The following is a 57,671-nucleotide window of genomic DNA, read 5'->3' as shown; positions in this document are numbered from 1 at the left end:
CGTCACGGTCCGCAGCTTCGACGGGGCGGACGTGACGATCACGGACGCGAGCCGGATCGTGACCGCGGACCGCTACGGAACGCTCACCGAGACGGTCTTCGCGCTCGGACTCGGCGACAACGTGGTCGGGCGGGACATCGCCTCCGAGTTCCCGGCCGCACAGGACGTGCCGGTGGTGACACCGGGCGGGCAGTCCCTCAACGCCGAGGCCATCCTCGACCTGGCGCCGAGGGTGATCCTCACCGACACCAGCATCGGACCGCAGGCCGTGCAGGATCAGCTGCGGGCCGCCGGCATTCCGGTCGTCTTCTTCGATCCGACGCGGACCCTCGAGGGCGTGCCCGATCAGATCACGGCGGTGGCGAATGCGCTCGGCGTGCCCGAGCAGGGCCGCGAACTCGCGGCCCGCACCGAGAGTGAGATCGCGGCCGCCCGGAGCCGCACCCCCCAGGGCGACGATCCCCTGAAGATCGCATTCCTCTATCTGCGGGGCACCGCGATCACCATGATGGGCGGCCCGGGCTCGGGCGCCGACTCGCTGATCGACGCTCTCGGCGCCGTCGACGCCGGCACCGCATCGGGGATCACGCAGCAGTTCGCGCCGATCACCAGCGAGGCCCTGATCGCCGCCGCTCCCGACGTCCTCCTGATGATGACGGGCGGGCTGGAATCGATCGGCGGCATCGAGGGGCTCGAGAAGATCCCCGGGGTGGCGCAGACCCCGGCGGGCCGGAACCAGCGCGTCGTCGACATGCAGGACGGGGTGCTGCTCAGCTTCGGCCCCAACACGGGCCGTGTTCTCGGCGCGTTGGCCGACGCCGTCTACCCGACCGACAATCCATGACCGTCGAAGACCTCCACGCTCCGGGTAAGCCTTCCTCACGCACTCGAACCGGTGCCGTCCTCGGCGGTCTGCTGATCGCCCTTGCCGTCGCCGCCGTCTTCTCGGCCTGCATCGGACAGGTGCCGACCGGCCCCGGAGAGGTTCTCGGCAGCATCCTGCACCGCATCGGACTGGATCTCGGTCCGATGCCCGCGCACCCCAGCGGCGAGGTGACGCTGTGGGAGGTCCGGTTCCCTCGGGTGGTCCTCGCCATCCTGGTCGGGGCGGCGCTCGGATGCGCGGGTGCGCTGCTGCAGGGTGTGTTCGCGAACCCGCTCGCCGAACCCGGTGTCATCGGGGTGTCGGCCGGTGCCGCGGTCGGCGCCAGCGCCGCGATCGTGGTCGGCGGCGCGTTCGCGGCCGGGTGGACGGTGGCCGCGGCCGCATTCGTCGCCGGACTGATCACCACCGTCGCCGTCTACGTCCTCGCCCGGCACGAGGGCCGCACCGAGGTGGTCACCCTCGTCCTCACCGGTGTGGCGGTCAACGCGTTCGCCGGCGGCCTCATCGCCTTCTTCACGTTCGTCGCGTCCCCCGCGGCGCGGGATCAGATCGTCTTCTGGCAACTGGGCAGCCTCAACGGGGCCACCTGGAACGCGGTCGCGGTGGTGGCACCGATGACCGTCGCCGGGATCGCCGCCACGATGATGATTGCCGGGAAACTCGACCTGCTGTCCCTCGGCGAGAGCGCGGCCCGGCACCTCGGCCTCGACGTCGAGCGGCTGCGTCAGATCGCGGTGCTGATCGTCGCCCTGCTCGTCTCGTCCAGCGTGGCGTTCACCGGCATCATCCTCTTCGTCGGACTGGTGGTCCCGCACCTGATGCGCATCGCCGTCGGGCCGGGTCACCGGGCCCTGATCCCGGCGAGCGCGCTGTGCGGCTCGCTCGTGCTGCTCCTCGCCGACCTGGGCGCCCGGTCGCTCGTGGCGAACGCGGACCTCCCGCTCGGCATGCTGACGGCCCTCGTCGGCGGGCCGTTCTTCTTCTGGTTGCTGCGTCGCACCCGGGCCAGTCAGGGTGGGTGGGCATGAGTCCGGCATTCCACCCGCTCCGCACCCGAGTCGGCGAGGCGATCGAGCAGAGCCTGTTCCGGCGGACCGACCCGGTGCCCCCGCCGCGCCCGTCGGGGTCCGTGACGCTGCGGGCGCACGGGATCGCGGTCACCCGGGGTGGCAGGCCCGTGCTCGACGACGTGTCCGTGGACGTGCGGATCGGCGAGGTCCTCGTTCTCGTCGGCCCGAACGGGGCGGGCAAGTCGACGCTCCTCGCGGCGCTGTCGGGCGATCAGGATGTGCACGCGGGCAGCGTGCACCTCGACGACCGGGACCTCGGCGAGTGGACGGCGCTCGAGATGGCCCAGCGCCGGGCGGTCCTCCCCCAGCAGAACACGGTCGGATTCTCGTTCACCGCACGTCAGGTCATCACGATGGGCCGGTCCCCGTGGGCACGCACGCCCCGCTCCGACGACGACGCCGCCGCGATCGCCGAGGCCATGCGCATCTGCGATGTCGTGGCGTTCGCCGACCGGCCGTTCACCGCGTTGTCGGGCGGCGAACGTGCCCGGGTGGCTCTGGCGCGGGTGCTGGCGCAGCGCACCGAGACGATCCTGCTCGACGAACCCACTGCCGCCCTCGACCTCGGGCACCAGGAGACCGTGATGCGTCTCGCCCGCTCCCGCGCGGAGCAGGGAACCGCGGTGGTGGTCGTCCTCCACGACCTCGCGCTCGCCGCCGCGTACGCGGACCGGATCGTGGTCCTCGAGCAGGGCCGCGTCGCCGCCGACGGGCCTCCCGCAGACGTCCTGTCCGAGGACCTGCTGACTCGGGTGTACGGGCACCCCGTCGAGGTCATCGAGCACCCGGTGACCGGCGCGACCCTCGTCCTCCCCCGCCGCGATCGGCGTTAGACCGCCGCGGTCACAGTCCGTCGATGACCGCCCCGAGACGGCTGAGGACCGCCCGCACGGTGATCCCGTCCTCCGGCGGCCCTGCCCCCTGCGAATCGGGGTCGGACACGGCATCTCGCACGACGGCGACGATGCTGCGTTCATCGGTCAGGTCGATCTCCCGGACCGAGCGCCGCGCCGACGCCACGATGTCGTCCGGAGCAGGGACCTCGGTTTCCACGTCGGCGCGGTAGACCTCGACGTGCATGGTGCTCTTGCGCACCCGGAATGCGTAGGAGTTACCTTCTGCGGTCCGGCCGAAGCCGTGTGCGTGCGGTCCGACCGAGATGTCTTCGACGGTGAACGTCGGTGTTTCGGGTGTTTCCACGGTCTTCTCCTCGATGACCTGGGCCGGCGGTCGGAAGACCGCCGGGCGCGGGGTCGATGTTTCTCACGGTATCGCCTCGGCACCCGCTGGGCACCGACCGCATTCGTGGGCGTTTCGCGGATCAGGGATGCTTGTAGGCAGTTGTGCAGGTGTAGGTCGATGAGAGAACCCCGAGGAGCAGCACATGGGTAGACCGGGAGCGCGCGTCGTCGCCTCGTGTATCGGAGTGGCATTTCTACTGGTCACCGGCTGTTCGTCGAACTCCGACGAGGATCAGGCGATCACGATCGCCCCCGCGAGTGCCGCGCAGTCCCCGGCCCAGAACATCACGCCCGCCGGTGTCGTTCACCCTGTCGGCCTGCCGATCGAGTCCACCACATTCGACCCCGAGACCCGCACGACAGTCGTCCTGGGAGGCGGAGGCAACCAGATCCTGCTGTTCCCGGCCGGGGATTTCACGGCGGTTCCGCGGGTGGTTCCGCTGGACGACACCGTCGCCCAGGTCGCCCTCGCCCCCGGCGGTGTGGCGTTACTCGCGATGAACACGCAGGTAGGACGCCTGGACCTGCGCACGGGCGAGGTGACGTTCGTACCGGCCGGCGGTGACGTCCGGTCGGTCGCCCCACTGCCCGACGGGCGGCTGGCGATGGGCCTGGGCAATGGCGAGATTCACATCGTGAACACCGAGACGAACGAGTCACAGGTGATCGGCGGACTCACGTCCGTCGACGGGCTTGCCGTCGTCGGCGACTCGCTCACCGCTCTCGACCGTGGTCAGACGTCCGTGACCGCCATCGACGTCCCCGGTTCCGCGCTCGGTGTCGCGCTGCGCGCCGGTGAAGGCGCCACACAACTCACGACCGACCACTACGGGCGGATCCTCGTCACCGACACCACGGGCGACGAACTGCTCGCCTACACCACCGACACACTGATGCTCCGCCAACGGTTCCCCGCCGGGCTCGCGCCGTACGCCGTCGCCTACGACGACACCGCCGACCGGGCGTGGGTCACGCTGACCGAGACCAACGAAGTGGTCGGATTCGACCTGTCGAGTGGAGTGGGCGTGGAAACGGCACGGTATCCCACCGTCCGGCAGCCGAACTCTGTCACTGTGGATACCGTGAACGGTGACCTCCTGATCGGTTCCGCGACGGGAGACGGCCTGCAGCAGATCCCGACGAGGAGTTCGTAGATGGCATCGCATTCACGTCGACTCCCCTCCGGGTGGGAGATCGAATCCGAGGACTTCGAGTACGTGCCGCTTCGGCTGCCCCCCGACGTCACCCGCATCAGCGCCTCGATGAGGTTGGCCATCCAGGCGGAGTTCGGTGGCTGGGAGCTGTCCCGAGTCCGCCTGTACTCCGACGGAAGCCGCCGTGTGCTGCTCAAACGAAGGAAAACCGCTCACCATGTCCCCGACCCCGCAATCTAGGGAGACCTCCTTGTACCACCTGCTGTTACAGGTGATGTTCCGCGTTCCTCCGGAGCGGATTCATCACCTGGCCTTCGCTGCGATGCGCCTGGTCACGCGGTTCTCGCCGCTGCGTCAGCTCGTCGGCAAGGTTCTCGTCGTGGACGATCCGGCTCTGCGGAACACCGTGTTCGGACTCGACTTCCCGGCGCCGCTCGGACTGGCCGCCGGGTTCGACAAGGATGCGACCGGCGTCGACGCGTGGGGTCCCCTCGGCTTCGGGTTCGCCGAGGTGGGCACCGTCACTGCCCAGGCGCAGCCCGGAAACCCGGCTCCCCGCCTGTTCCGGCTGCCCGCGGACCGCGCCCTGATCAACCGGATGGGTTTCAACAATCACGGCGCAGGCAATGCCGCCAACCATCTCCGTCAGCGCCGGGCCGGTGTCCCGATCGGCGCGAACATCGGCAAGACGAAGATCGTCGACGCCGCGGACGCCCCGGCCGATTACACGGCGAGCGCGCAACTGCTCGGCCCGCTGGCCGATTTCATGGTGGTCAACGTCAGCTCACCGAACACCCCGGGACTGCGGGACCTGCAGGCCGTCGAGTCTCTCCGGCCTCTCCTGCGTGCCGTTCTCGACTGCGTGACCGTCCCCGTTCTGGTGAAGATCGCCCCCGACCTGTCCGACGACGACGTCGACGCGGTCGCGGATCTCGCGCTCGAACTCGGCCTGGCCGGCATCGTCGCCACCAACACGACCATCCGCCGGGACGGGCTGAACACCCCGGACGACGAGGTGGCGGCGATCGGTGCGGGCGGGTTGTCGGGTCCTCCGGTCGCCGAACGATCCCTCGAGGTCCTCCGCCGCCTGCACGCGCGGGTAGGTGATCGCCTGGTGCTGATCTCCGTCGGCGGCATCGAGACGGTCGACCAGGCGTGGGAACGGATCCTGGCCGGGGCGTCCCTCGTGCAGGGTTACACCGGCTTCATCTACGGCGGGCCGTTCTGGGCGCGCCGCATCCACAAGGGGCTGGCCCGGAAGGTGCGCGCGGCCGGCTACTCCTCCGTCGCCGATGCGGTCGGCGCAGGCGCCGTGCGCTGACACGGACCGCACACAGACCGGTGGCCGGCGAATCCCGAGGATTCGCCGGCCACTCGTGTCTTCCGGAGCTATCGAGCTACTGCTCGTACGTTCCCTGGATCTTCGCGCGAGCGATCGCATGCGAGAACAGGTTGAAACCCAAGAACGCCGGCGTCGAGTCGGCGGTGACCCCGTCGAGAGTCTCCACGTCGAGCGCGTGGACCACGAAGATGTAGCGGTGCGGTCCGTGCCCTTCCGGCGGGGCCGCGCCGAGGAAACGACGCAATCCGGCGTCGTTCTTCAGCGTGATCGCACCGCTCGGGAGCCCGGTTCCGTCGTCGTCGCCTGCCCCGCTCACCAGCGTGGTCGTGTCGGCCGGAATGTTGGCGACCGCCCAGTGCCAGAATCCGGACGCCGTCGGCGCGTCGGGGTCGTACACCGTCACCGCGAAGCTCTTGGTCTCGGCGGGGAACCCCGACCACGACAGCTGCGGTGAGTTGTCGTAGCCGCCGGCGCCGAAGATTCCGCTGACCTGTTCCTTGTTCAGCGGCTGCCCGTCGGTGACGTCGGTGGAGGTCAGCTCGAAACTCGGCAGGTCGGGAAGGGCCTCGTACGGGTCGTGTGACATGCGGTTCCTCTCTTGTCGCGTATCGGTTCTCGGATCAGCTGTGGAGCAGAAAATGTTCCAGCACGCGTGTACCGAACAGTAGTGCGTCGACCGGTACCCGTTCGTCGACACCGTGGAACAGCGCGCTGAAATCCAGGTCGGCGGGCAGCTGCAGCGGAGCGAACCCGAAGCACCGGATGCCGAGCTTCGCGAACGCCTTGGCGTCGGTTCCACCCGACAGCATGTAGGGCACGGTCCGGGCACCGGGATCGTGCGCGAGGATCGCGTCGTTCATGGCGTCCACGAGATGTCCGTCGAACGTCGTCTCGTAGGAGTCGAGTTTCGTGATCCATTCGCGCTGGACGTCCGGCCCGATCAGCTCGTCGACCGTCGCCTCGAACTCGGCCTGCCTGCCGGGCAGGATCCGGCAGTCGACGACCGCCTCCGCGGTCTGCGGGATGACGTTGGCCTTGTAACCGGCCGAGAGCATGGTCGGGTTCGCGGTGTCCCGGAGAGTGGCGCCGATGATGTTGGCGATGGTGCCGAGTTTCGCGAGGGTGCCGTCGAGGTCGGGCGACTTCGGGTCGAAGTCGAGTCCGGTCTCCTCACCCGCCGCTTCGAGGAATTCGGCCACCGAATCGGGGATGACCAACGGGAACGTGTGCGCACCCAGCCGCGCGACCGCCTGCGCCAGGATGGTGACGGCGTTGTCGGTGTGCAGGAACGAACCGTGCCCGGCCCGGCCCTTGGCCGTCAGCCGCATCCATCCGAGACCCTTCTCCGCGGTCTCGACGAGATAGAGCCTGCGGTCGGTGCCGTCCGGTCGGGGAACGGTCAGGGAGAAGCCGCCGACCTCGCCGACAGCTTCCGTCACACCCTCGAACAGATCGGGACGATTCTCGACCAGCCACTGGCAGCCGTACTTGCCACCGGCCTCCTCGTCGGCGACGAAGGCGAACACGAGGTCGCGAGGAGGAACGATTCCCTCGGCCTTGAACTGGCGGGCGACCGCCAGGATCATCCCGACCATGTCCTTCATGTCGACGGCACCGCGTCCCCACACGTAACCGTCCTCGACGGCTCCGGAGAACGGGTGGACGCGCCAGTCGGCCGGCTCGGCGGGAACGACGTCGAGGTGGCCGTGCAGCATAAGGGCGCCGCGGTCGGGGTCCGAGCCCTTCAGCCGCGCGAACACGTTGCCGCGGCCCGGTGCACCCGACTCCACGTACTCGGTCTCGTAGCCCACCTCCTGCAGCTGGGCCGCCACCCACTCCGCACACTCGCGTTCGCCCTTCGTCGTGGCGAGCTCTCCGGTGTTGGACGTGTCGAAGCGGATCAGCGAACTGACGAGATCCACGACTTCGGCTTCGGCGCGACCCTGGCCTGGGGTTTCCTGTGTAGTTGGCACTCCACTTTCCTACCACCGCAGCAGCGGAAACGCTCAGGTGAGAGGGGCGATTTGGGCCGTGGCGGTTCATCGGTTAATCTTTTGCAGCACCCAGGAAATGGGGGCAAGCAAGTCCGAGTGGCGGAATGGCAGACGCGCTAGCTTGAGGTGCTAGTGTCCTATTAACGGACGTGGGGGTTCAAGTCCCCCCTCGGACACTCTGAGTTGAGACAGACGAAAAGGCCCCGGTTCATCGAACCGGGGCCTTCTTCGTGAGAGGGCGAAGTTCGATGGGTGAAACAACGACGACGATCGATCCGGCGGATCTCGAGATCTGCCTGAAGGTTCTCGATCAGGCGGCGGAACTCGACGATGCGGATCCCGATTCCGTCACGGTCCAGCGCGCTGTCGGTCACCTCTTCAAGAAGTTGAAGAAGCGCAGGCGGATCGCGGCCCGCGACGCCGTCTCCGAGGCCGACCGTCAGGTCGTCGCCGCGACCGCGACGGGTTCCCCCGATCGGATCGACGACGAGACCGCGGGCATCCCGCTCACGTCGAACGCCGACGGCGCGTCCGCGGGCACCCTGATCCGGCCCCGCCCGTGCTACATCTGCAAGCAGCGCTACACCCGGGTCGACGCGTTCTACCACCAGCTGTGCCCCGACTGCGCGGCAAAGAGCCGCGCCAAGCGGGACGCACGCGCCGACCTCACCGGCCGCCGGGCGCTGCTGACCGGCGGTCGCGCCAAGATCGGGATGTACATCGCCCTGCGGTTGCTCCGCGACGGAGCCCACACCACGATCACGACGCGTTTCCCCAACGACGCCATCCGCCGGTTCAAGGCCATGGAGGACAGCAGCGAGTGGATTCACCGGCTGCGCGTCGTCGGCATCGATCTGCGCGACCCGGCGCAGGTCGTCGCGCTGGCCGACTCCGTTGCCGCACAGGGCCCGCTGGACATCCTGATCAACAACGCCGCACAGACGGTGCGACGCTCCCCCGGCGCCTACAGCGCGCTCGCGGATGCCGAGTCCGGCGCCCTTCCCTCCGGCGACCTGCCCGACGTCCTGACGTTCGGCAAGACCAGCGACGCCCACCCGGCAGCACTCGCCGGTTCGCTGTCCGACGTGTCCGCGATGGCGGGCGCCGCACTGTCCCCCGACGCGGTGAGCTCACTCGCACTGGTCGCGAAGTCGGCTTCCCCCGATCGCATCGACCAGGGTCTGGCGATCGACGCCGGCGGACTCCTGCCCGACCTCGCGCACACGAACAGCTGGGTCCAGACGGTCGAGGAAGTCGACCCGATCGAGCTGCTCGAGGTGCAGTTGTGCAACTCGGTCGCCCCGTTCATCCTCGTGTCCCGGCTGCGGCCCGCGATGGCGGCGGCAGGCGCCCGCCGCAAATACGTGGTGAACGTCTCCGCGATGGAGGGCCAGTTCAGCCGCGCCTACAAGGGTCCGGGGCATCCGCACACCAACATGGCGAAGGCCGCACTGAACATGCTCACCCGCACCAGCGCCAAGGAGATGCTCGACGACGGCATCCTCATGACCGCGGTGGATACCGGGTGGATCACCGACGAGCGGCCGCATTACACCAAGATGCGCCTGGCCGACGAGGGTTTCCACGCCCCCCTCGACCTCGTCGACGGCGCCGCCCGCGTCTACGACCCCATCGTCCAGGGCGAGCAGGGCGTCGATCTGCACGGCTGCTTCCTGAAGGACTACGAGCCCTCACCCTGGTGATCGAGCACCGCTCGGATCCACCTACGAGAGCATCGACACAGCCGGAGCACTCTCCGGCGCGGGGATAATAGGGGTCGTACCGATACCTGAAAATGGAGGCGCTTCATGGCGATAGCCGTTGTCCACCGAGACAGCCCGGAAGGCCGGGCGGCCATCGTCCACGCCGCCCGCGAGGCTGTGCAACGACGGGAACAGCTGCTCGTCCTCCACGTCCTCGACGACGACCCCGGGCAGGACGCCGAGTCCGACCGCTCCGCCCTCCGCGCCGAGATCCAGGCGACGCTCGAGAGCGGCGGAGTCGGCGAGTCGTCGTGGGAACTGCGCACCAACGAACACGACGGCGATCAGGTGAGCGCGCTGCGCGCGCTGGTCGACAGCAGCGGTGCGGATCTGCTGGTCGTGGGGACCCGGCGCATGTCCCCGATCGGCAAGTTCCTCCTGGAACGATGGCTGCAGCGCCTCCTCCTCGAGGTCGACATTCCGATCCTGGTGGTCAAGGAAAACGTGCGCGGCACCGCCTGAGCCCGTTACCCGGCGGACCCGGCCGAGCGACGCCTACGATGGCGTATGGGGGAACTTCGGATGTCAGGGGTGCATCGATGGGGAGCGTCTTCTACGAGGTCGTCGCCGACGCCACTGCCGTCGCGCACTTGATCTTCATCCTCTACGTCGTCTGTGGCGGGTTCCTCGCCTGGCGCTGGCCTCGCACGATCGCACTCCACCTCGCTGCGGTGGCCTGGGGATTCACTGGCCTGCTGGTCGGCATCGACTGCCCGCTGACACACGTGGAGAGCTGGGCCCGCGTCCGCGCCGGGCAGGACCCGCTCCCCTCGTCCGGGTTCATCTCCCACTACCTCACCGGCGTCGTCTACCCGGAATCCGCCGCGGGAGCGATGCAAACTCTCGTCGCGCTCGGCATCGTCACCTCGTGGGTCGGCTACGTCGTCCTGCGGGTCCGCACCCGGGTACCCCTCGCTCCGACCCACCCCGGCGGTACCGGAGTCTGAGCGCGTCCTTCCCTACCGCCGAGTAGGGTCGTGCCATGACAGACAGCGCACGTGAATTGGATCTCGTCGTCTACGGGGCCACCGGCTTCGTCGGCAAACTTCTCGCCGACTATCTCGCACAGCACGCCCCGGACGGCGTGCGGATCGCGCTCGCGGGGCGCACAGCCGCCAAGCTCGAAGCGGTGCGGTCCGCACTCGGACCGCGGGCGGCGCAGTGGCCCCTCATCGTCGCGAACTCCGACGACGCCGCGTCGCTCGCAGCCCTCGCTGGACGCACCCGCGTGGTCGCGACGACGGTCGGCCCCTATGCCAAGTACGGACACGCCCTCGCAGCGGCCTGCGCCGAGGCGGGCACCGACTACGTCGACCTCACCGGTGAGGTGCTGTTCGCCCGCGAGAGCATCGACGCCAACCACGACCGGGCCCGCGAGACCGGCGCCCGGATCGTCCACTCCTGCGGGTTCGACTCCATTCCGTCCGACCTCGGGGTGCACGTCCTCCACGAGAAGGTCCGGGAGGACGGCGCCGGCGAACTCACCGACACCACCCTGGTGGTCACGTCCGTGCGCGGCGGGGTCAGCGGCGGCACGATCGATTCGCTGCGCACGCAGGTGGACGTGTCGAAGAAGAATCCGGCGTCGCGGCATCTCGCGGCTTCGCCGTACTCGCTGAGCCCCGACCGCTCGAAGGAACCGGACCTCGGCAAGCAGTCCGACATGAGCGTGGTCAACGGCGAGGACATCGCACCCGGTCTGAAGGGGTGGAAGGCGCCCTTCTTCATGGGGCCCTACAACACCCGGGTCGTGCGGCGCAGCAACGCGCTCCGCGACTGGGCCTACGGTCGGGAATTCAAGTACCGCGAGGTCATGAACGTCGGAAGCTCCCCGATCACACCGGTGATCGCGGGTGCGGTGGCGGCCGGCCTCGGCGGAATGATCGTCGGAATGGCCCTCCCGCCCACCCGGTACATCCTCGACCGCGTTCTGCCCTCGCCAGGCGACGGCCCCAGCGAAGAGGCGCAACGCAAGGGTCACTTCACCATCGACGTGTACACGACCACCACCACGGGCGCGCGCTACACGTCGCGGGTGAAAGCGAAGGGTGATCCCGGATACCGCGCCACCGCGGTGATGCTCGGCGAATCCGCGCTGAGCCTCGTCCTCGGCGGCGATGCACTGCCGGATTCGGCCGGCGTCCTCACCCCCGCGACGGCACTCGGCGACGTCCTGGTGACACGGCTGCGCGACGCGGGCTTCGAGATCTCTGCGCGAAAACTGTGAGCGGTTGGGCGCGTGTGAAGATGACACGCGCCCACCCCTCCCGCTAGTGTCGAACCTTGTGCGCGGACGGCCGCGCACGCGACGAGAGATGTGGGAGTTCGAGTGAACGGCACGAGCGCGCAGGCAGGCCCCGCGGCCTCGCTCGCCCTCATGCCCTTCTGGCCCTCCCGCCGAGGCCATGCCTTCGACCAGGGATGTTGCTGACCAGCCTGCTCGCTGGTCTTTGCTGCCCTGACGGTTCGCTCTCTCGGTCGGAGTCTCGATGTTCAAGCTCTTGATTTTCACGCTGGTCGGCGTGGGTGCCCAGTTGGTCGACGGCGCTCTCGGCATGGCCTTCGGCGTGACTGCGACCACCCTGCTCGTGTTCAGCGGCGTCGGACCGGCACACGCCAGCGCAGCAGTGCATTTCGCCGAGGTCGGTACGACGCTCGCCTCCGGTGCGTCGCATTGGCGGTTCCGCAACATCGACTGGGCCCTCGTCCTGCGCCTGGGCGTCCCCGGCGCCATCGGCGCGTTCCTCGGTGCGACGGTGCTGTCCCAGTTGTCGACGGCCGCCGCCGTCCCCGTGACGTCGACGATCCTGCTGGCGATCGGTGTCTACGTGCTGCTCCGCTTCTCGATCCGCCCTCCCGCCGTCAACGACGCCCGGACGTCGCCGCACACGGCGAAGTTCCTGTCACCGCTCGGACTGTTCGGTGGATTCATCGACGCGAGCGGCGGCGGCGGCTGGGGGCCGATCACCACCAGCACGCTGCTCTCGCGCGGCAAGACCGCACCGCGCACCGTCATCGGTTCGGTCAGCGCGTCGGAGTTCCTGGTGTCCGCCGCGGCCAGCATCGGGTTCATCTTCGGTCTCGGCAGCGACTTCTTCGACAACATCCCCATCATCGCGGGGCTGGCTCTCGGCGGCATCATCGCCGCACCGCTCGCCGCCTGGCTCGTCAGCCGGGTGCCCGCGACCCTTCTGGGAACCGGTGTCGGCGGCATCATCATCATCACCAACGCGCAGAAGCTGTTCAAGACGTTCGACGTGACCGGTGTCGCTGCGACCCTCGGGTACCTCGCTCTCGTTGCGGTGTGGGCCGGACTGCTGGTCGTCGCCTGGCGTCGGTCGCGTCTCAGCGCTGCCGAGGCCGCTGGCGATCTGCACCGGATCGACGCCGAGAACGACACACCGATCGAGTCGGAGGCCCCGTCGCTCGAGCCGTCCACCGGAGAGAAGGCCTGACCTCACCTCCCGCCCTCACCTTGGGAGCGAGCCCTCACGACATCCGCCACACCGCATCCTTACCAGCGGGTAACATTGGGTGCGGTTCATGGCACCCGTGCGGTGCTCCGAGAGCGGAACAGTGAGGCATTTCATGACTGAGCGTGTTGAGGTCGGCGGTCTGCAGGTCGCGAAGGTGCTCTACGACTTCGTGAACGAGGAGGCGCTGCCCGGGACCGGGGTGTCGGTGGACGGGTTCTGGTCGGGTGCGGCCAAGGTGATCGGGGATCTGGCGCCGAAGAACCAGGCGCTGCTTTCCACCCGCGACGACCTGCAGGCCCGGATCGACGCCTGGCACCGGGACCGGGCCGGCACCGCGATCGACCCGGCCGAGTACACGGCGTTCCTCACCGAGATCGGGTACCTGGTGCCCGAACCGGCCCCGTTCGCGGTGTCCACGGCGAACGTGGACACCGAGATCACCGCCACCGCCGGCCCGCAGCTGGTGGTCCCGGTCCTCAACGCCCGCTTCGCGCTGAACGCCTCCAACGCCCGCTGGGGGTCGCTGTACGACGCCCTGTACGGCACCAACGCCATCCCCGACGACGGCGGCGCGGAGGCGGGCGACACCTACAACAAGGTCCGCGGCGACAAGGTCATCGCCTGGGCCCGGCAGTTCCTCGACACCGCCGCCCCCCTCACCACCGGCTCGCACGCCGACGCCGCCCGCTACACCGTCGACGGCACCGCCCTGCGGGTGCAGCTCGCCGACGGCACGATCACCACCCTCGCCGAGCCGGGCAAGTTCGTCGGCTACCTCGGCGCCCCCGACGCCCCGACCGGTGTGCTGCTGCGCAATCATGGGTTGCACGCGGAAATCCAGATCGACCCCACCTCCCCGATCGGTCGGACGGACGCGGCCGGGGTCAAGGATGTGGTGCTCGAGTCCGCGGTCACCACCATCATGGACTTCGAGGACTCCGTCGCCGCCGTCGACGCCGACGACAAGGTGATCGGCTACCGCAACTGGCTCGGCCTCAACCGCGGCGACCTGGCCGAGGAGATGACCAAGGGCGGGAAGGCGTTCACCCGCCGCCTCAACCCCGACCGGGTGTACACCGCCCCGGACGGGTCCGAACTGACCCTGCACGGGCGGTCGCTGCTGTTCGTCCGCAACGTCGGCCATCTGATGACCACCCCGGCGATCCTGCACCCGGACGGCACCGAAATCCCCGAGGGCATCCTCGACGCCCTGATCACCTCCCTGTGCGCCGTCCACGGGCTCGGCACCTCCGAGGCGACCGGCCCGCTGGTCAACTCCCGCACCGGGTCGATCTACATCGTCAAACCCAAGCAGCACGGCCCCGACGAGGTCGCGTTCACCACCGAACTGTTCGGCCGCGTCGAGCAGGTGTTGGGATTGCCCGCCAACACCCTCAAGGTCGGCATCATGGACGAGGAACGCCGCACCACCGTCAACCTCGCCGCCTGCATCCGGGAGGCGTCGGAGCGGGTGGTGTTCATCAACACCGGGTTCCTCGACCGCACCGGCGACGAGATCCACACCTCGATGGAGGCCGGGCCGATGATCCGCAAGGCCGAGATGAAGAAGCAGACCTGGATCACCGCCTACGAGGACTGGAACGTCGACGTCGGCCTGGCGTGCGGGTTGCAGGGGCGGGCGCAGATCGGCAAGGGCATGTGGGCGATGACCGAGCTGATGGCCGAGATGCTCGAGCAGAAGATCGGCCACCCCAAGGCCGGCGCGAACACCGCGTGGGTGCCGTCCCCGACCGGGGCCACCCTGCACGCCACCCACTACCACCAGGTCGACGTGGTCGCCGTCCAGAACCGGCTGACCGGCACCCGGCGGGCCACCCTCGACGAGATCCTCACCATCCCCCTCGCCCCGAACACCGACTGGTCCGAGGCCGAGAAGCAGGAAGAACTCGACAACAACTGCCAGTCCATCCTCGGGTACGTGGTCCGGTGGATCGACGCCGGCGTCGGCTGCTCCAAGGTCCCCGACATCCACGACGTCGCCCTGATGGAGGACCGCGCCACCCTCCGCATCTCCTCCCAGCTGCTGGCGAACTGGATCCGGCACGGCGTGGTCACCGCCGACCAGGTGGTGCAGTCGCTGCAACGGATGGCCCCGGTGGTGGACCGGCAGAACCAGGGCGATCCCACCTACCGGCCGCTGGCCCCGGACTTCGACACCAACATCGCCTTCCAAGCCGCCAAGGAACTCATCCTCGACGGCACCCACCAGCCGTCGGGCTACACCGAACCGATCCTGCACCGCCGCCGCCGCGAATACAAAGCCGCCAACGCCTGACCGATAGCCCCCACGTGAGTGGCGAAGCGTGCCCCGGCACACTTCGCCACTCACGTGTCAGGCGAGGCGATCCTGCGCATCACTACACTGCGAGGGTCAACGTCAACTCGTCGGACAGGGGCTGGAAAGCACGTGGGGCAGCATCGCGGCGAATCGCGCGCCAGGGGTATCAGCAGAGGGCCTTTGATCGTGCTCGGTCTCGTCGTCGTGATCGTGCTGGGTGTGTTCGGCTGGTTCCAGTTGCGTGACCGGATCAACGATCAGGGAGTGGCAGCCGCGGGCGCCTGCGTCGAAGGCGAATCCGTGCTCGCGGTCGCGGCGGATCCCGACATCGCACCCCAGCTCCAGACCCTCGCCGACCATTTCACGGAGACGGCGCCGGTGATCCGCGATCAGTGCGTGTCGGTGACGGTCACTGCCGTCGCGTCCGACACCGTGCGCGACGCCTTGTCCGCGGGGCCGGACGGCCCTTGGGACGCAGCGGCACTCGGTCCTCGCCCCGCTCTGTGGATTCCGTCCAGTTCGCACTCCGTCAAGCAGGTTTCGGCAACCGGCGTCATCAGCGGCGAAGCCCGGCCCCTGGCGACCAGCCCCGTGGTGCTCGCCGTCCGGACGGCGTTCGCGAACGCACCGGGCACGACGGCCATCGACTGGAAGGATCTGCCGTCGCTGCAGACCGGCCGCGACTCCCTCGCGACGCTCGGCCTGCCGGGCTGGGGCAGCCTGGGCGTGCCGCTCCCCGTCGGCCCCGGCGCCGAGAGCACGGAGATGGCAGTCGAGGCGGTCGCGGCCGCGGTCACGGGAAGCAGCACGGGGCCGGTGACGGAGGAGCAGGCACGTTCCGTACCCGTCACGTCGGCGCTCACCGCTCTGGCGCTCGGCTACGAGGCGTCGTCGGGGACGAAACCCGCGACGACGCGGGAGGCACTCACCGCGCTGGCCGAGCAGGGCGATCCCGCCACCTCCGGCATCCACGCGGTCGCGGCCACCGAACAGCAGGTCTACCAGGCCCTGCGCGACGCACCCGGAGCCGACATCACCACCTCGATGCCGAAGGGTCCGACACCCGTGGCAGATCACCCGGCGGCCGTCCTGGCCGGCCCGTCCGTCGACGAGACGCAGAGCCGCGCCGCCGCGCAGTTCGCGGAGTTCGTCCGTCGGCCCGAACAGGCACAGGTCCTGGCCGACGCCGGGTTCCGAGTCGAAGGACTCGCCCGGCCCGACGACACCCCGTTGGCCTTTCCCGGTTTCGAATCCACCCTGGTTCCCGCGGATGCAGCCGCTGCGGCCGAGCTGATGCAGGTGATCCGGAATCCGATCACGCCACGCACCTCCACCGTCCTGCTCGACCTGTCCAGCTCGATGGGCGAGCGTGAGGGGACGGCGACGCGCCTGGCGAACACGACGGCAGCGCTCGCAGCCCACGTGGACCGTTCTCCGGACTCGTCGAATCTCGGGCTGTGGGAGTACAGCACCGCGCTCGACGGGTCCCGGCCGTATACGACCGTGGTCGCGACCGGTCCCCTCTCGGCGGGCGGTTTCACCGAGGGCACCCGCAGGCAGGCGCTCGACGCCCGGCTCGCCAAGGCGACACCCGCCACGGGGTCCTCGACCTACACGTCCCTCGAAGCTGCCTACACGAGCGCGGTCGACGGATACACGCCCGGCCGCACCAACTCGGTGCTGCTCGTCACCGACGGCGCCAACGACGACTCCGTGGCGCGCGCTGATCTGCTGTCCGCCATCGCCGCGGCCTCGAGCACGTCGAAGCCGGTGCGCATCGACGTGGTGACGATCGGCGAGAACTCCGACCTCAACACGTTGCAGGCGCTGGCCGATCGCACCGGCGGGTCGCTGGAGAAGGTCGCGTCCTCGGACGGAGCGGCATTGCCGACCGCGATCAGCAAGCTGCTGTCGTGACAAGGCTCCTGGTCTTCGCGGTCTTCCTCGCAGTCGTCACCTGGTGGCTCCACCGGCGACTCGTCCGGGCCACCGGACTCGGTCGCCCCTGGTCGGTGGTCGTCGACGTGACTCTCGTGGTCCTGTGGGTGCTCGCCGTCATCGGAGTCGGCAGCGGCGAAGCCTTCGACCCGGGATGGGCGCGTCCCCCCGGGTGGGTGGGCTGGGTGTGGCTCGGCGCGATGTTCTATCTGGTGCTCGGGCTTCTCCTGGTTGCGTTGATGTCGCTGCTGACGCGGCTGTTCGGCCGCCTGCGCGGCACCGCGAACGGCGAACGGGTCGACCTGTCGCGGCGGCGAAGCCTGCGCATCGCCACCACCGTCGTCGTGGTGGGTGCCGTCGCCGCCGCCGGCTACGGGGTGTCGGAGGCCGCGCGGCCGCGGATCGTGCGGGTTCGGGTGCCGCTGACACGTCTCCCCGCCGAGTTCGACGGTGTGCGGGTGGCGCTCGTGTCCGACCTCCACGTCGGCCCGGCGCGAGGAGTCGATTTCACCCGTCGCGTCGTCGACCTGGTGAACGCGGAGCAGCCGGATCTCGTCGCGATCGCGGGCGATCTGGTCGACGGGACCGTCGCGAAGGTATCGCCCGATCTGCAACCGCTCGCCGACCTCGAGGCCCCACTCGGGGTGTTCGGTGTCAGCGGCAACCACGAGTTCTACGCCGACGACGGTGGCCGGTGGCTGGACGTGTGGGACCGACTGGGCATCCGGACGCTGCGCAACGAGCGCGCGACGATCACCCGCGGCGGCGCCACCATCGACATCGCGGGCATCCACGACTATTCCTCGCCGGCCCCCTACGAACCCGATCTTCCCGCCGCGCTCGCCGGACACGATCCGTCGACGTTCGTCGTGCTGCTCGCGCACGAACCGCGGCAGGCACTGGAAGCGTCCGACCTCGGTGTCGACCTGCAACTGTCGGGGCACACGCACGGCGGGCAGATGTGGCCGCTGGGTTATCTGGTGCCGCTGCAGCAGCCGTCGGTGACGGGACTGGACCGCATCGGGAACACCGTCCTGTACACGACCCGCGGTGTGGGCACGTGGGGTCCGCCCGTGCGTGTGGGCGCCCCGCCGGAGATCACGATCCTCGAACTGGTGCGCGAGGACTGAGCGAGCGATGCCCGCCCCGCGTGAGCGGGACGGGCATCGTCTGTGTCAGGCGCCTTCGAACGCGGAGATCGGCGGGCAGGAGCACACGAGGTTGCGGTCGCCGTGCGCACCGTCGATGCGCCGGACGGCCGGCCACACCTTCGGCCGTGCCTTGCCGCGGGGGAACACCGCCGTCTCACGGGTGTACGGGTGGTTCCATTCCGCTGCCAGGCAACCGGCCGTGTGCGGGGCACCGCGCAGCGGGTTGTCGTCCACCGGCCACTCCCCCGCGCCCACCCGGTCGATCTCGGCGCGGATCGCGATCATCGCCTCGCAGAACGCGTCGATCTCTTCGAGGTTCTCGCTCTCGGTGGGCTCCACCATCAGCGTGCCCGCCACCGGGAAGCTCATCGTCGGTGCGTGGAATCCGTAGTCGGCGAGGCGCTTTGCGACGTCGTCCACGGTCACACCGGTGTCCTTGGTGATCGGCCGGAGGTCGAGGATGCACTCGTGGGCGACCATTCCACCCTCGCCGGTGTAGAGGACGGGGAAGTACTCGTCCAGGCGGCGGGCGATGTAGTTGGCCGACGCGATCGCGGTCAGGCTTGCCCGGCGCAGTCCGACGGCGCCCATCATCCGGATGTACGCCCACGTGATCGGGAGGATCGACGCGCTGCCGTAGGGGGCCGCGGAGATTGGTCCGCCGGTGCCGAGTTCCGGTGCGAGCGGATGTCCGGGCAGGAACGGCGTCAGATGGGACCGCACACCGATCGGACCGACACCGGGGCCACCACCACCGTGCGGGATACAGAACGTCTTGTGCAGGTTGAGGTGGCTCACGTCGCCGCCGAACCGGCCGGGACGGGCCAGGCCGACCAGGGCGTTGAGGTTGGCGCCGTCGACGTACACCTGGCCGCCGGCGTCGTGGACGGCGGCGCAGATGTCGGCGATCTCGTGCTCGTACACACCGTGCGTGGACGGGTATGTGATCATGATCGCCGCGAGGCGCTCGGCATGGTCGGCGATCTTCGCCCGCAGGTCGTCCAGGTCCACGTCACCGTTCGGGCGGCAGGCGACGACCTCGACGCGCATCCCGGCCATCACCGCGGATGCGGCGTTGGTGCCGTGGGCGCTCGACGGGATGAGGCAGGTGTCGCGGTGGTCGTCTCCGCGGCTGAGGTGGTAGTTGCGGATCGCGAGCAGTCCCGCGTACTCGCCCTGGCTACCGGCATTCGGCTGCAGGCTGACCGCGTCGTAGCCGGTGACCGCCACGAGCCAGTTCTCGAGGTCCTTGATGATGCGGAGGATTCCCGGCGTGTCCCCGGTCGGAGCGAACGGGTGCAGCCCGGCGAACGCGGGCCAGGTGATCGCTTCCATCTCGGCGGTGGCATTGAGCTTCATAGTGCAGGAACCGAGCGGGATCATGCTGCGGTCGAGTGCGATGTCCTTGTCGGACAACGCCCGCAGGTAGCGCAGCATCGCCGTCTCGGTGCGGTACCGGGTGAAGGCCTCGTGCTGCAGGTAGTCGGATCCGCGGAGCTGCGCGTCGGGGACGGACGTGCCCGCTTCGTCGGTCACCGGGCCTTCGCCGCCGAACGCCGCCAGCACATGTGTGACGTCGTCGGTGGTGGTGGCCTCGTCGCACGCGATGGCGACGTGATCGGCGTCGACGAGCCGCAGGTTGATGCCGGCGTCCTTCGCCTTCGCCACCACGTCCGCCGCCCGGCCGTCGACACGCACGAGAATCGTGTCGAAGAAGTGCTCGTGGACGACGACGGCCCCGGTCTTGCGGAGCGCCGCAGCCAGGGAGCGCGCCGTGTTCGCCACGCGCAGGGCGATCGCCTTCAGTCCTTCGGCACCGTGGTAGCTGGCGTACATGGCCGCCAGAATCGCCAGCAGCACCTGAGCGGTGCAGATGTTCGACGTCGCCTTCTCGCGGCGGATGTGCTGCTCGCGGGTCTGCAGCGCCAGTCGGTACGCCTTGTCGCCGTCGGCGTCGACGGAGACGCCCACCAGACGGCCGGGGAGTTGACGTGCATGCTTGGTGTGCACGGCGAGGTAGCCGGCGTGCGGGCCACCGAAGCCCATCGGGACACCGAACCGCTGCGTGGTGCCGAAGCAGGCGTCGGCCCCGATCTCGCCGGGCGGGGTGAGGAGGGTGAGCGCCAGCAGATCCGCCCCGACCGCGACCAGTGCGCCGCGCTCGTGGGCGGCGGCGATCACGTCGGTGTAGTCGACGATGCGACCGGACCCGCCGGGCATCTGCGCGAGGACACCGAAGAAGTCACCGTCCGGGAGGCCGGCGGACAGGTCGGCCACCACGATCTCGATGCCGAGCGGCTCGGCCCGGGTCTCGACGACGGCCAGCGTCTGCGGGAACAGGTCGGAGTCGACGACGAACCGCGGGGACTTGCTCTTGCTCGCCCGGCGCAGCAGCGTCATCGCCTCGGCGGCGGCGGTGGCCTCGTCGAGCATCGACGAGTTGGCGACCTCCATGCCGGTCAGGTCGGCGACCATCGTCTGGAAGTTGAGGAGGGCTTCGAGGCGGCCCTGGCTGATCTCGGGCTGGTACGGCGTGTAGGCCGTGTACCAGGCCGGGTTCTCGATGATGTTCCGGATCAGGACCGGCGGGGTGAGGGTGTCGTAGTAGCCGAGACCGATCATGGACGTCGCCACGGTGTTCTGCGCGGCGAGTGCGGACAGTTCGGCGAGCGCCTCGTGCTCGGATACCGGTGCGGGCAGTGCGTCGAGGCCGTCGGCGATGCCGCCCGTGACCCCGTCCAGGATGACGGCGGGGACGGCCTTCGACGCGAGGTCGTCGAGCGAATCGGCTCCGACCAGTTCGAGAATGTGCGCGAGTTCCGCAGCGTTCGGGCCGACATGACGATCGGCGAATGTACGGCTTCCAGCGTCGATCACGACAACTCCCAAGCAGTTCGGAGGATCAGGACACGCCCCGCGTAGCGGAACGTCCCTCCCCCTCTGTCGCCTGCTCGAGTCGAGCGCCTGAGAGATTCGGTACCGTCGTTCGCGTGTGAAGACGGCCCTTTCCCCGTGGGCGGGTGGGTGCTCCCACCGCTTTCCAGAGACGTCGGAGCCCGCACGGTCCTGTCTGCCTGAGAGATTGACGGGGAGGTGTTGCTCCTTCGGCGCCCGAACTCCCGCACACACGATGTTTCTGTGCTTGCAGTGCCCGGAACTCTCCCGCACGGCGTCGACGCACCGCCCAGTCTATGTCACGGCTGCAGATGGCGGCGCAGGCAGCGCCGCCGCCGACGGATACGGGCTAGCCTGTCTTGCGGCTCGCTCGGTTCTTGCGCCGCGACGCCAGTTCGTCCTCGGGGCTCTGCTCGCTCTCGCCGCCGTCGGCGCGCTCTGCCGGGAAATCGGCGATGGTGCCGGTCAGTTCGCGCATCGCACCGCTCACCGCGATACCGAAGACACCCTGCCCGCCCTGGAGCAGATCGACGACCTCTTCCGGGGACGTGCACTCGTAGACCGTGGTCCCGTCCGAGAAAAGTGTGATCTTGGCCAAGTCCCGCACTCCGCGCTTACGGAGGTGGTCGACGGCCACTCGGATGTTCTGCAGGGATATTCCGGTGTCGAGCAGACGCTTGACGATTTTGAGGACGAGGATGTCTTTGAACGAGTACAGCCGTTGGCTGCCCGAGCCTGCTGCGCCACGAATGGACGGCACGACGAGGGATGTGCGAGCCCAGTAATCGAGCTGGCGGTAGGTGATTCCCGCGATCTGGCAGGCGATGGGGACGCGGTATCCGACGAGGTCGTCGGGCACGGAATCGTCCGGGAAGAGGCCCGGTTGGATCTCCTCGGAGCTGAATTCGGACTCGGCAACGTTGTCGCCGGGCGCAAGATTCAGCGCATTCTCCTGCGGCCGATCTCCCACTGACTACTCCCTCTCGCATGTTGCACTGAACCCGACGATCAGTGCGCCTGTGACGCGCGTCGCCAGTGTCCGCGGCACAGCCGCAGCACATCGGGCGGCGCAAGCGCCACCAGTGACATCGAGCTAGTCCGTACCCTGAACCTACTCAGCGTACGCCCGATACAATCTGCAGGGCAGAAAATCACTGCACCGAACGCTATGACTCCGAAGAGACCGGGTCAACGCAACGCGCCGGGAGAACGTCAACCGTTACCGCGCCCGAGGCTTTTCTGCAGGTGCACATCAGCCGTCAGTGGCCTTGAAATCGTCCGGCGACACGGACTCGAGGAATTCCTTGAACTTCTCGACCTCGTCCTCGCGCTCGTCGGGCATGACCAGACCGGCCTCCGTGAGCACCGCTTCCTCGGCGAAGATCGGAACCCCGATCCGGAGTGCGATGGCGATCGAGTCGGACGGGCGAGCCGAGACGCGGGTGTTCTGGTCGAATACGAGGTCGGCGTAGAACGTGCCCTCGCGGAGGTCGACGATGCGGACTTCCTTCAGGGTGCGGCCGAAGGCTTCGATCAGGTTCTTGATCAGGTCGTGGGTCAGTGGACGCGCCGGCTCGACGCCCTGCTGTTCGAGTGCGATAGCGGTGGCCTCGGTCTGGCCGATCCAGATGGGCAGGTACCGCTCGCCGTCGGTTTCCCGCAACAGCAGAACAGGTTGATTTTGGGGCTGCTCGACACGAACTCCGATCACGTGCATTTCGCTCATCGCGTCTGCCTCCACCCTGCAATGGTCCGTCCGCGGCACACAATGCCGTACCAGGATTCTATTCGATTCGTGTCTGCTCTTCGACCGTACAGCCGTTCGAGCGCAGCGTCGTTGGGAACTTCCGAGGTGGGACGGTCGGCGAACGCACGTCACCGATCGAGCGCACCCCGGACTGCCGACTTCACCAGGCAGGTGTGCAACGTGAGGGACAACGCGGCCAGTTCGCGCACCATCTCCTCGGCGCGATCACGTGCGCCGGCGTCACGGCCCTTGGCGACGGGCCCGGCGATCTGCGCGACCAACCCTGCCTCGCGGTCGGCCGCCAGCTTGAACGCCCTCAGGTGCCGGACCTCGAGTCCGAACTCGGACATCGCCCTCGCTGTGCGCGCCAGTGTCACCGCGTCCTCGTCGAAGAACCCCGCCGGTCCGGGAACGACCAGGCCCCCACGGGTCAGTTCGCCGAGGAACTTCTCGTCGATTCCCGCCCGGGAGATCAGGTCGTCGCGGCTGATCCGCACCTCACGGTCGGTGAGGAACTCCTCGGGAGACACCTCACCCGGGGCCACGGTGAGCGCGCGCGGCCGGCGCGGCGAAGAATCGCCTGCGCCGACCGTGGCCACACCTCTGTCGATGGCCTCGAGCTGCTCCTTGATGACCTTCAGCGGCAGATACTGATCGCGCTGCGCAGTGAGGACATAGCGCAGTCGTTCACAGTCGGCGATCGAGAATCGCCGATACCCCGAGGGAGTGCGCTGGGGGCTGATGAGACCCTCGGCTTCGAGGAATCGGATCTTCGAGATCGTCACATCAGGAAAATCGGGGCGGAGTCGATCCAGCACGGAGCCGATCGACATCCCCGATTGCGCCTGCTGCTGCCGCACCGCGGTCATTGGCTACCCGCACCAGCTGACGTCTCACCGATCTGCGAGCCACCGGCCGTGGTCCGGGGTCCGGTCAGGAAGACCAGCCGGAACTTGCCGATCTGGACCTCGTCACCGTTGGCCAGGACAGCCGAGTCGACCGGCTCGCGGTTGACGTAGGTGCCGTTGAGGCTGCCGACGTCGACCACCTGGAACTCGTCGTCCTCCTGGCGGAACTCCGCATGACGACGGCTGACGGTCACGTCGTCCAGGAAGATGTCGCTGTCGGGATGCCGTCCCGCGGACGTCGTCGGCTGGTCGAGCAGGAAGCGCGACCCTGCGTTCGGTCCACGCTTGACGACGAGCAGAGCAGAGCCCGCGGGCAGTCCCTCCACACCCGACACCGGAGCTTCCGGGGCCTGGGTTGCCGAGGAGTTGTCGAGCTCATTGAGAAAGTCCGCGCGGAAGACCGACGTGGTTTCCGCCGGCGTCTCCCCATAGACCGCGTCGTTGCCGTTCTCGCTCACCGTTTCTCCTCCTAGTTCGATCATCCAGCAAGATTCGCTGGACTACGCAATGCCACTCGGTACTACATAATTCGGTTCCCGTGCACATTAACTTCCGTGCAAACTCCCACGATCACATTCAAACTACGGACCTGCGCCCCGACACGGCACATGCGTTCAACATCGACCGTACCCTGCGCACGCCGGTGCGTGTAGTGAGACAGGCCGCCAGCACATTACGAACCGGTATTCCGACAGCGGATTTCTCCGGCAACCCGGTTTTCCGGGCTGTCGGCACCTTCCGAAACTATCCGATTACCGCTTCGCGTGTTCTCGGGAAATTATCCTGCCGTGATGTCTGCATAGCCGGCGGCGTCCAGCATTTCGGCCAGTGCCGAATCGAGGGTCGCCTCGTCGTCGACACCGAGGTCCACCAGCCACCCCTGCCCGTACGGCGCGGAGTTCACGAGTTCCGGGTTGCCGTCCAGATCGGCATTGGCGGCAACGACTTTCGCCGTCAGCGGGGCGAAGATGTCGGAGACGCTCTTGGTGGATTCCACCTCGCCGAACGATTCGCCCGCCGTCACGTCCTCGTCGACCGCCGGAAGCTGGACGAACACGACGTCGCCGAGCTGGGACTGCGCGAAATCGGTGATGCCGACGCGTACCGTCGTGGGCCCCGTCCGCTCGACCCACTCGTGTTCGGCGGTGTACCGACGATCGGCGGGGATTTCGAGCTCACTCACAGTGGCTTCCTTTCGATGGCAATCCGCGGGCGGATGCGAAGATCAATTTCCGGGCTGAGCGTATTGGCGAGGTTTCGCCTCCCGCAAGGCGGAGATCGTGACCTGCTGCGATTGTTCGATCGTCAGCTGTCCGCCGCTGCGCGCGACCGTGTCGACCACCCCGCCGGGAATGTTCAGGGCCGCCGCCAGAGTCGGCGGATCACCGATGGCGACCACCCCGTAGGGGGCGTTCACCTTCCGGCCGTCCACCGACACGCCGCCGGCCGAACCGGACACCCAGGAGTCGACGCCGATCCGGATGGGCGGGCCCTCCGCACCCTGGATCTGGACGGCTTCGGCGCCGGCGGCACGCAATTCCTGCACGAGGTCGAGCAGAACCTCGGAGCCGACCCCCTTGTTGGGGTCGGTGATGCGCATCGTCACCCCCGGGCCGGTGGCCGGTGCGCTGCCGACCTGGATCGACAGTGCCGTCAACCGGGCCTGCGCCTCGTCGAGGGCCGCCCCGGAACTGCCACTCTGTTGCAACGTTGCCAAGGTCTGTTCCAGCGATGCGATCTCCTGCCGCAGAGCCGCCTCCCGCTGGTTCAGCGTGTCCAGGACGACCAGCAGATCCGCCGGGCTCGCCGAGTCGAGGGTGTCGCCGGACCCGGTGTTCTTCACCTGCGTCACGATCGCGATTCCCAGCCCACCGAGCAGGAGCGCGGCCAGCAGCGCGAAGACGACGTGTGAGCGCTGCGACGTCGCCGGTTCGTTCCCGTGCAGTTCGTGTCTTCCCTCGTGTCCGCTCACGCCGCGATCACGCCCCGAACAGTCGTCGCCGGAGCGCGGCCGCGTTGCCGAAGATGCGGATGCCCAGCACGACGACGATCGCGGTGGACAATTGGGTTCCGACACCGAGTTGGTCACCGAGCCACACGATCAGGGCCGCCACCAGGACGTTGAACACGAACGAGACGACGAAAACCTTCGAGTCGAAGATCTCGTCGAGGTACGCGCGCAATCCGCCGAACACCGCGTCGAGCGCGGCGACGACGGCGATGGGCAGGTAGGGCTGCACGGCGTCGGGCACTTGCGGGCTGAACACCACGCCCAGCACGATGCCCACGATCAGGGCGAGCACCCCGTAGATCGCGGATCCGCCCTTCAGTGCTGCCTTCATTCGTGTGACGCCTCCATTCGACTCCGCCGTTGTCATCGTGTTCCCACTTCCCGGGCCGCCCGCACTTCCCGCGCCGGGGCGGCGGGCAAGTGGAGATCGTCGGCCTCCGCCACCGCGAAGCCGATGCCGTACAACTGCGCCACGCTGGACATCCGCAGGTAGGCGTCGCTCACCACGAATCCGGTCTGCATCGGCCCTTGCGGGCCGATCGCCGAGACCACGTACGGCGAGAACACCGGCTGATTGTCCACGAGCATCGCGCCACCCGCCTGCCGGATCGTCACCGACGGCCCGATCCGCACGTCCCCGACCGCGATGGCCTCGGCGCCGCTCGCCCACAGTGAATTGACCACCGACTGGAGGTCGCGGTCGAGCACCACGGCCTTCCCCCCGACACTGCGCTGGGACGAGTCGGACAGGTTGGGCTTGGCCGCGGGGTCCGTCAACGTCACGGTGAGCCCGGGACCGTGCACGGCCTCGACTCCGGCGTCTCCCTCGAGGCCACGAAGCTCGTCGAGCAGTGCCGCACCCCGGGCGTCGCCGGCCAGCGCGGTGGCGCGCGCGTCGTCGGTCTGTGTCGACAGCGTGTCCCGGGTGGCGGCGAGGGCGCCCGCCCGGTCCTCGGCGTCCTGCACCTTGCTCAGAAGCTCGGACCGCACCTGCTCGGTGCCGGGAAGCCGTTCGGTCGCCTGCCGGTAGGCGACCGACAGCACCAGACCCACGAGCAGCGCACCGATCGCGATCCACACCTGCTGACCGACCCGCGTCTGCCGTGAATGTCCCTGCTCACGATCCTCCGCCGCACCCTCGTAGCCGGGGTCCAGATGATCGTTCATCAGAGACCGCAGCAGGGACGGCACCGGATTCCTGCGGATGCCGGAATCTGTCCGTTTCATCAATGGACCTCGCGTTCCTCGCCGCCCGGTCCTCGCACGGGAACGGTGCGCGCGACGGTCAGCGCGTTCACGGTGTAGAGCAACCCGGTCCACACGTACAGCACCGTGCCCCAGATCAGGAGCGCCGCGCCGAGCGGCTCCGCCACGGTCGCGATGCTCCAGTCACCGTGCGCCGCGAGGGTCATGGGCAGCGCGAACATCAGCAGGAACGTGGCACCCTTGCCGAGGTACATCACGTCGGGGGGTGGCAGACCGCGGCGTCGGTAGATGAACAGCGTGAGCGCGAGAACGGCGTCGCGGCCGATCAGGATGGCCGCCACCCACCACGGGATGAATCCGCGCAGGACGAACGTCACCAGCGTCGTGACGACGTAGAGCCGATCGACGAAGGGGTCGAGCAGCGCACCCAGCTTCGACGATTGGTCCAGGATCCGCGCCAGCTTGCCGTCGAGCCAGTCGGTGAAGCCGCTGATCATGAGGATCGCGAGCGCCCACCCGTCGGAATGGGTGACGAGCAGCAGGTACACGAACAGCGGCACCCCGAGGAGTCGAACCACGCTCAGGAGGTTCGGGACGGTCACGATCCGGTCCGACCGCGTAGTGTCCCGGTCCACCGAATTCACCAAAATCTCCCCAGCGTCGAGTGCGGACCTGTCTTCGGGCGCTCGTCGCACCGCTCTCGCCACTCTTCCACAACCGGGATGGTGTTCAGTCGATCGTCCCGTCCGTCCGGCCGTGTCATTCGCCCCGCGCGACGCCCGGTCGCGGTGGGGCCGGAACCCGCGCTACGGCGTCCGCGGTCAGACTTCCCAGGTACAGCCACCCGTCGTGTTCCCGCACACCGGTGACAGGTGAATAGCTGCCCTTGCCTCCGCGCAGGCTGTGGACGATCTCGCCGCGGTGATCGAGGGCGATCACCCAGCCGGCGTGCTCCGGATTCGGTTGCACGGCCTCCGGCAGGTTCGCCGCGACGATGCGCAGCGTGGGGTAGGGCGCGAGCAGGTCCAGCAACCGCATCCGCGGGCTGTAGAGCGCCACCCAGAACAGCCCGTCACGTGTCTGGGACGTCATGTTGTCCGGTATGCCGGGCAGATTCGCGGCCCACACCGACGCCGCACCCTGCGACGGGCCGGTCAGGTCGACGCGGGAGATCTGGTACGAGCCGGTCTCGGCGACGAGGACGAACGATTCGTCCGAGGCCAGTCCCACGCCGTTGGCGAACTGCAGTCCTTCGGCGAGGACGTCGGTCTCCCCTGTCCGCGGGTCCAGGCGCAGCAGGCGGCCGGTCCCCCGGTGCTCGAGAAGGTCGTAGCAGTGGTCGGCGATCGTGAAGTGCGCCGAGGAGTCGGTGAAGTACACGATGCCGTCCCGGCCGACCGCCGAGTTGTTGCACGCCACGAGCGGGCGCCCGGCCGCGGCGTCGGCCAGCACGTCGACGCGCCCCTTCTCGTCGACCCTCAGCACACCGCGCTCGGCGTCGCAGACCAGGAATCGGCCGTCGTCCAGGACCTCGACTCCGAGGGGGCGCCCGCGGGTGTTCGCGAGTTCGGTGGCACCGCCTCGGCTGTCGAACCGCCAGATCCGGCCGTCGTTGCCTCCGGTGACCACCCGGCCGTCGTGATCGACGGCAACGTCCTCCGGGCCTTCTCCGGTAGGGAGCGTCCAGCGGTGCGCGCCGTCGAGCACACCGTTGGGAGCGAGCACTCCCGTGAGGGGTGGCGGCGGCGGGGCGTGCCAGACGACGGGGTCGACACCGGTGCGGTCGAGCTTGCGGGCGAGAGACTCGAAGAGGGTCACGAACTGTGAGATTAGTCGTGCCCGCCGGTCGATGGGGTCTCGCTAACGCCAGGCGAAGACCGGCTGGTCGAAACCGTCGATCCGGGTGTGCCTGCCGTGCAGCGCGACCTCCCGGAACTGGTACACGACTGCGCCTGTCGGGGCGTGCACGAGGTGACGCCGGAACGGCCATTGGATCACCGGTTTCGACGATTCGGGGATCTCGACGAACCGCGGCTCCGCGTCGATTTCGGGAACGCCCACCGAGAACACTTCCGCCACTTCCTCGCGGTTGGGGACGAGCGACGTGATCGGCTGGTCCGACCACACGACGAACGGTGTGATGACGTACCCGGAGCGGGTGACATAGTCGTCGAGCCGGCCGAGCACCGCGGACGGCTCCACGTCGAGGCCGAGTTCCTCGTGCAGCTCGCGCCGGGCGGCGTCCTCGCCGGTCTCCCCCGGATCCACTCCGCCGCCGGGCAACGCGAACTGCCCCGGGTGCGCGCGCATCTTGCTGGGGCGCATGGTCAGCGGAACGGCCTGACCGTCGGCGCCGTCGTTCATCACGGCGATCACGACCGCCGCGGACCGCCGATTCGTCGGGTCCACGATCCGTGGTTCGAAGCGCGCCAGCGCGTCGGCGAGCCGGTCCCTGCTCAGTGCGTGCCCATTCACCATCACCCGACAGTATCGCCAGTCGCGGCGAAACCCACGCTTCGATCCTCCGCGTTTCGAACCCCGCGCCGGCCGTCAGCCGAGCAACTGCTGCCTGATCTCGTTCTTGAGGACCTTCCCCAGCTTGGAACGAGGCAGATCGGGCCAGACCAGGATTTCCTTCGGGGTCTTCACACTGCCGATGCGCGCTTTCACGAACGCCGTGAGTGCGTCGGCCTCGATCGGTGTTCCGGCTCGGGACTGGACGACGGCGACGACACGTTCACCCCATTTCTCGTCGGGGAGCCCGATCACCCCGCAGTCCTGGATTCCGGGGTACGCCATGAGCGCCTGTTCCACTTCGACGGAATAGACGTTGAACCCGCCGGTGATGATCATGTCCTTGGCCCGGTCGACGATGTACAGGAAGTTGTCGTCGTCGAGGTACCCGATGTCGCCCGTGTGATGCCAGCCGTGCGCCGACGCCTCCTGCGTCGCAACGGGATTCTTGTAGTACCCCGTCATGACGAGCGAGCTGCGCACGACCACTTCGCCTCGCTCACCGGCAGGCAGCAGCGTCCCCTGCCCGTCCATGATCGCGACGGTGACCAGCGGGGAGGGCCTGCCCGCGGAGCTCAGCCGGGCGGTCGCGACCGAGCCGTCCGCGTGGAAATGGTCTTTCGGCGCCATCGTCGCGATCATCATCGGCGCCTCGCTCTGCCCGAACAGCTGCGCCATCACCGGCCCGATCCGGGTCAGCGCCTCGTCGAGCCGGGTCGGCGAGATCGGCGCCGCGCCGTACCAGAAGCACTGCAGCGAGCTCAGGTCCGTCGTCTCCAGGTCGGCGTGGTCCAGCAGCATGTAGATCAGGGTCGGCGGGAGGAACGTGTGGGTGACGCGGTTCCGGTCGATGTGCGCGAGGAACTGCCCCAGGTCGGGCGCGGGCATGATGACCACCTGCCCGCCGAGGGCGAGGATCGGAAAGCACAGGACGCCGGCCGCGTGCGTCAACGGCGCGAGTGCGAGGTAGACCGGTCTGCCGTCGAACGGGTAGCTCATCAGGGTCAGCGCAGACATCGTCTCGATGTTCCGGCCGGTGAGCATCACACCCTTCGGCTTCCCCGTCGTCCCGCCGGTGCCGACGATCAGCGCGAGGTCGTCGACGGGCTCGGCGTCGAGACGTTCGGTACCCAGCCAGTCGTCGAACGGGTGGGCGTACTCCTCGTCGCCGTCGAGACACACGAGGGTCGTCAGCAGCGGCAATTGCTGCCGGATCCGATCGACCAAGGGCGCGAACGCCTTCTGGAAGATCAGGCAGCGACAGTCGAAGAGGTCGAGCAGGTCCCGATTCTCCGCGGCCTCGTTCCGCGGGTTGATCGGGCACCACACCGCCCCCGCCCGGCTGATCCCGAACACGCAGGAGAACGCGGTCGGGTCGTTGCCGGACAGGACGGCCACCTTATCGCCCGCGGCGATCCCCGACCGTGCCAGCGCGGCCGCGACGCGCCGGCTCAGGTCCTGGACATCGGCGTACGACAGTGTCCGGTCGCCCATCGTCAGGCACGGCTCCGACGGTCCGAGCGAGGCACCCTTGTCGAGGTAGTCGGTCAAGCGCATCGTGGGGTCCTCCTCGAAGTCGCGGCCGGGACGATCAGCTCTGCACGGTGAGAACCGGCTCCATCACGAGGCCGAAGCTGCGCAGGATTCCGAGAAGTTCGCGATGCCCGAACGCCTGGCACGCCGACGCGAGACCCGTCCGCTTCGGAGGCTGCTGCAACAGGGAGTACGCGGCGTACGCCTGCAGGAGCCCCGTCTGTTTGTAGTTGCAGTTTCCGTGGATGACGCAGTGCGCCCGACCCAGCGGGCCCGACGCGTACACGGAGTCCAGCGACGTGTTGACGCGCGGGTTCTCCCTCGGCGGCATTCCCGCCTGCACGGAGCCGGCGATCTCCGCGAGGGCCGCGTCCTGCTCGTCCGCGGGAAGGGTCTTGATCTGCTCCTCGACCATCTTCTGCGTCGCGACGACACCCTCCATCACGGAACGGTCGAACACGCCTCCTGCCGCCTTCACGTTCGCCACCCGCGGATCGTCCTTGAACCACACGGGATGGCAGGTGCCGCCCCACGGCAGCGCGAGGGCCATCTGGTGCTGTCCCGGCACCACGACGTCGAATGTGGTACCAGGGTCCCACTTCTCGTACCGGTTCTGTTCGAGGTAGTACCAGTCGGCCTTGAGGATCGTGAAGATCGTCTGCGTGGACGCGTAGGTGGGAAAGCCCTTCCACAACACCAGGATGTCGAGAGTGTCCAACCCCGGCGTCTCCAGCGCGATGTTCGCGGCGATTTCACCGGTGGTGTACATCTGCGCGACGCCCGGAGACAGCAGCAGCCCCTTCTCCGCGAACTTGTCGCCGAACTTCGCCTGCACGTCCAGAACCCAGTCCTGCTCACCGGTCGTGTCGGTGTAATGACAGCCCGCGGCGAGAGCCGCCTCGACGACGACGGCGCCGTGCTTGATGAACGGGCCGACCATGTTGCTGACAACCCGTGCGCCGCTGAACAGTTCGGTCAGCGCCGGCACAGTGTGCTCCACCTCGACCACCTCGTGGTCGACGGTGTCCAGCCCGGGGATGCGGTCCAGCACTTCCTGGATCCGCTTCTTGTCCCGGCCCGCGGCGACGAACGGAATGTTGAACTCGCGCAGGTATTCACACACGAGCCGCCCGGTGTAACCGGAGACTCCGTAGACGATGACGGGCTTCTTGTCGGTCATGACGTGCCTTTCAGAATGTGAGAAGAGTCCGGGGAGATCGGTTACATGCCCATGCCACCGTCGACCGGCAGGCCGATTCCGGTGACGAAGCGAGCGGCGTCGGAGGCCAGGAAGACGACGGTGTCGGCGATGTCCGCGACCTCGCCGAGTCGCCCGAGCGGCGTCAGGCCGATCACGTCGGCCACCGCGGCGTCGGCGCTGGGCCACAGTCCGAGCCTCTCCATGTCGGCGGCCAGCCCGAGTCCCATCTCCGTGGCGACCAGCCCGGGGTACACGCAGTTCACGCGGACGCCGTACCCGAGTTTGCCTGCCTCTTGGGCCGCGACCCGGGTCAGCCGGTCGACGGCCGACTTGGTGGCGGAGTACCCGGCGATACCCGGGAACGGGATCGTCGCGGCCACCGACGAGACGTTGACGATCGCCCCGCCCGCTCCCGCCGCGCCTCCGGGACGCATGGCGCGCAGACCGTGTTTCAGACCGAGCGCGACACCGAGAATATTGACGTCGCACATCCGGCGGATGTCGGCGGGATCGATGTCGACCACGAGTGACGAGATCTCGATGCCCGCGTTGTTGACGAGGAGGTCGAATCCGCCGAGTTGCTCCACGGTGGCGGCGACGGCGCGCTCCCAGTTGCCGTCGTCGGTGACGTCGAGTTTCACGAATCCGGTGTCGACGCCGGACTTCCCGACGGAATCGGCGGTCGCGTGCCCCTCCTCCTCGAGGACGTCGCCGATCACGACCGCCGCACCGGCGTCGGCGAGGGCGGCAGCCATACCGGCGCCCAACCCCTTCGCACCACCGGTGACCAGCGCTTTCCGTCCTGCAAGATCACTCACGCTCATTCCGACCTGCCTTCGTACGAGACGATTCGCGGAAACCACGTCACGAGACCGAGCCGTGCAATGTGGTGTGGATCACAGAGTATTCGACTTTGGACGACTGTCAAGAATTCTCTTGACGACTGTCAAGTTTTTGTTACACAGTCGTCAAGGAACGCGAGCTAGACTGATGCACACCGTGCTGGACCATGCGAGCCGAACAGGAATCATTGCCGTGACACCCGTCGCCGAGAAGAACGCCGATCGGGTCTCGCGCCGCCAGGTCGACAAATTCGCCGAGCGCCGGGATCAGCTCGCCGAGGCCGCGTTGCAGACCCTCTCGGAACTCGGCTACGCCCGCACCAGCCTCCGGGAGATCGCCCAGAACTCCGAGTTCTCCCACGGCGTCCTGCACTACTACTTCAGCGACAAGGTCGATCTGATCACGCACTGCGTCCGGCACTACAAGGCCCGGTGCGTCACGCGATACGACGGCGTGGTCGCCACAGCGCAGACTCCCGAGGAGTTGAAGGCGGGATTCGGCCGGGTGCTGGTGGATTCGCTCCGCGACGAGGCCACCATGCATCGCCTCTGGTACGACCTCCGCTCGCAGTCGCTGTTCGAGGAGTCGTTCCGCGCAGACGTCGCCGCGATCGACAAAAGTCTCGAAAACATGATCTGGCGCATCGTGTCCCGGTACGCGGAACTGGCGGGGCGCACGATCACCATCGCCCCGGCCACCATGTATGCGGTCTTCGACGGACTGTTCCAGCAGAGCCTCGCACGGTATCTGTCGGGCGACGACACCGCGGCGGACAGCCTCGCGGACAACGTCGATCAGGTACTGGAGCTCGTCATTCCGGCACGGTAAGGCCGGTCACTTCTCCGCGGCGGCCTTGATCCGCTGCGCGAAATCGGGTGCGTCCTTCCGGGCCGCCCGAAGGGCGAGAGGTGCGATCAGCTTTCCTATTCCGTGCCCCTCCAGCACGTTGAAGATCGTCACCTTGGTCCCTGCGCCCGAGGGTTCGAGGTCGTAACCACCCTCTTTCGCGGTGATGGAATTCTTCGAACGCTCCGCCCAGCGAATCTTCCGTGGCACCTCGAATTCGGTGATCTCGAACTCCCGCTTCGTGGTCATCCCGGCATCCTTGACGGTGCTGACGAAGATGGTCCCGACGCCCGGCGGACCGTCCGTCTTCTTCACGATCTCCTGCACCCGGGGACTGAAGTCCCGGTCGTTGACCCCGGCGGCGAGGTACGCGAACACTTCCTCGATGGGGCGATTGATCACAACAGTGCCTTCGAACCGTCCAGCCATGCCAGCCTCCCGTTTCCGTGACCTGCCGGGTTCCGACAGTACTCGCGACGCAGCCGCGGCGCGGTCACATCACCGCCGGGCCGTCGGTCATAGAAGTGACGGACGACCACTGCGGCGTCCTCTGCACGAACCCTGAGCACAGAAAGGCTTCGACATGGACATCTCGGTCGGCGATACCTCCCGGGCCGGACGATCGACCCCGGCACGCCCGTTTCTCTCCACCGCCCGCGGCACTCTCACGCTGGCGCTGTTGTGCGCCGTGGCATTTCTCGACTTCGTCGACGCATCCATCGTCAACATCGCCCTGCCCGACATGCGCAGCGACCTGGACATCTCGGTTCAGGAACTGCAATGGGTCCCGAGCGCCTACCTCCTCACCTACGGCGGATTCATGCTGCTCGGCGGCCGCCTGGCCGACCTGCTCGGTCGCCGTCGCGTGCTCGTCACCGGCACCGTCGTGATCGGGCTGTCATCGCTGATCGGCGGGTTCGCCGGAAACGCGGAGATCCTGATCGGCGCACGGCTCGCGCAGGGTGTCGGTGCGGCACTGATGCTTCCGGCCGCGCTGTCGATTCTGACGACGACGTTCGAGGAGGGCCCCGAGCGGCATACCGCACTGGGTGTCTGGGCCGGGGTGGGCGGTCTCGCATCCGCCGTCGGTGTGTTTCTCGGCGGCGTGCTCACCGAGGGGCCTGGCTGGCGATGGGTGCTGTTCGTCAACCCACTGGCGTGCGCGCTCGTGCTTCCGGCGGTCTTCGCGCTCATTCCCGGCGACCGGCGCCGCGCCCGGTTCGCGAATTTCGACGTCGCGGGCAGTGTGCTCGGCACCGGCGGGATGCTGGTGCTCGTCTACGCCCTGGTGAAGGCACCCGACCAGGGATGGGGCAGCGCCCGCACGATCGCCGAGTTCGCCGGCGCATTCGTTCTGATCGTGGCGTTCGTGATCAACGAGCAGCGCAATCCGCACCCTCTCCTGCCGCTGTCGATATTCCGCGTCAAAGGGCTTGCCGCCGCCAATGTCACAGGGCTGATTGCTTTTGCGGGTCTCATCGCGATGTTCTTCTTCCTGACTCTCTACATGCAGAACGTTCTCGGCTACTCCCCCATCCAGACCGGTGCCGCCTACCTGCCGCTCTGCCTGGGTGTCGGTGTCGCCGCCGGGATTTCCTCCCAGGTGCTCACCCGGACCGGACCCCGTCCCGTCATCGTCGCGGGCGCGCTGGTGGCCTCGGCCGGCCTGTACCTGCTGTCCCGGATTCCCGTCGACGGGTCCTATCTCGACGATCTGCTGCCCGGACTGATGATCGTGTCGTTCGGTCTCGGCGCCGTCTTCGTCGGTGTGACGACCGCGGCCAACGCCGGTGTGCCTGCCGGCGAGGCAGGGCTCGCGGCGGCGTTGTTGAACGCCTCCCAGCAGGTCGGCAGCGCACTCGGTCTCGCGATCTTCGCCGCGATCGCCACCTCGCATTCCCAGCATCTGCTCGCAGCGAATTCGCCTGTGCCCGAGGCACTCACCCTCGGCTTCCAGCGAGCGCTGCTGACCGGCAGCATCTTCCTCGTCGCCGCGGCCCTGATCGGCCTGCGCACCGGCAACGCACACGGAGACGGCGAGCACCGCACGAACTGACCACGCTGGGCTCGTCAGTCGAGGTTCTCGACGACGAGCCCGGCGAGGCGCTCGCGGTCGGCGAGGATGTCGATCTCGACGATCTTCCCCCGCCGGATCGTGACGCCCATGACCGACAGCAGCTGCCCGTCGGAGATCGCGACCACCCCGGCGGCACCGTTGACGAGCGCCGGATGCGCGAATCGAGCCAGCCGAGCGAACCCGAGGACCCGGCCCGCGACGGTCTCCGAACCGCGCACCGTCGTGGAGGCGCCCACAGGCAGTGCTCCGGTATCGGCGCGGAGCACGACATCCGGATCGAGCACCGCCACGAGCGCGTCGAAGTCGCCGCTCCGCGCGGCCGCCAGGAACGCGTCGACGACCGCCCGCTGGCGGACCGGATCGGTGTCGGGAACGGGGGCTCCCTGCAGACGCCGCCGTGCGCGGCTGGCCAGTTGCCGGGCGGCCGCCGGGGTTCGCTCCACGATCGGGGCGATGTCGTCGAACGGCACCGCGAACATGTCGTGCAGCACGAACGCCAACCGCTCGGCAGGAGCGAGCGTGCCGAGGACCACGAGCAGCGCGAGACCCACCGAATCGGCCAGCACCGCCTCGTGTTCGGGGTCGCTGCCGTCCGCCCGGGTCACGATCGGGTCGGGCATCACCGCGTCCAGGGGATCTTCACGCCGCGACCTGCGTGACTGCAGCATGTTCAGGCACACCCGCGCCACCACCGTCGTCAGCCAGCCGCCCAGGTTCTCGACGGTGTCGGCGTCGGTGCGGCTCAGTCGCAGCCAGGATTCCTGCACGGCGTCCTCGGCCTCGCCGATCGAGCCGAGCATCCGGTAGGCCACCGCGCGCAAGTGCGTGCGATGGGCCTCGAACTGCTGCGCCAGCACGTCGTTCTCGTTCACCGGTCACATCCTTCCGTCGCGGTCTGTCACCTATGTGACCGGCGAAACGCGGCCGATGTGACGACGTCGCGTCGCCCGTAGCTCTCTGATGCGCACAATGCATCCAGTTTCCCTGGTTCCGCTGTCGGATATCGCCGTGGTTAACTGAAATGACGCTCACAGTCGCTGAAGGGCTGGACGTCATGTCGAAAGCGCAGCAGGTCGGACGTCTGTTTCTCGTCTCGGTACTCGCGGCGCTGGCCGTGTGCGCAGTGAGCGCCACCGCGGCGGCGCAGGCCCCGGCCGTCACCGGGAAGATCATCACCCCGGCACTGTCCCCCGCAAGCGGTCAGGTCGTCGGCATCGCGCACCCCGTCGTCGTCCGGTTCGCGTCACCGGTGTCCGATCGCGCACTCGCCGAACAGGGTGTCCGGATCATGCCGTCGACACCGGTCCCCGGGCAGTTCTCCTGGATCGACGACCGCACCGTGCAGTGGACCCCGGAGCACTTCTGGCCGGCCCACACCCGGGTGACCGTCGAGGCGGCGGGCGCGAGATCGCAGTTCCAGGTGGGTGACGCACTCGTCGCCGTCGCCAACACGACGACGCACCAGTTCACCGTCAGCATCAACGACCAGGTCGTTCAGACCATGCCCGCGTCCATGGGCAAACCCGGATACGAGACACCGCTCGGGACGTTCCCCGTCATCGAGCAGTTCCGCGACATGATCATGGATTCGTCGACGTACGGCGTCCCGATCGACTCGGAGGAGGGCTACCGGCTCTACGTCGAGTACGCCACCCGAATCACGTGGGGCGGGATCTTCGTGCACGCCGCACCGTGGTCGGTGAACTCTCAGGGCTTCGAGAACGTCAGCCACGGCTGCATCAATCTCAGCACTGAGAACGCGCAGTGGTTCTACGACAACGCGAAGATCGGCGACCCGGTCATCGTGACGGATTGAGTGCCCGAGACACAGAAAAGGCGGTTTCCCGTTTCCGGGAAACCGCCTTCGCTGATCATCTGGTCGGGCTGACAGGATTTGAACCTGCGACCACTTGACCCCCAGTCAAGTGCGCTACCAAGCTGCGCCACAGCCCGTCCACACCCTCGTTCAGGTGCTCGATGAGATTACATCAGGGGCAGTCCGTAACGCTAATCGCCTGGTCAGAGCGCATTCTGTCGGATCAACGACTTCGCCGCTCACGCTTTTCCCGCACCCGCACCGAGATGCGGACGGGGCTGCCGTCGAAATTGAACTCCTCGCGCAGACGCCGCTCCAGGAACCGGCGGTAGCCCGCCTCGAGGAACCCGGTCGTGAACAGCACGAACGTCGGCGGACGCGTTCCGGCCTGCGTGGCGAACATCACGCGAGGCAGTCGGCCACCGCGCATCGGTGGCGGAGTCGCGGCGACGACTTCCTTGAGCCAGGTGTTGAGCCGGCCCGTGGGAATGCGCTTGTCCCAGGATTCCAGTGCGGTGTCCAGGGCGGGGACGAGCTTCTGCACCGCGCGCCCCGTCTGCGCCGAGATGTTGACTCGCTGTGCCCACGGCACCCGCACCAGGTCCCGATCGACTTCCCGGTCCAGCTGGAGTCGCCGGTCCTCGTCGACGAGATCCCACTTGTTGAACGCGATGACGAGGGCCCGCCCGGCGTCGGCCACCATGCTCAGCACGCGCAGGTCCTGCTCCGAGATCGGCTCGGATGCGTCGATCAGCAGAATCGCGACCTCGGCGGCCTCGATGGCGCTCTTCGTCCGCAGCGATGCGTAGAATTCGGCGCCGCTGGCGTGGCTGACCCGCTTGCGCAGACCGGCGGTGTCGACGAAACGCCACGGCCTGCCGCCGAGCTCCACGATCGAGTCGACCGGATCGACGGTGGTCCCCGCGACATTGTGGACCACCGAACGCTCGTCGCCCGACAGCTTGTTCAGCAGGCTCGACTTCCCGACGTTCGGCTTCCCGACCAGAGCCACGCGTCGCGGCCCGCCGCCGGGGATGCCTTCACGCGGGGTTTCCGGGAGGGCGGCAAGCACCTCGTCGAGGAGATCGCCGGTACCGCGGCCGTGCGTCGCACTCACCGAGTGCGGCTGTCCGAGACCGAGCGACCACAGTGCGGCCACCTCGGATTCGGTTCGGCCGTCGTCGACCTTGTTGGCCACCAGCAGAACCGGGGTCTTGGACCGGCGCAGGACCTTGGCCACAGCCTCGTCCGTTGCGGTGGCGCCGACGACGGCGTCGACGACGAGGAGAATCGCGTCCGCGGTCTGCATCGCCAGTTCCGCCTGCCGGGCCACCGACTGCTGCAGGCCCTTGGCGTCGGGTTCCCAGCCGCCGGTGTCCTGCACCATGAAGCGGCGGCCACTCCAGTTCGCCTCGTAGGAGACACGGTCGCGGGTGACACCGGGGATGTCCTCGACCACGGCTTCGCGTCGGCCGATGATCCGGTTGACGAGCGTCGACTTGCCGACGTTCGGGCGACCGACCACTGCGAGGGTGGGGACCGGGACGTGGGACTCTCCGTCGCCACCGTCTTCGAGGTCCAGGACCTCCCAGTCCGATTCCTCACTCCAGGTGCCGTCGCCTGCGAACTCGGTGGTGAATTGTTCGGTCACTGCCCTGCTCCCCTTCTTTCGCTAACCACCAGCAGCAACCTGCCGATCACGTCGTCGATTCCGAGTTCGCTGGTGTCGACCAGCACGGAATCGTCGGCCGGCCGCAGCGGCGACACGGCGCGCGTGGAGTCGAGGTGGTCACGACGCTGCACGTCGGCCAGCACGGCCGCGTAGTCGTCACCTCGTCCTTCTGCGAGATTCTGCGCATTTCTGCGCTGTGCCCGGGCTTCCGCCGAGGCGGTGAGATAGATCTTCACGTCGGCGTCCGGGATGACGACGGTGCCGATGTCCCGGCCTTCGACGACGATCCGTTCGGCCTCGCCCGCGAGACGACGCTGCGCCGCGACAAGCAGTTCACGCACCGCCGGCACGGCGGAGACAGCCGAGACGGCCTTGGTCACCGCGTCGCCGCGGATCTCCTCCCCCACGTCCTCCCCGTCGAGCAGAACCTGCTCGCCCGCCGGGTCCGTGCCGATCGACCACGGCAGCCCTGCGGTCGCGTCGGCGATCGCGGCGGGATCGGTGAGGTCCACGCCCTTACGCAGCGCATGCAGCGTCGCGATCCGGTACATGGCGCCGGTATCGAGGTACCGGGCGTCGAGCCGCTGCGCGAGCATCCGCGAGACGCTCGACTTCCCGGTTCCGGACGGGCCGTCCATCGCGACGACCAGCGGCGAGGTACTCACAGGCCCACCGCCCCGTAGAGACCGCCGACCTCGCCTCGACCGAGTACGCGGAGCGTGCCGGGACGCTGGTCGCCGAGAGCGACCGCGCCGATGTCCGTCCGGACGAGCCGGATGACGGGGTGTCCCACGGCGTCGAACAGGCGGCGCACGATGTGCTTGCGGCCTTCGTGCAGCGTGACACGGACGAGCGACTTGCCCTCGTTGATGTCGAGCAGGGTGAACGTGTCGACCTTCGCCGGTCCGTCGTCGAGCTCGACACCCTCCTTGAGCTTCTTTCCGACGCCGCGCTCGAGGGCACCCGACACAGTCGCCAGGTACGTCTTCGACACCTCGAAGGACGGATGCATCAGCCGATGCGCCAGATCACCATCGTTGGTGAGCAGCAGCAGTCCCTCGGTGTCGGCGTCCAGTCGACCGACGTGGAACAACCGCTGACCTGCGGCGACCCGCTCGGAGACGATGTCGCCGACGCACGGGCGACCCAGGTCGTCCGACATCGTCGACTGCCAGCCGCGGGGCTTGTTCAGCGCGAGGTGGACCAGGTCCTTCTGCACGACGACGCGGACACCGTCCACGCGCACCACCGCGTTCTCGGGGTCGATGCGCAGTCCCTGTTCGATGACGATGCGGCCGTCGACCTCGACTCGCCCCTGCGAGATCAGTTCCTCGGCCGCACGGCGCGACGCGACACCGGCCTGGGCGAGAACCTTCTGCAGTCGCATGCCGTCGCCCTGCGGCGGGCCGGCGGGCCGATCGGCGGCGTCGGCGTACTGGTGCCGGGCCGGCTTGGCGTTGCTGATCTTGGGCGCGTGGGCCTGGGCGCGCTGCGGCTTGGCCGACTTGGGTTTGCCGCGCTTGTTCTTCGCGGCCGCGGCGTCGGGCCTGCCCGGCTTCCCCTTGACGGCGTCCGACCTGGTCGGACGCCGATCGGTCTCGGAGCGGCTCGGTCGCCCTCCAGCTTCCGACCTGTCCGAGCGACCCCCGGTCTCCGACCTGGTGGGGCGCTGCTTCTTGTTGTTGTTGCGATCCGGTGTGCCATCTCGGCGAGCGGGTTTCTTCACTTTTGTACTATCCCTGTCAGTCTTCGGTGTCCAGCCCGGTGTCCAACTCTTCTGTGGAAGCCGTAGCTTTATTCATTCTCGCAAATCGTGGGTCAGATTCCAGACTGTCACTGATGTCATCTATCAGATCCACATCCGGCAACAGCGGAGCCAAGGCGGGAAGATCGGCGAGAGACGCCAAGCCGAGCCGTTCCAGGAAGAGCTCCGTCGTCGAATACTGCGTGGCGTTGGTATCGGGATCGACGCCGGCTTCGGCGATCAATCCGCGAGCGAGAAGTGTGCGCACCACACCGTCCACGTTGACGCCACGCACCGCACTGATCCGTGCGCGGGTCAACGGTTGACGGTATGCCACCACGGCCAGAGTTTCCAAAGCCGCCCTCGTCAGTTTGGATCGTGCGCCGTCGAGCAGGAGCCGTTCCACGTAGGGCGCGTACGCGGTGCGTGTGTAGAGACGCCAACCGTCACCGGCATATCGGAGGTCCATCCCGCTCCCGCGGGCGGTGAGCTCGGCGGACATGCGGTTCAGCACGTCCGTGATGCGATTCACAGAAGCGCCGGTCGCGGAGGCGAGCTGTTCGGCTCCGGCGGGAGAGTCGACGATCAGCAGGAGCGACTCGAGAACGGCTTCGAGTTCGGTGTCCGACAGCTCGGGATCTGCGTCGACGGCGCCCTGGTCGTCCGACTCGTCGAACGGGACCGAACTCATCCGTAATCCTCCTCGGTCACCGGGGCGTCTGTGCCCTCCCCGGTCCAGCTCACCAACAATTCCCCGAGCGGCTCGGGCTGTTCGAACAACACCGACTGCTCGCGATACAGCTCGAGCAGCGCGAGGAATCTTGCCACGATTTCGACCGTCACCTCGCACTCCGAGACCAGGTCGCCGAAGGTCGCCCATTCCCCGGCCCCTCGTTCGCGGAGCAGTTCCAGCATCCGCGCCGCCTGTTCGGGCACCGACACCGCGTGCATGTCGTGCAGATGGTCGAGTCCCACGGTCGGCTTCGGGCGCGGAGTGAACACGGTCGCGGCGATCTCCGCGAACCGTTGCGGGTCGACACCGAGCAACACTTCCGGAAGCAACTGGGTGAACTGGTCCTCCAGTGCCGCCGAACGCGGGTACCGGCGCAGCGCGGCCGCCTCGAGCTCACCGAACAGTTGCGCCACCTGCTTGTACGCGCGGTACTGCAGCAGCCGGGCGAACAGCAGGTCGCGCGCCTCGAGAAGCGCGAGGTCCTCGGCGTCTTCCACCTGTCCTGCCGGGAGCAGACGCGCCGCCTTCAGGTCGAGCAGCGTCGCCGCGACCACCAGGAATTCGGTGGTCTGATCGAGTCCCATCTCCGCGCCCAGGGTGCGGGTGTAGGCGATGAAGTCGTCCGTCACCTGGTGCAGCGCCACTTCCGTCACGTCCAGCTGTCGCTGGTTGATCAGGGTCAGGAGCAGGTCGAACGGTCCCTCGAAATTCCGCAGGGTCACCCGGAAGCCGGGCTTGACCGCGGTCTGTGTTTCCGCGGCGTGCGATACGGGGGTCTGCGGGTCCTCGGTCTGCGGTGGAGCCGGAATGTCTTGCGTATTCACCACTTACCGGCCGGACCGGTGAATGACCTCGCGTGCCAGAGCACGGTACGCTTCGGCGCCGGTCGATTTCGGCGCCCAGGTGGTGATCGGTTCCCCGGCGACCGAGGTCTCGGGGAAGCGCACGGTGCGGTTGATCACGGTGTCGTAGACGAGATCCCCGAACACCTCCACCACACGGGCCATCACCTCGCGCGCGTGCAGGGTCCGTGCGTCGAACATCGTGACGACGATGCCGGCGAGTTCGAGCCGCGGGTTGAGCCGGTCGTGGACCTTCTCGACCGTATCGTTGAGCAGCGCCAGGCCGCGCAGGCTGAAGTACTCGCACTCCATCGGGATGATCACCGAGTCCGCGCAGGCCAGCGCGTTGACCGTGAGCAGTCCGAGGGACGGCTGGCAGTCGATCAGGACGTAGTCGTACCGGTCGAGCACCGGGTGCAGCACCCGTCCGAGCGTCTGTTCCCGCCCGACCTCGGTGACGAGCTGGATCTCCGCCGCCGACAGGTCGATGTTGCTCGGCAGAAGGTCGAGGCCCTCGACGCGTGTCCGCATCAGGACGTCGTCGATCGCGACGCGGGGTTCGACGAGCAAATTGTGGACGGTCAGTTCGAGGTCGTGATGCGCGACGCCGAGGCCCGCGGACAGCGCCCCCTGGGGATCGAGGTCGACGAGCAGGACACGCCGACCGAATTCGGCCAGAGACGCTCCCAGGTTGATCGTCGACGTCGTCTTGCCGACGCCACCCTTCTGGTTGCACATCGCGATGATCTTGGCCGGGCCGTGCGAGGGCAACGGGGCGGGTTCCGGCACCTCACGCGTCGGCCGTCCCGTGGGGCCGAGCTCTTCCTCCACGACCACGGCAGCGTCCTCGAACAAGGCTGCGGGTTCGGTCTGCCGCACGTCGAACATGTCGCCCTCCTGTTGCGAGTGCTCTGACTCCGCCGCTGGCGGCTGCGGTGTCACCACGGTCCGATGATCCCCTGTTCTCTCGATGATCGCTGCCGATCCCACATCGTTATACGAACGCTACCGCCTCGTACCGTGAATTTTCCCCTCGACACGCTTTCCGTCACCTAGCCCGGGGATGCGCTCCGGCCCACACCTCGCGCAGCGCACCCACTGTCACCAGCGTATATATCTGGGTGGTCGTCACCGAGGCATGTCCCAGCAGCTCCTGGACGACGCGGACGTCGGCGCCCCCGTCGAGCAGGTGGGTCGCGAACGAGTGGCGGAGCGTGTGCGGTGACACCGCCGAAGAGATGCCCGCGGCGTCCGCGGCGGTCTGCAGCACCGTCCACGCGCTCTGGCGGGACAGCCGTCCGCCGCGGACATTGAGGAACAGCGCGGGTGTTCCGCGTGATGCCAGCGCCGGCCGGCCCCGGATCAGGTAGGCGTCGAGGGATTCGACGGCGGGCCGGCCCACCGGCACCACCCGCTGCTTGCCTCCCTTGCCCCGCAGCAGCACCGACCGGGTCTCGGTGTCGACATCGTCGACATCCAGGCCGACGGCTTCGGAGATGCGGGCGCCCGTCGAGTACAGCAACTCCAGCAGCGCGCGGTCGCGGACCGCCCGCGGTCCGTCGGCGGGTCCGCTGCCTCCGACTGCCTCCAGCAGTGCCAGCACCTCGTTGACCGGAAGCGATTTGGGGAGCCGTTTCGCCGGCGACGGCGGCCGCACGTCCCGGGCGACGTCGACGGCGGTCATCCCCTCCGCCGCGGCGAACCGGTGGAATCCGCGCACCGCGATCAGGGCGCGGGCCGCCGAGCTCGCGGCCAGCGGCGGCAGTTCGCGTTTCGGATCGCCGGTTCGTAGGGCGATCACGAAGTCGCTGACGTCTTGTTCGCGGATCCGGCCGATGTCGGTGACCTCCCGCTCGGCGAGGAACTGCGTGTACCGCTCGAGGTCGCGGCGGTACGAACCGAGAGTGTTGCGGGCAGCTCCGCGCTCGACGGCCAGGTGGTCGAGGTACGAATCCACCTGCCGCGCAATCACCATGTCATGCCCGCGCGGCCTCGTCCCCGGCGGCGCGCGAGCGTTTCCTCTCACTGAACCTGGCGGGGCGATCGACCCAGGGCGCGGTCACGTCGCGGAGTTCGCCGAGACCGCCCGGCCGGGACCGGGCAGCGGCGAGGGCCATCACCCCGGCCACGGCCGTGGCGTTGACGATGGTCCCGTTCAGCACCATCGACACCACGTCGTCGAGCGGAATCCGCTCGATCTCGAGGTCGGCTTCCTCGTCCTCCGGGTCCGGCCGGTCCACCTCGTACAGGTCCTCGGCGAGGAACACGCGCACCGACTCGTCCGTGAACCCTGGCGAGAGAACGACGTCCACCAGAACGGACCAGCGACGGGCCCCGAGCCCCGTCTCCTCCGCCAGTTCGCGGCCGGCGGCGTCGACGGGGTCCTCCCCCGGCTCGTCCAGCAGGCCGGCCGGGATCTCCCACAACCGGCGCCCCACCGGGTGCCGGTACTGGTGGATCAGGACGATCCGGTCCTCGTCGTCGAGAACCACGACGGCGACGGCGCCGTGGTGCTCGACGACCTCACGTTCGGCGGTCCGGCCGTCCGGCATCGCGACGTGATCCACCCGCAGGGCGAGGATCGCGCCGCTGTACACGGCGCGCGAGTCGAGAGTCTCGAATTCGTGCCGGCCGGTGTCGGTCATGGTCGGTCTCGCCCTATCCCGCGCTGTCGACGGACGCGACCTCGTCGCGGTCGGCGGAGTCGGCGAGCTCGTCATCGGCGGCGACGGCGGCCCGCTCCTCACCGTGCACGTCGACGGGAAGCCGCTCTTCGAGCTTGTGCTTCAGCGCCGCGTCGACGAACGCCGCGAACAGCGGGTGCGGACGCGTCGGACGGCTCTTCAGCTCGGGGTGCGCCTGCGTCGCGACGAAGAACGGGTGCTGGTCGGCCGGGTATTCGACGAACTCGACGAGGTGACCGTCGGGCGAGGTTCCGCTGAATCGGAGTCCGCTCTTCGCGATCCGGTCGCGGTACGCGTTGTTGACCTCGTAGCGGTGACGGTGACGCTCCGACACCTCTTCGCTGCCGTACGCCCGGGCGACGACGGACCCCTTCGTCAGGACGGCGGGGTACGCACCGAGGCGCATCGTGCCGCCGAGGTCCGCCTCGCCGGCGATGACGTCTTCCTGATCCGCCATCGTGGAGATCACGGGGTGCGTGGTCTCGGGCTCGAACTCGGCGGAGTTGGCGTCGTCGAGACCCACGCTGCGCGCGGCTTCGATCACGACGCACTGCAGGCCGAGGCACAGGCCGAGCAGCGGGATCTTCCGGTGACGGGCGTAGCGGATCGCGCCGAGCTTGCCCTCGATACCGCGGATTCCGAAGCCACCGGGAATCAGCACGCCGTCGACGTCGCCGAGGGCGGCCTGCGCGCCCGCCTCCGTCTCACACGCGTCGGACGGCACCCAGGAGATTTCCACCTTCGAGCGGTTCGCGAACCCGCCTGCACGCAGTGCCTCGGTGACGGACAGGTAGGCGTCCGGCAGGTCGACGTATTTTCCGACCAGGGCGATCCGCACGGTCTCGCGCGGCTGGTGGACGCGCTCGAGCAGGTTGCCCCACACGGTCCAGTCCACGTCGCGGAACGGCAGACCCAGCTGACGCACGACGTACGCGTCGAGGCCCTCGCTGTGCAGCACCTTCGGGATGTCGTAGATCGAGGGTGCGTCGGGGGTCGAGATGCAGCCGTCGACGTCGACGTCGCACATGAGTGCGATCTTGTTCTTCAGCGCCGGGGGAACCTCGCGGTCGCAGCGCAGGATCAGCGCGTCGGGCTGGATACCGATGTTCCGCAGTGCCGCGACCGAGTGCTGGGTGGGCTTCGTCTTGAGCTCACCCGACGGCGCCAGGTACGGCACCAGGGAGACGTGGAGGAAGAAGACGTTGTCCCGCCCGACGTCGTGGCGCACCTGACGGGCGGCCTCGAGGAACGGCTGCGACTCGATGTCACCGACGGTGCCACCGATCTCCGTGATGACGACGTCGGGCTGATGGCCCTGGAGGTCCGGTCCGCTCATGGCCAGGATCCGGCTCTTGATCTCGTCCGTGATGTGCGGGATGACCTGGACGGTGTCGCCGAGGTATTCGCCGCGCCGCTCCTTGGCGATGACCGTCGAATACACCTGGCCGGTGGTCACATTCGCCTGACCGGACAGGTCGCGGTCGAGGAAGCGCTCGTAGTGGCCGACGTCGAGGTCGGTCTCGGCGCCGTCCTCGGTGACGAAGACCTCACCGTGCTGGAAGGGGTTCATCGTGCCCGGATCGACGTTGAGATACGGATCCAGTTTCTGCATGGTCACGCGCATCCCCCGCGCGGTCAGCAATTGCCCGAGGCTCGAGGCTGTGAGGCCCTTGCCGAGTGAGGAGGCGACGCCGCCGCTCACGAAGATGTGCTTGGTAGCGGTACGCGAATGAGTGCGTGACTGTGGCAAAGGGGCTCCCGTGACGACTGTGCAGGGCTTGGTCTGTTCGAGCAATGCTGGGGCCTGCCGACCCACGGGACTTCACGGTAACACCTTGTCGTACGTCCCGGAAACAACGCGCCGCGATTGCCCGCCCCGATGTGATGCGCGCTACGCCGGTGTGGCCCCCACGGTGACACCGGTGGTGCCGGGCCCCGTGCCGTACCGGCCGGCACCGCCGTTCAGTTGCTCCTGCAGCGCGAGCGGAACGGTGATCTTGCCCGCTTCCCGGTCGATGTTGTCGATAGTGGTGAGCGCCGCGGAGAGAGCCGCGTCGGCCCGCGCCACGGCGACCGCACCGTTGCCCTGCGCCGAGGCCGGACGCCCGGCGAGAACCGCCCCGGCCCCTCGCGAGTCCAGCGCGCCCGCGAACCGGGCCACCACCGCACCGCGGTTGCCGCTGACGCCGTCCTCCACGTCGCGGTCGCCGGTCAGCACCACCGCGACCTGTGCCGGTTGGACCGCGCCGTCGTCGTAGCTGACGAATCCCGCCCCGCGGAGGGTCTCGAGGGCGAGCGCCATCTCCTGCGCGGAACTCTGCGGCTGACCCGTCTCCTTGCCGAGCATGAGGACCGAGCCGAGCAGGTCGCCTGCGAGGCTGCCCTGGTCGACGGCCCCGGTCTTCAACGTGACACCAGCGGGGATCACGTTGTTGACGACCGTCCGCAACCGGTCACCGCCGGTGGCGTCCACGAACGAGTCGGTCAGCGACACCCGCCCGGTCACCGACCCGCCGGCCTGCGCGATCATGCGGTTGACCCCGTCCAGGTCGGCGGGGTCGGCATCCGGGGTCGTCACGACCATCACGGTGCGTTGCGCGAGAGAGTCGGCCACCACGCGGCCGCCGACCGCGGAATCGAAGCCGTCCGCCGAGTTCAACTGCTCGGTCAGCTGGTTGTTGCGTTCGGTCGCCTTCTCCATATCGGTCTGCAGGTCGGCCTTGTCGTCGCGCAGCCCCGAGACGAGACCGCTCGACAACAGGCCGGAACCCATCACCACGCCGATTGCCAGAGCCAAAAAGATCGCCGCTATGGAAATGGCATGTTGACGCAGAGAAATCACTTGAAGAACCCCTGAACCCACAACGCAAAGCTGTTCCACGTCGCGACGGCCCAGTCCAGTGCCTCACCACCGATGTTCGACACCACCAGGGCCACGATCACCGCGACCAGTGCGGCCAGCACGAGCAACGCGATCGCACCGCCCGACACCCGGCTCCGGTACAGGGTCGCCACGGCCTTCGCGTCCACCAGTTTCGGCCCGACCTTCAGGCGGGTCATGAATGCCGACGGGTTGCTGTCGCGGCGGCCGCGGTCGAAGAACTCGTCGAGGGAGACGGTGCTCCCGACCGTGACGATCAGCGACGCGCCGTGGTGATCGGCCAGCAGCAGCGCCAGGTCGGACGGGGACCCGGACGCCGGGAACGTCATCGCTCCGATGCCGAGGTCCTGGATCCGTGACAGACCGGGGGCGTGACCGTCCTGGTCGGCGGGGAGAACCACCTCGGCGCCCGACTTCAACGTGGCGCTCGTGATGTCCTCGGGGTCACCGACGATGAGATCCGGGCGATAGCCCGCCGACTTGAGGACGTCGGCGCCTGCACCGACGCCGATGAGGATCGGCGAGTACTCCTTGATGAACGGCTTGAGGTTCTTCAGGTCGGATGCGTGGTCCGGGCCGTCGGACACGATCACGACGTGCCGTTCCTTCATGTCGACGTCGACGTCGGGGACTCCGACACCGTCGATCAACAGCGGACTCTCGGTGCGGATGAACTCGATGGTGTTGCCGGAGAACGCCTCGAGGTGGTCGACCAGACCGGTTTTCGCCTCGATCATCCGGTCGGAGATCTCCGCCTCGGTCTGTTCGTCGCCCTTGGCGATGCGCCGTTCCCCGGAGTAGACACCGCCCCCGTTCACCCGGACCTTGCTGCCGTCCTTGATGCTCTTGAAGATGTCGGCGCCGGCCGAATCCACCAGGAGGATCCCGTTGGCGACGATCACCTCCGGACCGAGGTTGGGATAGCGCCCCGAGATCGAGGGCGACGCGTTGATCACTGCGAGAACGCCGGCCTTCACCAGGGCGTCCGCGGTCCCGCGATCGAGGTCGAGCTCGTCGAGAACGACGATGTCACCGGGTCCGACGCGTCGCAGCAACTTGGCCGTATTGCGATCCACCCTGGCGATGCCGCTGACCCCAGGCAAAGTTTCGGTGTTACGTGACAGCAGTGCCGGCATCTTCATGAGTTCGATGATGGACCGGAAGCAGGACCGACCTGTGGAGGCGCGCCGAAGCGTTTACCACATCAGTCACACCATTACCACGGGTGCGGCCGACGGTCCGCCGGGCGGGGTTCAGGCGGAACGCTCGGCGTTGGCCGTGGCCAACAACTCCTCCGCGTGGGCGCGACCGGTCTCCGTGTCGTCGAGTCCGGCGAGCATGCGGGCCAGTTCCACCACCCGCTCGTCGTCGGTGAGTGTGTGCACACCACTGCTGACGACGCCATCCGCGTCGTCGACCTTGTCGACCACCAGGTGAGTGTCTGCGAACGCCGCGACCTGCGGCAGGTGTGTCACGACGATGACCTGGTGCGTCCGGGCGAGCCGGGCCAGTCGCCGGCCGATCTCGACCGCGGCCCGACCGCCGACACCGGCGTCGACCTCGTCGAACACCATCGTCGCGCCCGAATCGGACCCGGCGAGCACCACCTCGAGGGCCAGCATCACCCGCGAGAGTTCACCGCCGGACGCGCTCTTGCTGATGGGCAGCGACTGTGCGCCGCTGTGCGCCGACAGCCGGAATTCCACTTCGTCGACACCGGACGATCCCGCGTGCAGTTCCGTACCGTCGACGGTGAGCGGTGCCGTGTCCTGGGGTCCGGCGATCCGGGGGCGGACCGACACCTCGAGGGCGGCCCGGCCCATCGCCAGACCTGCGAGTTCCGAACTGACGGCCTTGGCGAGCTTGGCCGCCGCCTTGACGCGGGCCGCGGTCAGCTTCGACGCGGCCTCCGCGGTGGACGCCGCAGACTCCTCGACCTGCTTCGTCAATGCCGCCAACGCATCGGAGGACACATCGATCTTCTCGAGCCTCGCACGGGCGTTGTCTGCCCATTCCAGTACGCCGTCGACGTCGGCGGCGTACTTGCGGGTGAGGTTCTTCAGTTCCGCCTGCCGCGACAGCAAGGAGTCCAGTGCCCCCGGGTCCGCCGGAAGCCCGGCGAGATACGTGGTCAGGTCGGCGGAGACGTCGGTGACCACTGCGATCGCGTCGGCGAGACGCGGTCCGAGCCCGTCGAGTTCGGGGTCGGTGGCCGATTCGATCCGGGCCCGCGCCTCGGACAGCAGATCCAGCGCGGGTGCGCCCACGCCGTCGCCGTCCATGTCGTCGCCGCCGGCGAGCGCGGCGTGCGCTTCCTCGGCAGCCGAGCGCAGCGAGTCGAGTTCACTGAGTCTGCGCACCTCCGACACGATCGACTCGTCCTCGCCCGGGGTGGGGGCGATGCCGTCGATCTCGTTGAGGGCGAACGTCAGCTGGTCGGCTTCCTGCGCGAGTTCCCGGGTGCGCCCGGTGCGTTCGATCAGCTCGGATCGTGCGGTCACCCATTCGTCGCGGTGCTTGCGGTACCGCGCCAGCAGCGGGCCGACCGTCTTGTCCGCGAACCTGTCCAGCGCGGCGCACTGCTGGTCCGGGCGGAGCAGCCGCAGCTGATCGTTCTGCCCGTGCACGGTGAGCAGCGGATCGGTGAACTCGGACAGCACGCCCGCCGGAACGCTGCGCCCGCCCAGGTGGGCGCGGGACCGTCCGTCGCTGCCGACGGTCCGCACCGCGATGATGGTGCCGTCCTCGTCCCGCTCGGCGCCGGTCGACTCGAGCAGCCGGGACACGGCACGTTCGACGTGCTCCGAGCCCTCATCCGTCATGAACCGGCCCTCGACCACGGCACGGGGCGCGCCGAGACGCACCCGGCCCGCGTCCGCTCGTGCACCGCTGAGCAGGTGCAGGCTCGTCACCACCATCGTCTTGCCCGCGCCGGTTTCACCGGTGAGCACCGTCAAGCCTTCGTGGAATTGCGCCGACGCCTCGGAGATCACACCGAGGTTGTCGATCCTGATCTCTGCCAGCACGTCTAGGGCTTCCTTCCTCGCCACCCGGTGACGGGCAGCTCGAACTTTCGCACCATCCGGTCCGCGAACGGCGCCGAATCCAGTCGTATCCAACGAACGGGTTCCTTGCCACGCACCACTTCGACGCGGGCGCCCGCGGGCAGCTCGAGGGTCCGGCGACCGTCGCAGAACACCAGGCCGTCGTGGCTGCCTGCCACCGTCTCGACCGCGATCAGCGAATTCGGGCTCGTCACGAGGGGGCGCGCGAACAAGGCGTGCGCGTTGCTCGGGACCACCAGCAGGGCCTCGAGTTCGGGCCACACCACGGGGCCACCGGCCGAGAACGCGTACGCGGTCGACCCGGTCGGGGTGGAGATGAGGACACCGTCGCAACCGAAGGCCGACACGGGGCGGCCGTCCACTTCGAGCACCACTTCGAGGACACCGAGCCGGGACCGGTTCTCGATGCTCGCCTCGTTCAGCGCCCAGCCGCGTTCGATGATTTCGTCGTCCACCCGGACCAGCACGTCCAGTGTCATGCGGTGTTCGATGCGGTACTCACGACGCACTACCTGGGCGAGCGCCTCGTCGAGGTGCTCGGCCTCGGTTTCCGCGAGGAACCCGATCCGGCCCAGGTTGATTCCCAGAACCGGGATGGACGCGGCCTGGGCGAGTTCCGCTGCCCGGAGGAACGTTCCGTCCCCGCCGAGGACGAGCACCATCTCGCAACCGAGGGCGGCGTCGGGACCTGCCTGAACAATGGTGACTTCCAGCCCGGGAACCAGGAATTCGTCGGCTGCCATGCCGTCCATCGGTTCGATGCGGGTGCTGTCGACCTCGTCGACGAGGACGCGCAGCCCGATCCCGGCACGCTCGAAGATCTTGCCGACGCGTCGCGCGGTCTCCGTGATCTCGGCGCGGCCCGGGTGCGCCACGAGCAGGATCTCCCGCTCGCCTTGCTGGGTGCCGCTGCTTCCCCCGCTCACTGTGGTCCCTCCTGCACCGCGGTGCGGATCAATTCTTCTACCGACTCGACCGGTACATCATCCGTCCCGGGTGTGACATCCGCGCGGAGCCACAGGAAGTATTCGACGTTCCCCGACGGTCCCGGCAGCGGACTGGCCACTGCACCGACGGTACGCAGTCCCAGCGATTCCGCCGTCTTCGCGACATCCAGTACCGCGGCGACACGCAGCTCAGGGTCACGCACCACTCCACCGGAACCCACGTGGTCCTTTCCGACCTCGAACTGCGGCTTCACCATCGGAATCAGATCCGCGCCGTCGGCCACGCAGGCCACGAACGCCGGGAGGACGAGCTTCAGCGAGATGAACGAGAGGTCCGCGACCACCAGATCGACCGGGCCGCCGATCTGCTCGGCGTCGATCGATCGCACGTTGGTCCGGTCGACGACGTGGACGCGGTCGTCGGACTGCAGCCGCCACACCAGCTGGCCGTAGCCGACGTCCACCGCCACGACCTCCCGCGCGCCGTGGTGAAGCAGCACGTCGGTGAAGCCGCCGGTGGACGCGCCGGCATCGAGGCAGCGCTTGGTCTCGACCTGGAGCCCACGGGGCCCGAAGGCCTCCAGCGCACCGAGGAGTTTGTGCGCACCACGCGATGCCCAGGACACTTCGTTGTCGACCTCGACCACCCGCAGCGGAGTTCCCGCTTCGATCGCGGTGGCCGGTTTGGTCGCTGCCGCACCCGAGATCAGTACGCGGCCGGAGGCGATGAGTTCTTGCGCGTGTTCGCGGGACCGGGCCAGTCCCCGCCGAACGAGTTCGGCATCCACCCGTGCTCGACGGGCCACGTCAGATCTTGTCCACGGTGGCCAGCGCCTCCACCAGCACGTCGTGCGCCTTCTCGAGAAGATGGGCTTTGCGTGGGATGACCCCGGCGCCGTGCTCGTCGTCAGGATCCGGTTCGACGGCTCCGAGCCGCGACAACAATCCGTCGACCTCCGTGTGGATCTTCTCGGGGTCGACACTCTGAGGAGGCCCAGGTAGATGGGCTCCCGGGCGCGGTATTGGCGTGCTCATCGGGCACAACGCTAGTCCATCGCGTTCCGATACGCATACAGCGAATCGCGTGACGAACAACGCGGGTCTGCCGGGTTTCAGGCACCCCAGCCTGAGACGACCGCGCTCACCGCGGGCGTCTTCGACGTGATCCGCGCGAAGTCGGGGAACTTCCAGGCGCCGACGGCCACGGCCCGTAGCAGCGCAGCCGAATCCACCGGCGCGGCGGAATCGGTGGTCGGTTCGATCACCAGATCGGTGCCGTCGAACTCGACGGACCACCGGCTGTCCTCACCGATGAGGGATTCCTCGGCAGGGCGGTTGAGGGCGTCCAGTTCGGACGCCAGATAGGTGGGCCGTTGCTCCGGCGCGGCGCGCAGCACGTCCACCGCGGTGCTCACGCCGGTGAGTACCAGCAGCGAGTCGAGACCGACATTATTGGCACCTTCGATGTCGGTGTCCAGCCTGTCGCCCACGACGAGCGGGCGCACACACTTGCTGCGGCGCATCGCATCCTCCATCAGCGGCGCGGCCGGTTTACCCGCCACGAGCGGTTCCCGGGACGTCGCCGTGCGCAGCGCTGCGACCATCGACCCGTTACCGAGGACGAGTCCGCGTTCGGTGGGGAGGGTCGAGTCCAGGTTCGCCGCCACCCAGACCGCGCCGGCCCGGATCGCGAGGGTCGCCTCGGCGAGTATCGCCCAATCCGTCGTCGGCGAATGACCCTGAACGACAGCCGCCGGCGCGTCCTCGAACGACCGCACCGGCCGCAGTCCGACGTTCCGGACTTCGTCGGCGAGCGCTTCGGTGCCCACGATCAGGACCGGCGAATCGGGGGCAACGTTCTCCGCGAGAAGCCTGGCCGCGGACTGCGAACTCGTCACCACCGTCGACTCGTCGGCGTCGAATCCGAGTTCGGTCAGGTGTTCCGCGACCTCCCCCGGGCTGCGACTGGCGTTGTTGGTCACGTAGTAGCAGGACTGCTCCCCGGCCGCCAAAGCCTCTCGCGCACCGGGGATTTCCTGCGGCCCCTGGTACAGGGTGCCGTCGAGGTCGAGCAGCAGGGCGTCGTAACCGTCGCGCAGAACCGTCACTGATCGTCTCCGGTCAGCTCGGCCACACGCTCCTCCGCGTCGGTGTCACCCTCGAGATCCGCCGCAGCGGAATTGAGGAACCACTTGAGTCCGTCCTCGATGCGACCGGCCGCCACCAAGGCATCCGCGTACGCGTAGAACAGGCGAGCGGCACCCGGACCGGTCCGCGAGGCGTCGAGATCAGGGGTCTGCAGCGTGACCACGGCCTGGTCGAACTGACCGAGGTCCATGCGCGCTCCGGCGACCACCATGCGCAGCTCGGCGGCCTCGTCACCGGACAGCGCTGCAGCTTCCTCACTCCGCCCGAGTTCGATCGCACGCTCCGGGCGGCCCAGTCCACGTTCGCAGTCCGCCATCACCGCGAGCAGTCCAGGACCGCCGGCCATGCGACGAGCAGCGCGCAACTCCGACAACGCCTCCGCCCATTCGCCGGCGTGATATGCGGTGATACCCGCGGCCTCACGCACGATGGCGATACGGCCCGCACGCTGGCGCGCGGCGCGGGCATGCGCGAGCGCAAGACGCGGATCGTCGTCGACGAGCTTGCCGGCCATCACCAGGTGACGCGCAACCGTGTTCGCGTTTGTCTTGTCCAGGCTCAGCAGGTCGCGGCGTACAGCGGGATCGAGCTCGCCGGCCTCGACGTTCTCGGGCAGATCCGGTTCGTCCGGACGGGCCTGCTGCCGCTGCGGACGGTCGCCTTCACGTCCGCGAGGCGCGAAGCCGCCCTCGCCGCCACGACGGGGTCCGCCACCGCGACGATCGCCACCGGCACCGCCACGATTGTCGCGCGAATCGCGACGGGGACCACCGGTCGAGCCACCACGACCCGAACCACCGGCGCCGCCACGGTCGCTGCTGGACGCACCGCCTCGATTGTTGTTGGAGGCACCGCCTCGATTGTTGTTGGAGGCACCGCCTCGATTGTTGTTGGAGGCACCGCCTCGATTGTTGTTGGAGGCACCGCCTCCGCGGAAGGACCGACGTCCGTCGTCACTCTCCGACACAGTCATTCCTTTCACACAAACCACGAAAGGGGACCCAGTATCTTGGGTCCCCTTTCGGTAACGGATGTTCGGCGGTGTCCTACTCTCCCACACCCTGTCGGGTGCAGTACCATCGGCGCTGGAGGGCTTAGCTTCCGGGTTCGGAATGGGACCGGGCGTTTCCCCTCCGCTATGGCCGCCGTAACTCTATGAAACTGTCACACGGAACATCAGCGAAGACACACAACAACCGGTGTTGTTGGTGGTGTTCTTCTTCTTCTGTTCTGAAACGTGTGTGTTGTTTCAGATACTGCACAGTGGACGCGTAGCTTCTTTGTGGTAAGTCCTCGGCCTATTAGTACCAGTCACCTGCATCCGTTACCGGACTTCCAGTTCTGGCCTATCAACCCGGTGGTCTGCCGGGGGCCTTACCCCCTCGAGGGGGTGAGAAACCTCATCTTGGAACAGGCTTCCCGCTTAGATGCTTTCAGCGGTTATCCCTTCCGAACGTAGCTAACCAGCGGTGCTCCTGGTGGAACAACTGGCACACCAGAGGTTCGTCCGTCCCGGTCCTCTCGTACTAGGGACAGCCTTCCTCAAGTTTCTAACGCGCGCGGCGGATAGAGACCGAACTGTCTCACGACGTTCTAAACCCAGCTCGCGTGCCGCTTTAATGGGCGAACAGCCCAACCCTTGGGACCTACTCCAGCCCCAGGATGCGACGAGCCGACATCGAGGTGCCAAACCATCCCGTCGATATGGACTCTTGGGGAAGATCAGCCTGTTATCCCCGGGGTACCTTTTATCCGTTGAGCGACACCGCTTCCACTTGCCGGTGCCGGATCACTAGTCCCGACTTTCGTCCCTGCTCGACCTGTCAGTCTCACAGTCAAGCTCCCTTGTGCACTTGCACTCGACACCTGATTGCCAACCAGGCTGAGGGAACCTTTGGGCGCCTCCGTTACATTTTGGGAGGCAACCGCCCCAGTTAAACTACCCACCAGGCACTGTCCCTGAACCAGATCATGGTCCGAGGTTAGAGGTCCAATACGATCAGAGTGGTATTTCAACAACGACTCCACACTCACTGGCGTGAGCGCTTCACAGTCTCCCACCTATCCTACACAAACCGAACCGAACACCAATACCAAGCTGTAGTGAAGGTCCCGGGGTCTTTTCGTCCTGCCGCGCGTAACGAGCATCTTTACTCGTAATGCAATTTCGCCGAGTCTATGGTTGAGACAGCTGAGAAGTCGTTACGCCATTCGTGCAGGTCGGAACTTACCCGACAAGGAATTTCGCTACCTTAGGATGGTTATAGTTACCACCGCCGTTTACTGGGGCTTAAATTCTCAGCTTCGCCACCGAAGTGGCTAACCGGTCCTCTTAACCTTCCAGCACCGGGCAGGCGTCAGTCCGTATACATCGTCTTACGACTTCGCACGGACCTGTGTTTTTAGTAAACAGTCGCTTCTCACTGGTCTCTGCGGCCCCACCCAGCTCACACTGCAAGAGTGATCACCGGACGAGGCCCCCCTTCTCCCGAAGTTACGGGGGCATTTTGCCGAGTTCCTTAACCATAGTTATCTCGATCGCCTTAGTATTCTCTACCTGACCACCTGTGTCGGTTTGGGGTACGGGCCGTGTGAAAGCTCGCTAGAGGCTTTTCTCGGCAGCATAGGATCACTGAATTCGCCTCATTCGGCTATGCGTCACCTCTCAGGCTTAATGAATGGCGGATTTGCCTACCATTCGCCCTACAGGCTTACACCAGTATTACCACTGACTGGCTCAGCTACCTTCCTGCGTCACCCCATCGCTTGGCTACTACCAGATCAGGTCCCATGCATCCACATCCAGGGCCCCCGAAGGGGCGTAAGGACGCTTCAGGATGGTTAGTATCACTGATTCACCAGGGGCGCGTTCACACGGGTACGGGAATATCAACCCGTTGTCCATCGGCTACGCCTGTCGGCCTCGTCTTAGGTCCCGACTCACCCTGGGCGGATTAACCTGGCCCAGGAACCCTTGGTCATTCGGCGGACGAGTTTCTCACTCGTCTTTCGCTACTCATGCCTGCATTCTCACTCGTGTGGCC

At 67.8% G+C, this 57,671-nt stretch carries 53 protein-coding genes, 2 tRNA genes, 2 rRNA genes, 1 pseudogene and 1 riboswitch (2 of these 59 running past the window's edge); of the genes and pseudogenes, 18 read left to right on the top strand and 40 right to left on the bottom strand.

From position 1 onward, the window contains the following. The 3 genes in view from WKC72_RS18640 to WKC72_RS18630 are tightly spaced (each overlapping or abutting the next) and all read left to right on the top strand, a layout consistent with a single transcriptional unit that may run on beyond the window. Nucleotides 1-844, top strand: the 3' portion of a protein-coding gene (locus tag WKC72_RS18640) for a hemin ABC transporter substrate-binding protein (RefSeq protein WP_370183852.1). Its footprint begins 197 nt before the window's first position; 844 of the gene's 1,041 nt are visible here — the last part of the coding sequence; its start codon lies beyond the left edge, outside the window; its stop codon occupies nucleotides 842-844. Further along, nucleotides 841-1,914, top strand: a complete 1,074-nt coding sequence (locus WKC72_RS18635) for an iron ABC transporter permease (RefSeq protein ID WP_037229443.1) — start codon at nucleotides 841-843, stop codon at nucleotides 1,912-1,914. Before WKC72_RS18640 ends, WKC72_RS18635 begins: the two co-directional genes overlap by 4 nt. Then, a complete protein-coding gene (locus WKC72_RS18630) occupies nucleotides 1,911-2,789 on the top strand; it encodes a heme ABC transporter ATP-binding protein (RefSeq protein ID WP_037229712.1) in 879 nt (292 codons plus the stop codon). Before WKC72_RS18635 ends, WKC72_RS18630 begins: the two co-directional genes overlap by 4 nt. 10 nt (nucleotides 2,790-2,799) lie before the next feature. Here the strand turns inward: WKC72_RS18630 and WKC72_RS18625 are convergent, their stop codons facing one another. Next, nucleotides 2,800-3,156, bottom strand: coding sequence for a hypothetical protein (locus WKC72_RS18625; protein ID WP_037229441.1), 357 nt, complete (start codon nucleotides 3,154-3,156; stop codon nucleotides 2,800-2,802). Between the two features lie 184 nt (nucleotides 3,157-3,340). Between WKC72_RS18625 and WKC72_RS18620 the strand changes: the two genes are divergently transcribed. From WKC72_RS18620 to WKC72_RS18610, 3 genes are read left to right on the top strand one after another with little or no spacing between them, the layout of a single operon-like run. Further along, nucleotides 3,341-4,351, top strand: coding sequence for a hypothetical protein (locus tag WKC72_RS18620; protein ID WP_037229439.1), 1,011 nt, complete (start codon nucleotides 3,341-3,343; stop codon nucleotides 4,349-4,351). Next, the gene (locus WKC72_RS18615) at nucleotides 4,352-4,591 is read left to right on the top strand and encodes a DUF5703 family protein (RefSeq protein ID WP_005243088.1); all 240 of its coding nucleotides are present in this window, start codon (nucleotides 4,352-4,354) and stop codon (nucleotides 4,589-4,591) included. 10 nt (nucleotides 4,592-4,601) lie between these two features. Further along, complete coding sequence (locus tag WKC72_RS18610) at nucleotides 4,602-5,672, top strand: quinone-dependent dihydroorotate dehydrogenase (RefSeq protein ID WP_112298621.1); 1,071 nt, start codon at nucleotides 4,602-4,604, stop codon at nucleotides 5,670-5,672. Nucleotides 5,673-5,748: 76 nt separating this feature from the next. Here the strand turns inward: WKC72_RS18610 and WKC72_RS18605 are convergent, their stop codons facing one another. After that, nucleotides 5,749-6,279, bottom strand: a complete 531-nt coding sequence (locus tag WKC72_RS18605) for a YbhB/YbcL family Raf kinase inhibitor-like protein (protein ID WP_005243092.1) — start codon at nucleotides 6,277-6,279, stop codon at nucleotides 5,749-5,751. Nucleotides 6,280-6,313: 34 nt separating this feature from the next. Then, the gene (locus WKC72_RS18600) at nucleotides 6,314-7,666 is read right to left on the bottom strand and encodes a M20/M25/M40 family metallo-hydrolase (protein WP_128642031.1); all 1,353 of its coding nucleotides are present in this window, start codon (nucleotides 7,664-7,666) and stop codon (nucleotides 6,314-6,316) included. Nucleotides 7,667-7,777: 111 nt separating this feature from the next. Between WKC72_RS18600 and WKC72_RS18595 the strand changes: the two genes are divergently transcribed. The 9 genes from WKC72_RS18595 (at nucleotide 7,778) to WKC72_RS18555 (ending at nucleotide 18,293) form a co-directional block, all read left to right on the top strand. Then, nucleotides 7,778-7,863, top strand: a tRNA-Leu gene (locus WKC72_RS18595). 72 nt (nucleotides 7,864-7,935) lie between these two features. Next, nucleotides 7,936-9,390 carry an SDR family oxidoreductase gene (locus WKC72_RS18590; protein ID WP_112298623.1) on the top strand — a complete coding sequence of 485 codons (1,455 nt, stop codon included), beginning with the start codon at nucleotides 7,936-7,938 and terminating at the stop codon, nucleotides 9,388-9,390. Between the two features lie 105 nt (nucleotides 9,391-9,495). Then, nucleotides 9,496-9,912: a universal stress protein gene (locus tag WKC72_RS18585; protein ID WP_037229425.1), complete on the top strand. Its 417-nt coding sequence runs from the start codon at nucleotides 9,496-9,498 to the stop codon at nucleotides 9,910-9,912. 77 nt (nucleotides 9,913-9,989) lie between these two features. Beyond that, complete coding sequence (locus WKC72_RS18580) at nucleotides 9,990-10,397, top strand: DUF2784 domain-containing protein (RefSeq protein ID WP_128642030.1); 408 nt, start codon at nucleotides 9,990-9,992, stop codon at nucleotides 10,395-10,397. Nucleotides 10,398-10,432: 35 nt separating this feature from the next. Then, on the top strand, nucleotides 10,433-11,677 hold the full coding sequence (locus tag WKC72_RS18575; protein WP_037229419.1) for a trans-acting enoyl reductase family protein: 1,245 nt from the start codon (nucleotides 10,433-10,435) through the stop codon (nucleotides 11,675-11,677). Between the two features lie 262 nt (nucleotides 11,678-11,939). Next, nucleotides 11,940-12,905 (top strand): sulfite exporter TauE/SafE family protein, encoded by a 966-nt coding sequence (locus WKC72_RS18570; protein ID WP_037229417.1) that lies wholly within the window; start codon nucleotides 11,940-11,942, stop codon nucleotides 12,903-12,905. Nucleotides 12,906-13,038: 133 nt separating this feature from the next. Continuing rightward, nucleotides 13,039-15,222, top strand: coding sequence for a malate synthase G (locus WKC72_RS18565; protein ID WP_370183845.1), 2,184 nt, complete (start codon nucleotides 13,039-13,041; stop codon nucleotides 15,220-15,222). Between the two features lie 132 nt (nucleotides 15,223-15,354). After that, complete coding sequence (locus tag WKC72_RS18560) at nucleotides 15,355-17,142, top strand: substrate-binding domain-containing protein (protein ID WP_037229410.1); 1,788 nt, start codon at nucleotides 15,355-15,357, stop codon at nucleotides 17,140-17,142. After that, nucleotides 17,139-18,293, top strand: a complete 1,155-nt coding sequence (locus tag WKC72_RS18555; RefSeq protein ID WP_037229407.1) for a metallophosphoesterase — start codon at nucleotides 17,139-17,141, stop codon at nucleotides 18,291-18,293. Before WKC72_RS18560 ends, WKC72_RS18555 begins: the two co-directional genes overlap by 4 nt. A 45-nt stretch (nucleotides 18,294-18,338) precedes the next feature. Here the strand turns inward: WKC72_RS18555 and gcvP are convergent, their stop codons facing one another. The 15 genes from gcvP to WKC72_RS18480 form a co-directional block, all read right to left on the bottom strand. After that, the gene (gcvP, locus tag WKC72_RS18550) at nucleotides 18,339-21,191 is read right to left on the bottom strand and encodes an aminomethyl-transferring glycine dehydrogenase (RefSeq protein WP_370183843.1); all 2,853 of its coding nucleotides are present in this window, start codon (nucleotides 21,189-21,191) and stop codon (nucleotides 18,339-18,341) included. Nucleotides 21,192-21,365: 174 nt separating this feature from the next. Continuing rightward, nucleotides 21,366-21,489: riboswitch (glycine riboswitch) on the bottom strand. A 69-nt stretch (nucleotides 21,490-21,558) separates the two neighbouring features. Then, entirely contained in the window at nucleotides 21,559-22,179 is a 621-nt protein-coding gene (locus WKC72_RS18545) for a MerR family transcriptional regulator (RefSeq protein WP_037229402.1), read from the bottom strand. Nucleotides 22,180-22,461: 282 nt separating this feature from the next. Then, complete coding sequence (locus WKC72_RS18540) at nucleotides 22,462-22,935, bottom strand: bifunctional nuclease family protein (protein ID WP_005264201.1); 474 nt, start codon at nucleotides 22,933-22,935, stop codon at nucleotides 22,462-22,464. 149 nt (nucleotides 22,936-23,084) lie between these two features. Further along, on the bottom strand, nucleotides 23,085-23,825 hold the full coding sequence (locus WKC72_RS18535; RefSeq protein ID WP_005243120.1) for a MerR family transcriptional regulator: 741 nt from the start codon (nucleotides 23,823-23,825) through the stop codon (nucleotides 23,085-23,087). Next, nucleotides 23,822-24,346 (bottom strand): FHA domain-containing protein, encoded by a 525-nt coding sequence (locus WKC72_RS18530; RefSeq protein ID WP_370183841.1) that lies wholly within the window; start codon nucleotides 24,344-24,346, stop codon nucleotides 23,822-23,824. Before WKC72_RS18530 ends, WKC72_RS18535 begins: the two co-directional genes overlap by 4 nt. A gap of 296 nt (nucleotides 24,347-24,642) precedes the next feature. Continuing rightward, nucleotides 24,643-25,047 (bottom strand): glycine cleavage system protein GcvH, encoded by a 405-nt coding sequence (gcvH, locus tag WKC72_RS18525; RefSeq protein ID WP_037229400.1) that lies wholly within the window; start codon nucleotides 25,045-25,047, stop codon nucleotides 24,643-24,645. Nucleotides 25,048-25,089: 42 nt separating this feature from the next. After that, nucleotides 25,090-25,836 carry a DUF881 domain-containing protein gene (locus tag WKC72_RS18520; RefSeq protein WP_037229398.1) on the bottom strand — a complete coding sequence of 249 codons (747 nt, stop codon included), beginning with the start codon at nucleotides 25,834-25,836 and terminating at the stop codon, nucleotides 25,090-25,092. Between the two features lie 7 nt (nucleotides 25,837-25,843). After that, on the bottom strand, nucleotides 25,844-26,206 hold the full coding sequence (locus tag WKC72_RS18515) for a small basic family protein (protein WP_005264197.1): 363 nt from the start codon (nucleotides 26,204-26,206) through the stop codon (nucleotides 25,844-25,846). 32 nt (nucleotides 26,207-26,238) lie between these two features. Further along, nucleotides 26,239-27,102 (bottom strand): DUF881 domain-containing protein, encoded by an 864-nt coding sequence (locus WKC72_RS18510; protein WP_128642025.1) that lies wholly within the window; start codon nucleotides 27,100-27,102, stop codon nucleotides 26,239-26,241. Further along, a complete protein-coding gene (locus WKC72_RS18505; protein ID WP_128642024.1) occupies nucleotides 27,102-27,725 on the bottom strand; it encodes a CDP-alcohol phosphatidyltransferase family protein in 624 nt (207 codons plus the stop codon). The genes WKC72_RS18510 and WKC72_RS18505 overlap by 1 nt, the downstream gene beginning before the upstream one ends. Nucleotides 27,726-27,840: 115 nt before the next feature. Beyond that, on the bottom strand, nucleotides 27,841-28,899 hold the full coding sequence (locus tag WKC72_RS18500) for an SMP-30/gluconolactonase/LRE family protein (RefSeq protein ID WP_370183835.1): 1,059 nt from the start codon (nucleotides 28,897-28,899) through the stop codon (nucleotides 27,841-27,843). 42 nt (nucleotides 28,900-28,941) lie between these two features. Next, a complete protein-coding gene (locus tag WKC72_RS18495; protein WP_037229709.1) occupies nucleotides 28,942-29,559 on the bottom strand; it encodes a CoA pyrophosphatase in 618 nt (205 codons plus the stop codon). A gap of 72 nt (nucleotides 29,560-29,631) precedes the next feature. After that, complete coding sequence (locus tag WKC72_RS18490) at nucleotides 29,632-31,152, bottom strand: long-chain fatty acid--CoA ligase (protein WP_037229384.1); 1,521 nt, start codon at nucleotides 31,150-31,152, stop codon at nucleotides 29,632-29,634. Nucleotides 31,153-31,186: 34 nt separating this feature from the next. Further along, entirely contained in the window at nucleotides 31,187-32,308 is a 1,122-nt protein-coding gene (locus tag WKC72_RS18485) for a DUF5938 domain-containing protein (RefSeq protein WP_037229381.1), read from the bottom strand. Nucleotides 32,309-32,349: 41 nt separating this feature from the next. After that, complete coding sequence (locus tag WKC72_RS18480) at nucleotides 32,350-33,153, bottom strand: SDR family NAD(P)-dependent oxidoreductase (protein WP_037229378.1); 804 nt, start codon at nucleotides 33,151-33,153, stop codon at nucleotides 32,350-32,352. Nucleotides 33,154-33,364: 211 nt separating this feature from the next. On the opposite strand from WKC72_RS18480, the gene WKC72_RS18475 reads away from it, so the two are divergent. Then, on the top strand, nucleotides 33,365-34,000 hold the full coding sequence (locus tag WKC72_RS18475; RefSeq protein WP_037229707.1) for a TetR/AcrR family transcriptional regulator: 636 nt from the start codon (nucleotides 33,365-33,367) through the stop codon (nucleotides 33,998-34,000). A 6-nt stretch (nucleotides 34,001-34,006) separates the two neighbouring features. On the opposite strand, the gene WKC72_RS18470 is transcribed toward WKC72_RS18475, so the two are convergent. Further along, a complete protein-coding gene (locus WKC72_RS18470; protein ID WP_037229377.1) occupies nucleotides 34,007-34,447 on the bottom strand; it encodes an SRPBCC family protein in 441 nt (146 codons plus the stop codon). Nucleotides 34,448-34,601: 154 nt separating this feature from the next. On the opposite strand from WKC72_RS18470, the pseudogene WKC72_RS18465 reads away from it, so the two are divergent. Continuing rightward, a pseudogene (locus WKC72_RS18465) lies at nucleotides 34,602-35,870 on the top strand (MFS transporter); the annotation flags it as partial. Between the two features lie 218 nt (nucleotides 35,871-36,088). Here WKC72_RS18465 and WKC72_RS18460 read toward each other — a convergent pair. Continuing rightward, nucleotides 36,089-36,967, bottom strand: coding sequence for a sigma-70 family RNA polymerase sigma factor (locus WKC72_RS18460; RefSeq protein WP_112298633.1), 879 nt, complete (start codon nucleotides 36,965-36,967; stop codon nucleotides 36,089-36,091). Nucleotides 36,968-37,149: 182 nt separating this feature from the next. On the opposite strand from WKC72_RS18460, the gene WKC72_RS18455 reads away from it, so the two are divergent. Then, on the top strand, nucleotides 37,150-37,911 hold the full coding sequence (locus tag WKC72_RS18455; RefSeq protein WP_112298884.1) for a L,D-transpeptidase family protein: 762 nt from the start codon (nucleotides 37,150-37,152) through the stop codon (nucleotides 37,909-37,911). Nucleotides 37,912-37,971: 60 nt separating this feature from the next. On the opposite strand, the gene WKC72_RS18450 is transcribed toward WKC72_RS18455, so the two are convergent. The 20 genes from WKC72_RS18450 to WKC72_RS18355 form a co-directional block, all read right to left on the bottom strand. Continuing rightward, nucleotides 37,972-38,048, bottom strand: a tRNA-Pro gene (locus WKC72_RS18450). Between the two features lie 86 nt (nucleotides 38,049-38,134). After that, the gene (gene der / locus WKC72_RS18445; RefSeq protein ID WP_037229374.1) at nucleotides 38,135-39,562 is read right to left on the bottom strand and encodes a ribosome biogenesis GTPase Der; all 1,428 of its coding nucleotides are present in this window, start codon (nucleotides 39,560-39,562) and stop codon (nucleotides 38,135-38,137) included. Further along, complete coding sequence (gene cmk / locus WKC72_RS18440) at nucleotides 39,559-40,248, bottom strand: (d)CMP kinase (protein ID WP_037229372.1); 690 nt, start codon at nucleotides 40,246-40,248, stop codon at nucleotides 39,559-39,561. The genes der and cmk overlap by 4 nt, the downstream gene beginning before the upstream one ends. After that, nucleotides 40,245-41,309, bottom strand: coding sequence for a pseudouridine synthase (locus WKC72_RS18435; RefSeq protein ID WP_370183829.1), 1,065 nt, complete (start codon nucleotides 41,307-41,309; stop codon nucleotides 40,245-40,247). Before WKC72_RS18435 ends, cmk begins: the two co-directional genes overlap by 4 nt. Before the next feature lie 16 nt (nucleotides 41,310-41,325). Next, entirely contained in the window at nucleotides 41,326-42,018 is a 693-nt protein-coding gene (scpB, locus tag WKC72_RS18430) for an SMC-Scp complex subunit ScpB (RefSeq protein WP_268790152.1), read from the bottom strand. Beyond that, nucleotides 42,015-42,887, bottom strand: a complete 873-nt coding sequence (locus WKC72_RS18425; protein ID WP_268790151.1) for a ScpA family protein — start codon at nucleotides 42,885-42,887, stop codon at nucleotides 42,015-42,017. The genes scpB and WKC72_RS18425 overlap by 4 nt, the downstream gene beginning before the upstream one ends. Next, a complete protein-coding gene (locus WKC72_RS18420) occupies nucleotides 42,888-43,892 on the bottom strand; it encodes a ParA family protein (protein WP_037229366.1) in 1,005 nt (334 codons plus the stop codon). 58 nt (nucleotides 43,893-43,950) lie between these two features. Continuing rightward, the gene (gene xerD / locus WKC72_RS18415; RefSeq protein ID WP_112298636.1) at nucleotides 43,951-44,877 is read right to left on the bottom strand and encodes a site-specific tyrosine recombinase XerD; all 927 of its coding nucleotides are present in this window, start codon (nucleotides 44,875-44,877) and stop codon (nucleotides 43,951-43,953) included. 1 nt (nucleotide 44,878) lies between these two features. Beyond that, on the bottom strand, nucleotides 44,879-45,547 hold the full coding sequence (locus WKC72_RS18410) for an NUDIX hydrolase (RefSeq protein WP_112298637.1): 669 nt from the start codon (nucleotides 45,545-45,547) through the stop codon (nucleotides 44,879-44,881). A 13-nt stretch (nucleotides 45,548-45,560) separates the two neighbouring features. Then, nucleotides 45,561-47,336, bottom strand: coding sequence for a CTP synthase (locus WKC72_RS18405; protein ID WP_052032982.1), 1,776 nt, complete (start codon nucleotides 47,334-47,336; stop codon nucleotides 45,561-45,563). 141 nt (nucleotides 47,337-47,477) lie between these two features. Then, a complete protein-coding gene (locus WKC72_RS18400; protein WP_037229355.1) occupies nucleotides 47,478-48,428 on the bottom strand; it encodes a copper transporter in 951 nt (316 codons plus the stop codon). Beyond that, nucleotides 48,425-49,609, bottom strand: a complete 1,185-nt coding sequence (steA, locus tag WKC72_RS18395; RefSeq protein WP_268790150.1) for a putative cytokinetic ring protein SteA — start codon at nucleotides 49,607-49,609, stop codon at nucleotides 48,425-48,427. The genes WKC72_RS18400 and steA overlap by 4 nt, the downstream gene beginning before the upstream one ends. A 111-nt stretch (nucleotides 49,610-49,720) precedes the next feature. Beyond that, nucleotides 49,721-51,493, bottom strand: a complete 1,773-nt coding sequence (gene recN / locus WKC72_RS18390) for a DNA repair protein RecN (RefSeq protein ID WP_112298639.1) — start codon at nucleotides 51,491-51,493, stop codon at nucleotides 49,721-49,723. 2 nt (nucleotides 51,494-51,495) lie between these two features. Beyond that, nucleotides 51,496-52,458, bottom strand: coding sequence for an NAD kinase (locus tag WKC72_RS18385; protein WP_037229348.1), 963 nt, complete (start codon nucleotides 52,456-52,458; stop codon nucleotides 51,496-51,498). Beyond that, nucleotides 52,455-53,285 (bottom strand): TlyA family RNA methyltransferase, encoded by an 831-nt coding sequence (locus tag WKC72_RS18380; protein ID WP_037229346.1) that lies wholly within the window; start codon nucleotides 53,283-53,285, stop codon nucleotides 52,455-52,457. Before WKC72_RS18380 ends, WKC72_RS18385 begins: the two co-directional genes overlap by 4 nt. Nucleotide 53,286: 1 nt before the next feature. Then, a complete protein-coding gene (locus tag WKC72_RS18375; RefSeq protein WP_050785034.1) occupies nucleotides 53,287-53,514 on the bottom strand; it encodes a hypothetical protein in 228 nt (75 codons plus the stop codon). 77 nt (nucleotides 53,515-53,591) lie between these two features. Further along, entirely contained in the window at nucleotides 53,592-54,587 is a 996-nt protein-coding gene (locus tag WKC72_RS18370) for an HAD-IIA family hydrolase (RefSeq protein WP_112298641.1), read from the bottom strand. Then, on the bottom strand, nucleotides 54,584-55,600 hold the full coding sequence (locus tag WKC72_RS18365) for a tetratricopeptide repeat protein (protein WP_370183821.1): 1,017 nt from the start codon (nucleotides 55,598-55,600) through the stop codon (nucleotides 54,584-54,586). The genes WKC72_RS18370 and WKC72_RS18365 overlap by 4 nt, the downstream gene beginning before the upstream one ends. 60 nt (nucleotides 55,601-55,660) lie before the next feature. Next, nucleotides 55,661-55,777 (bottom strand): 5S ribosomal RNA (rrf, locus tag WKC72_RS18360). 131 nt (nucleotides 55,778-55,908) lie between these two features. Then, a 23S ribosomal RNA gene (locus tag WKC72_RS18355) occupies nucleotides 55,909-57,671 on the bottom strand (it continues 1,372 nt past the right edge of the window).

Source organism: Rhodococcus wratislaviensis (genome assembly GCF_041228765.1).
Lineage (GTDB): Bacteria > Actinomycetota > Actinomycetes > Mycobacteriales > Mycobacteriaceae > Rhodococcus_F > Rhodococcus_F wratislaviensis.
This window is presented reverse-complemented; position numbering and strand designations above follow the sequence as displayed.

Excerpts from the sequence above, each read along its gene's own strand:
- WKC72_RS18490 (WP_037229384.1), bottom strand. The coding sequence starts at position 31,152 with ATGCGCTTGACCGACTACCTCGACAAGGGTGCCTCGCTCGGACCGTCG.
- WKC72_RS18455 (WP_112298884.1), top strand. The coding sequence starts at position 37,150 with ATGTCGAAAGCGCAGCAGGTCGGACGTCTGTTTCTCGTCTCGGTACTC.
- WKC72_RS18410 (WP_112298637.1), bottom strand. The coding sequence starts at position 45,547 with ATGACCGACACCGGCCGGCACGAATTCGAGACTCTCGACTCGCGCGCC.
- scpB (WP_268790152.1), bottom strand. The coding sequence starts at position 42,018 with ATGAGTTCGGTCCCGTTCGACGAGTCGGACGACCAGGGCGCCGTCGAC.
- WKC72_RS18630 (WP_037229712.1), top strand. The coding sequence starts at position 1,911 with ATGAGTCCGGCATTCCACCCGCTCCGCACCCGAGTCGGCGAGGCGATC.
- WKC72_RS18580 (WP_128642030.1), top strand. The coding sequence starts at position 9,990 with ATGGGGAGCGTCTTCTACGAGGTCGTCGCCGACGCCACTGCCGTCGCG.
- xerD (WP_112298636.1), bottom strand. The coding sequence starts at position 44,877 with ATGGTGATTGCGCGGCAGGTGGATTCGTACCTCGACCACCTGGCCGTC.
- WKC72_RS18540 (WP_005264201.1), bottom strand. The coding sequence starts at position 22,935 with ATGAGCGAAATGCACGTGATCGGAGTTCGTGTCGAGCAGCCCCAAAAT.
- WKC72_RS18535 (WP_005243120.1), bottom strand. The coding sequence starts at position 23,825 with ATGACCGCGGTGCGGCAGCAGCAGGCGCAATCGGGGATGTCGATCGGC.
- WKC72_RS18515 (WP_005264197.1), bottom strand. The coding sequence starts at position 26,206 with ATGAAGGCAGCACTGAAGGGCGGATCCGCGATCTACGGGGTGCTCGCC.
- WKC72_RS18495 (WP_037229709.1), bottom strand. The coding sequence starts at position 29,559 with ATGGTGAATGGGCACGCACTGAGCAGGGACCGGCTCGCCGACGCGCTG.
- WKC72_RS18605 (WP_005243092.1), bottom strand. The coding sequence starts at position 6,279 with ATGTCACACGACCCGTACGAGGCCCTTCCCGACCTGCCGAGTTTCGAG.
- WKC72_RS18470 (WP_037229377.1), bottom strand. The coding sequence starts at position 34,447 with ATGGCTGGACGGTTCGAAGGCACTGTTGTGATCAATCGCCCCATCGAG.
- WKC72_RS18480 (WP_037229378.1), bottom strand. The coding sequence starts at position 33,153 with ATGAGCGTGAGTGATCTTGCAGGACGGAAAGCGCTGGTCACCGGTGGT.
- WKC72_RS18585 (WP_037229425.1), top strand. The coding sequence starts at position 9,496 with ATGGCGATAGCCGTTGTCCACCGAGACAGCCCGGAAGGCCGGGCGGCC.
- WKC72_RS18590 (WP_112298623.1), top strand. The coding sequence starts at position 7,936 with ATGGGTGAAACAACGACGACGATCGATCCGGCGGATCTCGAGATCTGC.
- WKC72_RS18375 (WP_050785034.1), bottom strand. The coding sequence starts at position 53,514 with ATGAGCACGCCAATACCGCGCCCGGGAGCCCATCTACCTGGGCCTCCT.
- WKC72_RS18565 (WP_370183845.1), top strand. The coding sequence starts at position 13,039 with ATGACTGAGCGTGTTGAGGTCGGCGGTCTGCAGGTCGCGAAGGTGCTC.
- WKC72_RS18365 (WP_370183821.1), bottom strand. The coding sequence starts at position 55,600 with ATGACTGTGTCGGAGAGTGACGACGGACGTCGGTCCTTCCGCGGAGGC.
- WKC72_RS18575 (WP_037229419.1), top strand. The coding sequence starts at position 10,433 with ATGACAGACAGCGCACGTGAATTGGATCTCGTCGTCTACGGGGCCACC.
- WKC72_RS18530 (WP_370183841.1), bottom strand. The coding sequence starts at position 24,346 with ATGATCGAACTAGGAGGAGAAACGGTGAGCGAGAACGGCAACGACGCG.
- WKC72_RS18510 (WP_128642025.1), bottom strand. The coding sequence starts at position 27,102 with ATGAAACGGACAGATTCCGGCATCCGCAGGAATCCGGTGCCGTCCCTG.
- WKC72_RS18570 (WP_037229417.1), top strand. The coding sequence starts at position 11,940 with ATGTTCAAGCTCTTGATTTTCACGCTGGTCGGCGTGGGTGCCCAGTTG.
- WKC72_RS18620 (WP_037229439.1), top strand. The coding sequence starts at position 3,341 with ATGGGTAGACCGGGAGCGCGCGTCGTCGCCTCGTGTATCGGAGTGGCA.
- steA (WP_268790150.1), bottom strand. The coding sequence starts at position 49,609 with ATGAAGATGCCGGCACTGCTGTCACGTAACACCGAAACTTTGCCTGGG.
- WKC72_RS18615 (WP_005243088.1), top strand. The coding sequence starts at position 4,352 with ATGGCATCGCATTCACGTCGACTCCCCTCCGGGTGGGAGATCGAATCC.
- WKC72_RS18485 (WP_037229381.1), bottom strand. The coding sequence starts at position 32,308 with ATGACCGACAAGAAGCCCGTCATCGTCTACGGAGTCTCCGGTTACACC.
- WKC72_RS18635 (WP_037229443.1), top strand. The coding sequence starts at position 841 with ATGACCGTCGAAGACCTCCACGCTCCGGGTAAGCCTTCCTCACGCACT.